The 57,671-nt window shown below is 42.5% G+C and carries 51 protein-coding genes, 1 tRNA gene, 3 riboswitches and 1 other annotated feature (1 of these 56 running past the window's edge); of the genes, 8 read left to right on the plus strand and 44 right to left on the minus strand.

From position 1 onward, the window contains the following. The 6 genes from WD019_RS08830 to WD019_RS08855 form a co-directional block, all read right to left on the minus strand. On the minus strand, positions 1 to 422 hold a 422-nt coding region (locus WD019_RS08830), incomplete at its 3' end, for a 2-oxoglutarate dehydrogenase E1 subunit family protein (RefSeq protein ID WP_425711240.1). Positions 423 to 732: 310 nt separating this feature from the next. Continuing rightward, positions 733 to 882 (minus strand): hypothetical protein, encoded by a 150-nt coding sequence (locus tag WD019_RS08835; RefSeq protein ID WP_154657959.1) that lies wholly within the window; start codon positions 880 to 882, stop codon positions 733 to 735. 26 nt (positions 883 to 908) lie between these two features. Beyond that, on the minus strand, positions 909 to 2,357 hold the full coding sequence (locus WD019_RS08840; RefSeq protein WP_425711241.1) for an alpha/beta hydrolase family protein: 1,449 nt from the start codon (positions 2,355 to 2,357) through the stop codon (positions 909 to 911). Positions 2,358 to 2,521: 164 nt separating this feature from the next. Further along, a complete protein-coding gene (locus WD019_RS08845; RefSeq protein WP_026677647.1) occupies positions 2,522 to 3,052 on the minus strand; it encodes a DUF2062 domain-containing protein in 531 nt (176 codons plus the stop codon). A gap of 213 nt (positions 3,053 to 3,265) precedes the next feature. Then, positions 3,266 to 3,484 (minus strand): (2Fe-2S)-binding protein, encoded by a 219-nt coding sequence (locus tag WD019_RS08850; protein ID WP_425711297.1) that lies wholly within the window; start codon positions 3,482 to 3,484, stop codon positions 3,266 to 3,268. Between the two features lie 49 nt (positions 3,485 to 3,533). After that, a complete protein-coding gene (locus tag WD019_RS08855) occupies positions 3,534 to 6,941 on the minus strand; it encodes a hypothetical protein (RefSeq protein ID WP_425711242.1) in 3,408 nt (1,135 codons plus the stop codon). Between the two features lie 264 nt (positions 6,942 to 7,205). Here WD019_RS08855 and deoD point away from each other — a divergent pair, with 264 nt between their 5' ends. Next, complete coding sequence (gene deoD / locus WD019_RS08860) at positions 7,206 to 7,913, plus strand: purine-nucleoside phosphorylase (RefSeq protein WP_026677652.1); 708 nt, start codon at positions 7,206 to 7,208, stop codon at positions 7,911 to 7,913. A gap of 47 nt (positions 7,914 to 7,960) precedes the next feature. Here deoD and ilvA read toward each other — a convergent pair whose 3' ends face one another. The 15 genes from ilvA to argS all read right to left on the minus strand — a co-directional run bounded on the left by ilvA (position 7,961) and on the right by argS (position 28,290). Beyond that, on the minus strand, positions 7,961 to 9,220 hold the full coding sequence (ilvA, locus tag WD019_RS08865) for a threonine ammonia-lyase IlvA (protein ID WP_425711243.1): 1,260 nt from the start codon (positions 9,218 to 9,220) through the stop codon (positions 7,961 to 7,963). A 112-nt stretch (positions 9,221 to 9,332) separates the two neighbouring features. Further along, positions 9,333 to 9,761 (minus strand): DUF2935 domain-containing protein, encoded by a 429-nt coding sequence (locus WD019_RS08870; protein ID WP_026677654.1) that lies wholly within the window; start codon positions 9,759 to 9,761, stop codon positions 9,333 to 9,335. A gap of 132 nt (positions 9,762 to 9,893) precedes the next feature. Then, positions 9,894 to 10,847, minus strand: coding sequence for a peptide-methionine (R)-S-oxide reductase MsrB (gene msrB / locus WD019_RS08875; protein ID WP_154657963.1), 954 nt, complete (start codon positions 10,845 to 10,847; stop codon positions 9,894 to 9,896). Positions 10,848 to 10,868: 21 nt separating this feature from the next. After that, positions 10,869 to 12,770 carry a vWA domain-containing protein gene (locus tag WD019_RS08880; protein WP_425711244.1) on the minus strand — a complete coding sequence of 634 codons (1,902 nt, stop codon included), beginning with the start codon at positions 12,768 to 12,770 and terminating at the stop codon, positions 10,869 to 10,871. A 26-nt stretch (positions 12,771 to 12,796) separates the two neighbouring features. Beyond that, complete coding sequence (locus WD019_RS08885) at positions 12,797 to 13,690, minus strand: AAA family ATPase (RefSeq protein WP_425711245.1); 894 nt, start codon at positions 13,688 to 13,690, stop codon at positions 12,797 to 12,799. A gap of 141 nt (positions 13,691 to 13,831) precedes the next feature. Next, a complete protein-coding gene (putP, locus tag WD019_RS08890) occupies positions 13,832 to 15,295 on the minus strand; it encodes a sodium/proline symporter PutP (protein ID WP_425711246.1) in 1,464 nt (487 codons plus the stop codon). 157 nt (positions 15,296 to 15,452) lie between these two features. Then, positions 15,453 to 16,901 (minus strand): sigma-54 interaction domain-containing protein, encoded by a 1,449-nt coding sequence (locus WD019_RS08895; RefSeq protein WP_425711247.1) that lies wholly within the window; start codon positions 16,899 to 16,901, stop codon positions 15,453 to 15,455. Positions 16,902 to 16,940: 39 nt separating this feature from the next. Continuing rightward, entirely contained in the window at positions 16,941 to 18,140 is a 1,200-nt protein-coding gene (locus WD019_RS08900) for a trans-sulfuration enzyme family protein (RefSeq protein WP_425711248.1), read from the minus strand. A gap of 178 nt (positions 18,141 to 18,318) precedes the next feature. Beyond that, positions 18,319 to 18,975, minus strand: a complete 657-nt coding sequence (gene bshB2 / locus WD019_RS08905; protein ID WP_425711249.1) for a bacillithiol biosynthesis deacetylase BshB2 — start codon at positions 18,973 to 18,975, stop codon at positions 18,319 to 18,321. Positions 18,976 to 18,997: 22 nt separating this feature from the next. After that, on the minus strand, positions 18,998 to 19,342 hold the full coding sequence (locus WD019_RS08910) for a YojF family protein (RefSeq protein WP_425711250.1): 345 nt from the start codon (positions 19,340 to 19,342) through the stop codon (positions 18,998 to 19,000). Positions 19,343 to 19,496: 154 nt separating this feature from the next. Further along, the gene (locus WD019_RS08915; RefSeq protein ID WP_425711298.1) at positions 19,497 to 20,792 is read right to left on the minus strand and encodes an aminotransferase class I/II-fold pyridoxal phosphate-dependent enzyme; all 1,296 of its coding nucleotides are present in this window, start codon (positions 20,790 to 20,792) and stop codon (positions 19,497 to 19,499) included. An 84-nt stretch (positions 20,793 to 20,876) separates the two neighbouring features. After that, the gene (locus tag WD019_RS08920) at positions 20,877 to 22,130 is read right to left on the minus strand and encodes an alanyl-tRNA editing protein (RefSeq protein WP_425711299.1); all 1,254 of its coding nucleotides are present in this window, start codon (positions 22,128 to 22,130) and stop codon (positions 20,877 to 20,879) included. A 49-nt stretch (positions 22,131 to 22,179) separates the two neighbouring features. Continuing rightward, positions 22,180 to 24,516, minus strand: a complete 2,337-nt coding sequence (gene helD / locus WD019_RS08925; protein WP_425711251.1) for an RNA polymerase recycling motor HelD — start codon at positions 24,514 to 24,516, stop codon at positions 22,180 to 22,182. A gap of 225 nt (positions 24,517 to 24,741) precedes the next feature. Then, positions 24,742 to 26,106 (minus strand): nucleobase:cation symporter-2 family protein, encoded by a 1,365-nt coding sequence (locus WD019_RS08930; RefSeq protein WP_425711252.1) that lies wholly within the window; start codon positions 26,104 to 26,106, stop codon positions 24,742 to 24,744. A gap of 498 nt (positions 26,107 to 26,604) precedes the next feature. After that, positions 26,605 to 28,290 (minus strand): arginine--tRNA ligase, encoded by a 1,686-nt coding sequence (gene argS, locus WD019_RS08935; RefSeq protein ID WP_425711253.1) that lies wholly within the window; start codon positions 28,288 to 28,290, stop codon positions 26,605 to 26,607. Between the two features lie 38 nt (positions 28,291 to 28,328). Further along, positions 28,329 to 28,550 (minus strand) — a binding site (T-box leader). A gap of 127 nt (positions 28,551 to 28,677) precedes the next feature. Between argS and WD019_RS08940 the strand changes: the two genes are divergently transcribed. Next, the gene (locus tag WD019_RS08940) at positions 28,678 to 29,274 is read left to right on the plus strand and encodes a DedA family protein (protein ID WP_026677667.1); all 597 of its coding nucleotides are present in this window, start codon (positions 28,678 to 28,680) and stop codon (positions 29,272 to 29,274) included. 39 nt (positions 29,275 to 29,313) lie between these two features. On the opposite strand, the gene ggt is transcribed toward WD019_RS08940, so the two are convergent. From ggt to WD019_RS08970, 6 genes are all read right to left on the minus strand, one after another. Beyond that, entirely contained in the window at positions 29,314 to 31,062 is a 1,749-nt protein-coding gene (gene ggt / locus WD019_RS08945) for a gamma-glutamyltransferase (protein WP_425711254.1), read from the minus strand. Positions 31,063 to 31,194: 132 nt separating this feature from the next. Next, positions 31,195 to 31,782 (minus strand): cell wall hydrolase, encoded by a 588-nt coding sequence (locus WD019_RS08950; RefSeq protein ID WP_026677669.1) that lies wholly within the window; start codon positions 31,780 to 31,782, stop codon positions 31,195 to 31,197. A 241-nt stretch (positions 31,783 to 32,023) separates the two neighbouring features. Continuing rightward, positions 32,024 to 32,800: an ABC transporter ATP-binding protein gene (locus tag WD019_RS08955; RefSeq protein ID WP_425711255.1), complete on the minus strand. Its 777-nt coding sequence runs from the start codon at positions 32,798 to 32,800 to the stop codon at positions 32,024 to 32,026. Continuing rightward, on the minus strand, positions 32,781 to 33,776 hold the full coding sequence (locus WD019_RS08960) for an ABC transporter substrate-binding protein (RefSeq protein WP_425711256.1): 996 nt from the start codon (positions 33,774 to 33,776) through the stop codon (positions 32,781 to 32,783). Before WD019_RS08960 ends, WD019_RS08955 begins: the two co-directional genes overlap by 20 nt. A gap of 13 nt (positions 33,777 to 33,789) precedes the next feature. Further along, the gene (locus WD019_RS08965; RefSeq protein WP_425711257.1) at positions 33,790 to 34,587 is read right to left on the minus strand and encodes an ABC transporter permease; all 798 of its coding nucleotides are present in this window, start codon (positions 34,585 to 34,587) and stop codon (positions 33,790 to 33,792) included. Then, the gene (locus WD019_RS08970) at positions 34,559 to 34,849 is read right to left on the minus strand and encodes a thiamine-binding protein (RefSeq protein ID WP_026677673.1); all 291 of its coding nucleotides are present in this window, start codon (positions 34,847 to 34,849) and stop codon (positions 34,559 to 34,561) included. Before WD019_RS08970 ends, WD019_RS08965 begins: the two co-directional genes overlap by 29 nt. A 75-nt stretch (positions 34,850 to 34,924) precedes the next feature. Continuing rightward, positions 34,925 to 35,038, minus strand: a riboswitch (TPP riboswitch). A 385-nt stretch (positions 35,039 to 35,423) separates the two neighbouring features. On the opposite strand from WD019_RS08970, the gene sspL reads away from it, so the two are divergent. Continuing rightward, complete coding sequence (gene sspL, locus WD019_RS08975) at positions 35,424 to 35,561, plus strand: small, acid-soluble spore protein L (RefSeq protein WP_081412636.1); 138 nt, start codon at positions 35,424 to 35,426, stop codon at positions 35,559 to 35,561. 26 nt (positions 35,562 to 35,587) lie between these two features. On the opposite strand, the gene WD019_RS08980 is transcribed toward sspL, so the two are convergent. From WD019_RS08980 to WD019_RS09060, 17 genes are all read right to left on the minus strand, one after another. After that, entirely contained in the window at positions 35,588 to 36,883 is a 1,296-nt protein-coding gene (locus tag WD019_RS08980; protein WP_425711258.1) for an O-acetylhomoserine aminocarboxypropyltransferase/cysteine synthase family protein, read from the minus strand. Between the two features lie 92 nt (positions 36,884 to 36,975). Continuing rightward, a riboswitch (SAM riboswitch) is annotated at positions 36,976 to 37,084 on the minus strand. A gap of 60 nt (positions 37,085 to 37,144) precedes the next feature. After that, on the minus strand, positions 37,145 to 37,837 hold the full coding sequence (locus WD019_RS08985; RefSeq protein ID WP_425711259.1) for a metallophosphoesterase family protein: 693 nt from the start codon (positions 37,835 to 37,837) through the stop codon (positions 37,145 to 37,147). 135 nt (positions 37,838 to 37,972) lie between these two features. Then, complete coding sequence (locus WD019_RS08990; RefSeq protein WP_425711260.1) at positions 37,973 to 38,536, minus strand: nitroreductase family protein; 564 nt, start codon at positions 38,534 to 38,536, stop codon at positions 37,973 to 37,975. Between the two features lies 1 nt (position 38,537). After that, positions 38,538 to 39,320 (minus strand): uroporphyrinogen-III C-methyltransferase, encoded by a 783-nt coding sequence (cobA, locus tag WD019_RS08995; protein ID WP_026677678.1) that lies wholly within the window; start codon positions 39,318 to 39,320, stop codon positions 38,538 to 38,540. Continuing rightward, positions 39,317 to 39,955 carry an NAD(P)-binding protein gene (locus WD019_RS09000; RefSeq protein ID WP_425711261.1) on the minus strand — a complete coding sequence of 213 codons (639 nt, stop codon included), beginning with the start codon at positions 39,953 to 39,955 and terminating at the stop codon, positions 39,317 to 39,319. Before WD019_RS09000 ends, cobA begins: the two co-directional genes overlap by 4 nt. Positions 39,956 to 39,972: 17 nt before the next feature. Next, positions 39,973 to 41,007 (minus strand): nicotinate-nucleotide--dimethylbenzimidazole phosphoribosyltransferase, encoded by a 1,035-nt coding sequence (cobT, locus tag WD019_RS09005; RefSeq protein ID WP_425711262.1) that lies wholly within the window; start codon positions 41,005 to 41,007, stop codon positions 39,973 to 39,975. Further along, positions 40,997 to 42,394 carry a cobyrinate a,c-diamide synthase gene (locus WD019_RS09010; protein ID WP_425711263.1) on the minus strand — a complete coding sequence of 466 codons (1,398 nt, stop codon included), beginning with the start codon at positions 42,392 to 42,394 and terminating at the stop codon, positions 40,997 to 40,999. The genes cobT and WD019_RS09010 overlap by 11 nt, the downstream gene beginning before the upstream one ends. Positions 42,395 to 42,411: 17 nt before the next feature. Continuing rightward, positions 42,412 to 43,536 (minus strand): cobalt-precorrin 5A hydrolase, encoded by a 1,125-nt coding sequence (locus tag WD019_RS09015; protein WP_425711264.1) that lies wholly within the window; start codon positions 43,534 to 43,536, stop codon positions 42,412 to 42,414. Then, positions 43,533 to 44,312: a precorrin-4 C(11)-methyltransferase gene (gene cobM / locus WD019_RS09020; protein WP_425711265.1), complete on the minus strand. Its 780-nt coding sequence runs from the start codon at positions 44,310 to 44,312 to the stop codon at positions 43,533 to 43,535. Before cobM ends, WD019_RS09015 begins: the two co-directional genes overlap by 4 nt. Beyond that, entirely contained in the window at positions 44,312 to 45,019 is a 708-nt protein-coding gene (gene cobI / locus WD019_RS09025) for a precorrin-2 C(20)-methyltransferase (protein WP_425711266.1), read from the minus strand. The genes cobM and cobI overlap by 1 nt, the downstream gene beginning before the upstream one ends. Then, positions 45,016 to 46,230 carry a bifunctional cobalt-precorrin-7 (C(5))-methyltransferase/cobalt-precorrin-6B (C(15))-methyltransferase gene (locus WD019_RS09030; protein WP_026677685.1) on the minus strand — a complete coding sequence of 405 codons (1,215 nt, stop codon included), beginning with the start codon at positions 46,228 to 46,230 and terminating at the stop codon, positions 45,016 to 45,018. Before WD019_RS09030 ends, cobI begins: the two co-directional genes overlap by 4 nt. Beyond that, on the minus strand, positions 46,214 to 47,326 hold the full coding sequence (locus WD019_RS09035; RefSeq protein WP_425711267.1) for a cobalt-precorrin-5B (C(1))-methyltransferase: 1,113 nt from the start codon (positions 47,324 to 47,326) through the stop codon (positions 46,214 to 46,216). Before WD019_RS09035 ends, WD019_RS09030 begins: the two co-directional genes overlap by 17 nt. Before the next feature lie 2 nt (positions 47,327 to 47,328). Next, the gene (locus WD019_RS09040; RefSeq protein ID WP_026677687.1) at positions 47,329 to 47,976 is read right to left on the minus strand and encodes a precorrin-8X methylmutase; all 648 of its coding nucleotides are present in this window, start codon (positions 47,974 to 47,976) and stop codon (positions 47,329 to 47,331) included. Between the two features lie 14 nt (positions 47,977 to 47,990). Continuing rightward, positions 47,991 to 48,761, minus strand: a complete 771-nt coding sequence (cobK, locus tag WD019_RS09045) for a precorrin-6A reductase (protein WP_425711268.1) — start codon at positions 48,759 to 48,761, stop codon at positions 47,991 to 47,993. Positions 48,762 to 48,767: 6 nt separating this feature from the next. Continuing rightward, positions 48,768 to 49,658: a sirohydrochlorin chelatase gene (locus WD019_RS09050; RefSeq protein ID WP_425711269.1), complete on the minus strand. Its 891-nt coding sequence runs from the start codon at positions 49,656 to 49,658 to the stop codon at positions 48,768 to 48,770. Positions 49,659 to 49,679: 21 nt separating this feature from the next. Continuing rightward, positions 49,680 to 51,350: a precorrin-3B C(17)-methyltransferase gene (cobJ, locus tag WD019_RS09055; protein ID WP_425711270.1), complete on the minus strand. Its 1,671-nt coding sequence runs from the start codon at positions 51,348 to 51,350 to the stop codon at positions 49,680 to 49,682. A 32-nt stretch (positions 51,351 to 51,382) separates the two neighbouring features. Beyond that, the gene (locus WD019_RS09060) at positions 51,383 to 51,754 is read right to left on the minus strand and encodes a (2Fe-2S) ferredoxin domain-containing protein (RefSeq protein ID WP_026677691.1); all 372 of its coding nucleotides are present in this window, start codon (positions 51,752 to 51,754) and stop codon (positions 51,383 to 51,385) included. A gap of 160 nt (positions 51,755 to 51,914) precedes the next feature. After that, positions 51,915 to 52,105, minus strand: a riboswitch (cobalamin riboswitch). A 220-nt stretch (positions 52,106 to 52,325) separates the two neighbouring features. Between WD019_RS09060 and WD019_RS09065 the strand changes: the two genes are divergently transcribed. From WD019_RS09065 to WD019_RS09085, 5 genes are all read left to right on the plus strand, one after another. Next, the gene (locus WD019_RS09065) at positions 52,326 to 53,687 is read left to right on the plus strand and encodes an MATE family efflux transporter (protein WP_425711271.1); all 1,362 of its coding nucleotides are present in this window, start codon (positions 52,326 to 52,328) and stop codon (positions 53,685 to 53,687) included. Positions 53,688 to 53,902: 215 nt separating this feature from the next. Continuing rightward, positions 53,903 to 55,768 carry a prenyltransferase/squalene oxidase repeat-containing protein gene (locus WD019_RS09070; RefSeq protein WP_425711272.1) on the plus strand — a complete coding sequence of 622 codons (1,866 nt, stop codon included), beginning with the start codon at positions 53,903 to 53,905 and terminating at the stop codon, positions 55,766 to 55,768. Positions 55,769 to 55,836: 68 nt separating this feature from the next. Next, positions 55,837 to 55,913, plus strand: a tRNA-Pro gene (locus WD019_RS09075). Between the two features lie 218 nt (positions 55,914 to 56,131). Next, positions 56,132 to 56,752 (plus strand): DUF47 domain-containing protein, encoded by a 621-nt coding sequence (locus WD019_RS09080; RefSeq protein ID WP_026677694.1) that lies wholly within the window; start codon positions 56,132 to 56,134, stop codon positions 56,750 to 56,752. A 14-nt stretch (positions 56,753 to 56,766) separates the two neighbouring features. After that, a protein-coding gene (locus tag WD019_RS09085; RefSeq protein ID WP_026677695.1) for an inorganic phosphate transporter crosses the window boundary here: on the plus strand, positions 56,767 to 57,671 show its 5' portion. The gene runs 97 nt beyond the window's last position; only the first 905 of its 1,002 coding nucleotides appear in the window; the start codon lies at positions 56,767 to 56,769; its stop codon lies off the right edge, out of view.

Raw genomic sequence — 57,671 nt, forward strand, 5'->3', positions numbered from 1 at the left:
CCAGTTTTTACATCACTCGGTGCATCCGACCAGAGAATTTTTGCTGAAATGGATTGTAGATCATTTTCCGTTAATCCATATGTAGCAGGATTAAGAAATTCCGTTTTCTTTTGGCGTTTCACATCAAACGGATAAATTTCCGCACTCAAATGACCATATGCACGAATATTTTCCATTAATTTCAAAGCAGAAGCAACTTTCATCATATCCGCTTCAGTGATTCCTGCGGCTTGAATCACTCCGGCATTGTCATTTTCCCTTGTTAGCGCTGGCGCTCCCCATTGTTCAAATAATTCTTTGAATGTGGGGTCAACGGAATCTGGATCGTCCTTGTACTGCTCATACAGTTCAATGACGTATCCGAGGTTAGGACCGTAAAACTCCTCCCACTGGTTCGGAGTATTTGGCCGATTAGTGTTCATTTTTGATACCTCCAACTGCGTTTATTTAGCTAGTGTTTTTGAGGAAGTTCTAAGAAGTTAAAACATAATACAAATGTTTTCATTATAAACGCGTACTACTAAAAACTTCTTATCCATATAGAAATATAGACCCATTACGGTGAGTAATCAAGAGATATAATCGTATTTTTTATATTTTTATTCGATTTTTGGACAACTTCCTACAATTTTTGACAACAATCCATCCTCTAGTTTATCATTTTTTACCTGTAAATATAAAAGAAGCGCATCAATAATTTAAATATTGCTGTGCTTCTTAAAATAGGAATATCTATTCATGCCATTCGTCCCAATAGATGTTTATGTATTCGGGATCATTTGCTGATGCTTTCTTTTTTGCTGAATGCAGTGAATTTTTCGAGAACTCTTGAACATTTTGTACCATCTCTTCTTCCCTTCCCTGCCGCGGATCCTTCACCATTACATGACACCCCCTTTTCATTACTCTTAATATGATTCATTTTTTGAAGAAGAATACAAATCGCTTCTCATGTCCATTTTGGCTTCCGGATATTGATTAGAGAGCCTCATTAATTTCGTTTTATCTTCTCCTTTTAAATAAACATTAAAAAAGGAAAGAATATAATCATTTGTAAGGCAAATCATTCTTTTTCCATCAATCGGACCTAATCTCCTATTCTCTTTCGCTTCAAAAAATCGAAATAGTTTTAAAATAGGCATAAGCAGCGAGAAATCGGTAAAGTTAAAATGCCCTGTTTTTTTAACATTCACACGATAAGCATTGTTTTTTGTTTTGCAATAATACGGGTCATTTTGTCCTTTAAATGAACTGCTTTCCATAAACATAAAAGGGACGGAAAGGGAGTGACCGAATAGCTTGCCGTATTGAAGCCCGTCCATATCAATTCCCGCACGAATTCGGTCATCTATCATACTTACCTGTGTTGCCGTCGTCCCGCCAAACGAAAAGCCGAATAGTCCGATTTTTGTATAATCGATCGATTGATACAATCTGCAATGAGGATCATCATTAAGAACTTGCAATTGGCCGATGACAAAACGTGTGTCTTCCGTCCAAATGGTTAAGCTTTTCCCTGCTAGCGGCGAGTTTTCCACGATTTGCTTTAATAGTTTCTCCTTTTCTTTCATCTCATGGCACTTTAAATAGTGATTGACAAGTGATTTTGTTCGCTGATCTTCCTCAATTGATTGGATAAACCATTCTTCATCATATGTAACGACCCTTCCTGAAGGAAATTTAACCGCAAGCGATTCGTATGGATGTGAAATGCTCAATACAATATAACCATGACTGACCAACTCCTCTATTAACACCGTATTTTGTTTTGTATATCCGTAGAATCCGTGCGAATAAATCAAAACGGGGAACGGGCCCTCTTTCCTTAAAATTTTAGCATCTATAAAAGAATTAGTTTTGATTAAAGAAAGATGGGTAAAAACAAACGAAGGAAGGTTCAGAAATTTTGCCAAAGCTCGAGCGATGCCATCATGCGGGTCTAAATAAGATGCCCGATTTACATTTAAATCGCGAAGTGCCGGATACCAGGCTTCGATTGTTAGCCTTCGCGGTCCCTTCCCATTAGCAAACGTTTCGTTTCTGCTGCCATCAGTTAATTCAATCGTTGTCGTTCCGACCGAATAAGGTCCGCTCGCTTTTGGCCACCGAATTACCGGGAGTCCTAAAGCAGTTATAAGAGTAAAACCAATCGATAGACCACCTAGAAGCCATCCAACAACAAACAATGGATGTGGCCAATTGATTTTACCGATCGTTACGATCAAAAACAGGCATGCCGTCAAATTTGAAGGCAGCATTTGCCAGCGGTATCCTTCCAGTATGAACTGCAAAATCATGACAGTAACTGTAATGATAGAAAGGATGCTGGTCCCTACTGAATGAACAGAAAAAAACAAACTACATTCCGTCATCATAAGCAGCAAAATAAACAATATCTCTAAACGGCGAATGGTAAACACCTCGTTATAGGATGTTCTTTTACTATGATAGTGCCAATCGAAAAAAGGTATACCACATAATGGTACACCTTTTAAACGTTGAATGCCAAAATTAACTGTTTTTATAATGGGATTGAATTTTTTTTGTTCATCCGGCGCTGTCTCTGTTTCTCGTATAAATAATAAACGGGAAAATAAGAAGCAAATCCGAGAACAATTCCAAAGATTGTCATACCGATTAAGACATGGAGACCACCGTGCAACAAATCTTTTAACACATCAAAATTGCCGGAGAAAATTTCTAAAATCGAGTGTTTATGAATGCCAGAACCTCGATTTCTTGAAGGATAGATCCACCCTCCTAGTTTTTTTGCAAACGGTAATAAAATAACAGGAAGAAATGATAACTTGCCAATCACGTTGCCAATGATGGCTGCAGGAAATGAACCTCCGGAAAGACGTACAATGGGGTAAAAGAGAAGATAAACAAGTGCGGCGCTTGAAATGACAACCATTTCTAAACCGAAGCCAATTGCAAATCCCAATGAAACTTTCCTTGCTCCACCCGGTGATCGAAGCAATTTAATGATGTTTAATCGAAAAGCTCTATATAATCTTTGGATAAAGTTGTACTTATTGGTCTGTTTATGCATTAGCATGCCCCCTCTTTGCGAAAGGCAGCTTCTGAAATTTCACCATTAATTGAAAATTGTGTGCAAATCCTCAAGTTCCATCCACCTTAATATCCTTATTTTTCTTTAATTTAACTGTAACTGTTGGACGGCATAATTGTCAACGTACATGAGTATAACCTTTAAAAAAGGCTGACCCAAAAAGTGCTTTTTAGGTCAGCATCAACAAGCCAGTCATGAAGATTTTTCAGCATGATCGGACGTCATAACGGACTTTATGGCTGCCTTTATTTCCGCATAGCCCATGCATCGGCAAAGATTCCCGCTCAGCCAGTCGTTAATCGTCTCACTGTCCGGATTTGGGTGTTCATTCAACAACGCAAACCCATTCATAATAAATCCTGGCGTGCAATAGCCGCACTGGATCGCCCAATTTTCGACGAACGCATCTATCTATTTCCTCCAAAAAACATTCGCGTATTCCTCTTCTGATAAGGGCTTATTAATCCCAGCGCTTCAACTTTTCAATGATGTTCTTTTTCAACCAATGGATCACCGTCCGTTCTCCCTTGCTGCTTTTTTGCTTATGCCATTCATTAAGGCTGGCAACAAGAATCAATATCGAACCGGCAATGAGCAAATACGCCCACCATGGAAGGTTTCCCCAATACGGACGTGTCTGTAAAAATACATTTAACAACAGCACCCCTGAACCGATGAAAAAGTAAGATTTCATTCTGAAAAACATCCCCGCAAGTAACGCCAAAAGCGATAAAGTTCCGATGATCAACGCATCATAAATCGTTGAGCTTTCTAAACCGTCCTGGATTAACAACAGTGATACGATAAGAAGAATCGACCATTCAGTACGTTTTACAATAAGCTTAGCGCTTTTACCGATATACATTCTTAAGAAAATCGTCAATATGACCCACGGCAGGACATAGACTTCTCTCGCGATAAGATCAGGTATATTGATGGCCCTGATAATGGAATAATACGGCTGCAATAAATAAGCTGCAGATAGAACAGTGATCCATCTTGAACATTTCAGAGGCAGCCGGTTGGTTTGCAGCCATATGGCAACGGAAATGAATATTCCAGGCAGAGCCTTCGCCCAAATCATATCCGGTTGGATCAAATACAAGTAGACGAAATGGACAAATCCGATGATCGTATAGCCGTCAAGCATTTTTAGCAACCCATTTTCAAACTCAACAATTTTTTTATAAAGTAGCCGGCCAATCACTAATAGAACGGCACCCAAACAGGCAACAAGTAAAAAGTTTAGCCCTGGATCGAATCCGAAGTCATTCAACCCGAGTATTGTAGCAATGAAAAGAAACCCACAAGGGACTACAACAATGACATCCCATTTCATTTGATGGAGAAGGACTGCTAAACAAGCTGTCATGCCAAGAATGACAACATATACCACCTCATCGAAGAACGGTGTGACCGTCGAGACTAAAATACTAATAAGTGCAAACGGAACAAAATAATAGGTGATTCTCTTTTTCCACACTTTTGATGAAACGAGCCAAAAAATAAAAATGAAAAGGGTTGTTAAACAAAAAGAATAATGTAATCTGTTAAATAGATCCCCGAAAATGAAAGCGGTAAAAATGGTTGAAAATAGTGTTGTCAATGCGCTATATAATAAAACTTTTATGACCCACTCCGTACGGGCGATATAGGTCGAATAGGCATAGATCAATACAGAAAGGCCCAGACCCCATACGGCTATTTCCCCATTGAAAAGAATAGTTAACAAAATGGCGAGCGGCAAATAGCCATGTGCCGTCAACCAGAAGCTTCTTTGCAGTACCGGTTTTTGTTTTAACTTCCAGCCGATAGCGAATAATAGAAGCGCTCCAACTTCTAACTGACAAGACTCCGCAACACCAATAAGATGGTCATTTCGCCCGACGGCATAAAGAATCGCCAAATAGGTTGCTAACGTTGTAATGCTGGTGGCATAAGCAATGAAATCAAACTTTAATTTCCGATAACAATAGCTGTACATCCCGATCCCTAAAGCCATCACTAGTGGACGAGCCCACATCGCATTGATCGGAAATGTTAGTGCAGCCAATATTGCCATCGTGTAAAAGCCAACCGCAAGATAAAATGAGGATTGTGCCACTTTCGTTTGCTTCCATTTATCCCATCCAAAATGACAAATAAATAAAACGAAGCTTCCAGTAACGAGATGAAACGTTACACCAAAATGTTCCCGATAAAAGGAAGATCTTTGGCTGAACTCTTCCATTATTGAAATAAACGCAACTCCCCAGGATAACGGAATCACCCACGGCAACCCCATTTGATAAATCCTTCTTTGATCAACCTTGTATATTAAAAGCGAGCAAGCGCCAAACAATAGAAGCATAACGCCAACTTCCCATTGCTTTAATAGCAGGCCTGAAAGCATGAGAGAAAAGATCATGACACCTGCCGAAACATCTCGAGAGCTTTGCTGAATGGGCTTAAGCTGCGAAAATTTCAGTTGATAACCGACCAATAGAAACAGGAGCACCCCGCTGATAAAGAGCGGCCATATAACAGTTTCAACATCAATTAGTGAGCTGGCGAGCGAGACTCCTTCGAACAACCCCGCTGTTATAAAAACAGGGCTCAAGTAACGAAACAATGGAAAAGGAATGTGATTTGCCAAATACGTAAAATGAATGGCAATGATGAAATAAGCCAGAAGGAGCGGCAATGATGGTTCGCTTCCGTTTATTAAAATCCCTTTTAAACTGATATATATAAAAGCACATGCCGAAACGATTGAACTTGTATAGCGAAAAGCTTTCTTTAATTTAAACTCATCATTGATGACATTCGGAACGATGAGAAATACAATGCCGATCAGTGCATAGAAAATCGCTCCCCATTCATTTAAGCCGATATTTTCAATAACCTGGTAGGCCCCATAAACAACCATGGCACTAAAGACAAAATGATATTCTTTTTGTCTTAAAACGTAGATCATCGATAAGTAGAGGATCGCCGTTAACCAGATATTGAATCCTTGAAAAAGCCCGTTTTTGTATATGAATAACATGAAAAGTGTCGAGAGAATTAAATTTCCCTGGACAAAATAAATAAATTCTTTTGTAAATAGCGCATATTGCGGGCGTTTTTTGAACCAATGGTAGCCGATCATCAACAACCCGTTGCCGATCATCAAACCTAAATAAAATCCATCGACCGGCATTTGAAATGAAGCGACGAAAAATGCAAGTGAGAAACTTAATGAAACGAACGAGAACCAGACAAATAAACGCGATTTTATAAACGTGGCAAATGAAACATATACAGGCAAAATAGCGGCCGAACCAATAAAGCCTAAAAGGTAACGGCCTTCTCCGAAAAACGATAAATATGGTCCTAAAACCTTAAACCAGCCAATCGATACAATAAAAATCGGCAAAAACAAACTGCCAAGAACTAAAAATGCAAACGATGTTTTCTTAATATGCAAAATACGCTCGGCTAAAAAGGCAATGCCGAAAAACAAAAGAGCGACTGACAAAATCGATCCGCTTTTCATCATGCCCGACATCGAAGACCAATTGCTTGTAGCGACAAAAAGCCCGCCGATTAATAATAAAAGAACACCGATGTTTAGCGCCCATATAATATTTCGTTCACGAATTTGCTCCGGAGTCACTCGTCGCTTTTCTTTTACAGGCACAGTTTCTTTTGCTGCCGGAGCTTGAACCATTAGATCAGGCAAAGCCTTTCTGGCGGCCTGTTCTTCTTCATACGCTTTTTCGTAAAGCCGCTTTTGTGCTTCTAGCACCTGTTTATATACTTCTATTGTTATAAAGCCTTGAATTTTTAACAATTGCAGCTCTTCTTTAAAAACAAGCTGGCGTTCTTCTCGCGAAAGAATCTTCATGAAGCCTCCCACCTTTCATTGCCCCCCTATGATTTACGTAAATGATACAATGGAAAGTTCATGAAAGTAAGTACTATCTTTTTCTAGTACCAAACATAGGTTCACTTAAAGGCGTGGCACGAATTTTACAACTCAACGAATGAGTTGTACGTTTGATCCGCATGATAAAAATTGTCATGTCTTTTTTGTTCGATTAAAATAAAAAGGATGAAATGATTTCTAGGAGGTGAATGCCGCTGTCTGACCAGTAGATAGCGGTTTATGATGAGTGTACATATTGGTGCCAAGCAAGGTGAAATTGCAGAAAGCATATTGCTGCCGGGAGATCCTCTTCGCGCAAAATATATTGCCGAAACGTTTTTAAAAGATGCCGATTGTTATAATAACGTTCGCGGCATGTTAGGGTTTACAGGTACATATAAAGGAAAACGGGTTTCCGTTCAAGGAACGGGTATGGGACTTCCTTCTATTTCGATATACGTCAATGAGTTGATCCGTGAATACGGAGTAAAAAAATTATTCCGTGTCGGCACATGCGGAGCAATTCAAAAAGATGTAAAAGTTCGTGATGTCATTATTGCGATGACGTCCACGACCGACTCGAATATTAATCGCCAAACATTTCCCGGATTTGACTTTGCCCCATGCGCCAATTTCGATTTATTGAAAAAAGCATATGAAGCAGGCGTCGAAAAAGGTTTGCATATCCGGGTCGGCAATGTGTTTTCTTCGGATGTATTTTATCGAGACAATATAGATATTATGAAAAAATTAGCCGAGTATGGCGTCCTTGCGGTAGAAATGGAAACGACCGCCCTTTATACATTGGCGGCAAAATACGGCGTTCATGCATTATCGATCTTAACGGTGAGCGACCATATTTTCACAGGGGAAGAAACGACGGCTGAAGAGCGCCAAACAACGTTTAACGATATGATCGAAATGGCTTTAGAAGCAGCAATTAGCGAATAGAAACAATGAACCTCAGGCGGATTGTTCTCACCTGAGGTTCATTACTGTCAAATTAATAGATTAAATAAATATGGATCCTTATTGATTTCAATATAGGAGAAGCCTTTTTTGTCCATTCGTTCAATTAATGGAAAGTAGTCTTCCTTATGCTTTAATTCAATTCCGACTAATACTGGCCCTTTATCGCGGTTGTTTCTCTTCGTGTATTCGAACCGTGTAATATCGTCCTCTTCTCCAAGCACTTCATGCATAAATTCTCGTAAGGCACCTGCACGCTGCGGGAAGTTAACGATAAAATAGTGTTTCAAGCCTTCATAGATGAGCGAACGTTCTTTAATTTCCTGCATCCTATCGATGTCATTATTGCCTCCGCTCAGCACACACACAACATTTTTACCCCTGATTTGATCCTTGAAAAATTCCAATGCCGCAATAGAAAGTGCGCCTGCAGGTTCTGCTACAATTGCGTTTTCATTATAAAGATCGAGGATGGTCGTGCAAATTTTGCCTTCAGGAACTTCTATAATATCATCAAGCACTTCTTTGCAAATATCAAACGTTAACTCGCCGACCTGTTTGACAGCGGCCCCGTCAACAAATTTATCAATTTTATCAAGGGAAACGACGGTATCTTCCTCAACCGACCGCTTCATTCCCGGTGCTCCCTCGGGTTCAACTCCGATGACTTTCGTATCAGGGCTTATGCTTTTAATATAGGAACCGACGCCGGACGCAAGGCCTCCGCCTCCTATCCCCACAAAAAGAAAGTCTAAATGTTCATCCATATCGTTCATGATTTCAAGGCCTACGGTTCCCTGTCCAATGATCGTACGGTAATCATCAAAGGGATGAATAAAGGTCATGTTTTCTAGCACACAGTATTCTATCGCTTTATTATAAGAGTCATCAAATGTATCCCCTGTTAATATTACTTCAACAAATGAACCCCCAAATAAATTCACTTGTGAAACTTTTTGCCTTGGTGTTGTGGACGGCATAAAAATTTTCCCTTTAATGCCAAGCGTTTTACAAGAGTACGCAACACCCTGCGCATGATTGCCTGCACTGGCGCAAACGACTCCATTTTGCCGCTCTTCTTCAGTTAAGCTATGGATAAAATTATAGGCACCTCTTATTTTAAATGACCTTATGATTTGAAGGTCCTCTCTTTTTATAAATACATTACAGTTATACCGATTGGATAAAATTTCATTTTTTTGCAATGGTGTCTGATCTACCACATCCTTTAATACTTGATTTGCGATTACTATGTCTTCGATCCGAACCTTGCTTAATACTTTCGTCATGTCTGTCATCCCTTATTGTTAGAATTTTAAAATTTATTGTATCATACGTTGCCTAACTTTCAATAGGAAAACGAGATATTTTATAAAATATCTCGTTTTGTTCACAATATGTTTAATGTTGCTGGTATAAAATGGTTCGCGCAATTCCGATAAAGTATTCGGATTCATCAATAATATGCTTAAGAACGACTTTTGCTGTTGAGTTGGCTTGAATTGGCCTGCTTTCATTCATTAACCGGTTGCAAAAGTCGATAAACTGCCCGCTTTGCTGCATGCAATAGGATACAAGGTTCATCACATCCTGATAAAGAGCTGGCGTAAGGTTGTTGCCGGAGCGGATCACGGTTTCCATCATGCTCACCACTCTTTGATAGGTTAATACAAATACTTTTTCCCATTCTTTTAATCCGTTCACATATTCCGCCTCGAGTCCATGCACGAGTTCCCGAATGACGACGGTATGTTCCTCTTCCTGACGTTTCCAAAATTCCGCTTCATCTAGAACTCTTAAGGGCATTTGTGTCCCATAATAATATTGCACCGTACCCTCTCCTTAGTCGTCCATTTTTTTATCACTACCATTCTGTTCAAAATCGATAGTCCCTATGATTTTCCATCCTCACAATAAACTTCGCAAAAAAGGTGTCATCGCAGCAGATGACACCTTTTCTACTTATTTAAATAAGCTTAAATACTCTTTATACCCTTCTTTTTCAAGATCCTCTTTTGGGATAAATTTAAGAGCCGCTGAGTTAATGCAATAGCGCAGGCCGCCTTTATCTCTTGGTCCGTCGTGGAAGACGTGCCCGAGGTGGGAATCCGCACTTTTGCTTCGTACTTCTGTGCGAATCATCCCATGGCTAAAGTCGGTTTTCTCTTTAATCTCCGTTTCATGAAGCGGTTTCGTAAAGCTCGGCCAGCCACATCCTGAATCAAATTTATCAAGCGAACTAAACAATGGCTTTCCTGAAACGATATCAACATAAATCCCTTCTCGTTTATTGTCCCAATACTCATTTTCAAACGGCGGTTCAGTCGCATTGTTTTGCGTTACTTCATATTGCATTTTCGAAAGCCGCTTCTTCAACTCCTGGCGATTCCTTTTTTCGCCCCAATGCTTTTCAATAAAAGCATCCCTGCCTGATCCTTGCCGGTATCGTTTATAGTGAAATGGATTTTTTTTATGATAATCCTGATGGTATTCTTCGGCAGGATAAAACGTGGAAGCAGGCAAAATCAAGGTTACGATCGGCTGGTCGAAGCGCCCGCTTTCTTCAAGTTTCCTTTTCGATTCCTCAGCTTTCTTTTTTTGTTCTTCGTTGTGATAAAAAATGGCTGTCCGGTACGAAGAACCGCGATCGTAAAATTGTCCGCCACTATCCGTTGGATCAATTTGTTGCCAATAAATATCCAACAGTTTTTCATAAGGGAAGACCGCGGGATCAAACGTAATTTGGACCGCTTCAAAATGACCGGTTTCATTCGAGCACACTTCTTTATACGTTGGGTTTTCCGTATGGCCACCAGTATATCCTGATATGACCTGCTGAATTCCCGGCCTTTCTTCAAACGGGGTTACCATACACCAAAAACAACCGCCAGCAAATGTTGCTTTTTCGAAATCCATCGTCATAACCTCCTTAAAAATTCACGTTAATTTATATAATAACCTGCGGAGTACTGGTATTAAATAGTCTACTAGCTCTGAAGCATTTGGAACAACCATTTGATGATGACCGTAGATGCTTTTCATTAATTCCCTGTCTTTTTCGGTAATTTCACCGCCTGAAATAAACATTCCGAGCGTCTCTATTCCCTGTTTTTTCGCATTGGAAACCGCTTCATACGTATCTAGCACACCATGGTCCTCGTAATTGAATGCTGCGGGTTCTCCATCGGAAAAAACGATCAAAAACTTTTGCTTTTCAGGACATTTCATTAACTCTTCCGCCATTCTTCTAATAGCGTATCCGTCGCGATTATCTTCTTCCGGCTCTAATTGAAGAATTTGCGGACCGGTTTGCGGCAATAAAGAATGCCGAAACGAGATCACTTCATGAAAGTAATTCGGCTGCCTGTTTTCAGTGGCGCTTGCGGCGTCTTCCCAAAATCCTGTAATGCCATGTGGAATACGCAAGTGTTTTAACGTTTCATGAAACAGGATAATGGCCTTCTTTGTTTCTTCCATTTTGTCAAACATTGACGCTGAACAATCGACTAATAGTGTAAAAACAGCATCAAGTTCCCGGCTTTTTTCTTGTTTTTTATAAAAGATTCTCGGGTTTTTCTCAGTGATGACTCGCGTCAGTTTTTTACTTAACCTACCGAAATGCAAATCTCCCCGCGGCGCATTATTTTTATGTTCGATCGTTTTTAAAAAGCTTTGCTTCAATTGATTCACAAACGGTTGAACGTGCGACTTTATTTCATCATAAAGTTCATGCTCTTGCTCCGTAGAAGATCGTGGTTTTACCCACTTTTCTTCAACGCTTCGATTAATTTCTCCATATGGAAAACAAGAGTCCTCTCCAGATGGTTGGGGCTGGTCGAGATTTGAAAGATGTTGCTCGATTGAATACTCGTTACGTCTTGATTTCTGTGAACCTGTCTGAACAGAGCCAAATACCTGGTCTCCTGTTTCCGCTTTCCTCGCTGCTTCGCCATGCAAATCTGTCGAAGTTCCCCGGTCTATATCATATTGAAGAAAGGATTCACGAGGTGAAGATGTTTCCTCATGCCAGCCTGGCAGCCTTTCTTTTGTCTCCTCACTCTCCTCTTTCTTTTCGTTTAACTCGATGGATTGATTCGTCTCTGCCTCGTTATTCCGTGTCAACTCATCAAACGTCTCGGAAATTGAAGCGGATGATTTATCATAATATAGGTAGGAAGAGTCCATATCTTGAAAGCCATGTTTTTTAACGATTTCCTCAATTTGTTCAACAATCGGAATAAGTTGTTCCGTCTTATCTGCTTGCTCAAGCAAAAATAACGGTTTTTTCATTTGTAAATAAAATGGTTTTAGAAAATCCGGCAAATGCGCAAAACGTTGATTCGCCAGCAATACCATAAAGCAAAAAAAGGCATCTAGCCATTTCTTCCTTTCGACATGCTTCTTAAATTGCCGGTGATAATGCGTTTGATAAATTTGTTTTCGTATGTCAAAAGAATGAACTGTCCCCGGCCTCTGTTTTAAACAAAGCTTCTCTATCCGATGATCTTCAGCAAACAATAGAACATGGATCAAAAATTTACCATTCATTCGTTTTGACAGTTTTGAAGCGGCGCTTTGCAACCGCTCTAAATCTGTAAAATGATAGTTACCGTAACTTCGCAAGTAGACATCACTTTTTAATCCGTGGAATTGAACGTCCTTCGGATAAAGATTCCAAAAATGACTGACATGAATGGTTGGTGTTTCTTTATCCAAATAGGAATGATAGGAAAATTCAACATCCATTAACGGCTCTTTCGACAATGTCCGGGCAAGGTCAATTAATTGCATATGAAGAAACGAATCAATATGCGTTTCGGCGAAAGAAAGAAATTTCAATTAGCCCCCCTCCCCTCTCAAGAGTTCTACACAAACAATGTATCCGCCACATTTTGAATCAGCGCCTTTTCCCGGTCATCCTCCAATTTATCGGCAATCGCCCGCTGGATCGCCCGCTTTGGGGGCATAAAGGCGGATAAATCACACGCATCGAGCAGCGCCCGGATCGAAGCGGCGTCTTCGGATAATTGGCCCGCTTTTGTTTGCTGGATTAAATCCGCTGAAAATCGGACAAATGAATTGATCATCTCTTCATTCGTTTGTCTCGAGTGCATCTTCAACATTTCTTTTAACATGCTTCCTTGAATATACGGCACTTCAATAACGACAAACCGGTTTTTCAACGCTTCATTTAATGGAACCGTTCCAATATAGCCTTCATTGATCGCAGCAATCACGTTAAACCCTTCTTTCGCTTTCAGCACTTCACCCGTAAACGGATTGCTAATCGTTCTTCGGTAATCTAAAATTCCATTTAAAATTGGCAACGTTTCCGGTTTCGATATGTTAATTTCATCGATATACAAAAAATGGCCTAATTGCGCAGCCTTTGTGACAGGTCCGGGAATGAACCGGATTTCCGCTTCTCCGCTTTCATACGTTAACGTCTTATGTCCTAATAAAGCTTCCGCATCTAAATCGACGGAACAATTAATGGAATGAAGAGGTTGATAAAACAAATAAGACAAATATTCAGCGAGCTTCGTTTTTCCTGACCCCGTTGGTCCTTTTAATAAAACATTTTTCCCCATTAATAAAGCGATTAATGCATCGGTTACAATCGTTTGTTCTGGCGGGTAGTAACCCCGTTTTCCAATAAAATCTTTATAATCAGAAGAAATATGATCGATACGTTCATTACGTTCGATCTTCAGTTGTTCTTTTAATTTTTCTGGTAATTGAATGTGTTCGAAATCCATTTTCGTCCCTTTCTACAATCCGAGTTTGTTAACGAATAAACGTTCCTCACTATTTTACTAAATGGCAGGTCTAATGACAAAAAAAGAGTGCTTACTCAAAAAAGAAGCCTCTTTGCAAGGGCAAAAAGGCTTCGTGTATTTTTATGCAGTTTTTTGAACAGTATCATCGAATTCTTTTTCAATCTCATCCGATGGTTTTGCAGTCAATAAGCTCACGATAAAAATCGCAATAGCACAAGCGATGAATCCCGGGATAATTTCATAAATCGCATCAAGCGCTTTAAATTGATCCCAGACGATAACAGTAACGGCACCGACAACCATTCCGGCAAGGGCTCCCCATTTTGTCATGCGCCTCCAGTAAAGGCTTAGAAGCACAACCGGTCCAAACGCTCCTCCAAATCCTGCCCACGCATACCCTACAAGGCTAAGGATCGTTTTATTTGGATTTAAAGCAAGGAGAAGCGCGATAAGCGAGACGCCTAAAACAGCCAATCTTCCAACAAGGACAAGCTCTTTATCGGATGCAGATTTACGGATAAACGCTTTGTAAAAGTCTTCCGTCAACGCGCTTGAAGTCACTAACAATTGTGAAGAAATCGTACTCATAACCGCCGCTAAAATCGCCGCAAGTAAAAATCCCGTAATGAGCGGATGGAACAAAATATCCGATAATTGAATAAATACGGTTTCCGGATTATTCAACTTTCCGTGTTTCATATTAAAATAGGCAATGCCGATAAGGCCGGTAAACATCGCTCCTACGATCGAGAAGATCATCCAGCCCATCCCGATCCGGCGTGCGCTTTTAATTTCTTTCGTTGATTTAATCGCCATAAAGCGGACGATAATATGCGGCTGGCCGAAATAGCCGAGCCCCCATGCAAGCAACGAAATAATGCCAATAACGCTTGTCCCTCTAAAGGCATCTAGCAGTTTCGGATCAATGGAGTGAATTTCATGGAACGTTGTCGAAATACCGCCAACATGCAGGATCGTAACGACCGGCACTAATATTAAGGCGATAAACATGATCGTTCCTTGAACGAAGTCTGTCCAACTAACGGCAAGGAAGCCGCCAAATAACGTGTATAAAATGACGACACTTGCTGTAATCCAAATGCCCCATCTGTAATCTAGTCCAAATGCGGTTTTGAATAGTTCCCCGCCGGATACCATTCCGGATGACGTGTAAAATGTAAAAAATACAAAAATGACTAATGCTGAAGTCACCCGTAAAATCTTCGACCCGTCTTTAAAACGATTGTCAAAATAATCAGGTATTGTTATGGAGTTGTTTGCCACTTCTGAATACGTACGTAATCTTGGCGCGACAAAGAGCCAGTTTAAGTAAGCACCCGTACAAAGTCCGACAACGATCCAGCCTGCACTTAACCCCTGGGCATACATCGCGCCAGGCAATCCCATCAACAGCCAGCCGCTCATGTCCGAAGCTCCTGCACTTAATGCAGTAACTGCCGGCCCGAGCCCCCGTCCGCCGAGCATATAATCCGTCAAGTTACTCGTTCTGCGGTATGCAAAATAGCCAATTAAGAGCATACCAGCCATATAGATTCCAATGGATATAAATACTCCGATCTCCATTCGTACTCCCCCTTTTGCAATTCTTGTTGAAATTTGTGACAAATTATCGAAAGTGCTTACATTTGTATTATATAGTATCTTTATAGTTTTGGTTGTATTTTTATTATTCTGAATATAAAATAACGGTTAGCCAATTTTTTATAGGCTAACCGTTATTTTATTGAAGTTCATATTTTTCCAATTTGCGGTAAAGCGTTGCTAAACTTATATTTAGCTTTTTGGCGGCTTCGGCCTTCTCAATACTTGCAGCGTTTTTCGGCACGAACTTAACCAGTATGTTTCGTTCATATTGAGAAAGGAGTTCTGTTAAACTCGTTGTGCCCCTTTCCCTGTTGCAATATTTTTCTGCCTCTAACTGCATATCATCCGGCAAATCGTCAAAATCAAGCAATCCGGACTCATTCATATTGATCATATATTCAACTACATTTTCTAACTGCCTGATATTTCCTGGCCAGTCATAATTCATTAGCCATTGTTCTAGCCAAACGTTGATTTCCGGTACTTGTCGATTTAAAAGGATGCTATATTTATTGATAAAATGTGAAAGAAGCATCGGAATGTCGTTCAATCGTTCCCGAAGCGGAATCATTGTAAACGGAAGAACGTTAATCCGATAGTATAAATCTTCGCGAAAACGCCCTTCTTTTACCATTTTCTCCAGATTTTTATTAGTCGCGGCCATCACTCTTGCATGAACCGGGAGCAATTGATTTCCTCCAACCTTCTCGAAACATTTCTCTTGCAAGACCCGCAAAAGCTTCGGCTGGACCGATAGAGGAAGATCACCGATTTCATCGAGGAAAATCGTTCCGCTACCCGCCAATTCGAATTTCCCCGGTTTCCCGTTGCGGTTCGCCCCGGTAAAGGCTCCCCCTTCATAGCCGAACAATTCACTTTCAATTAATTGTTCAGGAATCGCTCCACAGTTAACTGAAATGAACGGCTGTTTCGCCCGCTTGCCATTATAATGGATCGCCTGTGCAAGCATTTCTTTTCCCGTTCCATTTTCTCCGCGTATAAGAACGGTTGAAGGACTATCCGCTATTTTCTTAGCTTTTTTGATTATCGCGAGCAATTTTTCATTCGTGCCTATAATGGAATCGAAAGTATACGGCTTTTTATAATTTTCCGCTTCATGCACGAGGCAATCTTCAGGCTCGTTGATCTCTTGCAGCATTAATTTATTTTCCAACAACGAACTAATGTTTTGCAAAAAGTTGGACAAGCTGCTTGAATGTTCCACGATCATTTTTCGTTGTGTCGGTGTAAAACCAATAAACCCGATTACCCCTATTGATCTTCCGTTTTTATAAATTGGAAAGCCGATCGTCGCAAGCTCTGTGCACTGTTCATTGAATATGCAGTTGCTGCACTTATCTCCATTTTCTCTCCTGTCAAAAATCATGCCCGGCTTTCCGGTTTTTAAAATCGTTTCAAAAAAAGAGCCGCTGGGCACACGCTTTCCAATAAGCTGGCGATGGAAACCAGTCCCACTAATGCGAATATTGTTTTCATCAATGATTGAAACATCAAGTCCTGCGATTTTCGCTATATTATCCGCACATTCCTGGGCGAAATCCTGTATTTTAGCAATGCTTGACATCTTATCACCTGCCGTTACCCTTTTAAAAATGACTCATTATTAAAAGTCTAACGCAGATAAAGACATTCGTAAATCGTCAATAATATCCTCCGTATCTTCCAATCCGGTAGACAGGCGAATCAATCCGCCGCAAATTCCAAAATGCACGCGCTCTTCTTCAGGGATAGACGAATGGGTCATAGATGCAGGATGCTGCACAAGCGTTTCCGGGTCACCAAGGCTAAAAGAGATCATCGCAAGCTGCAATGAATTAATAACTGTACATGCCGCTTCATATCCGCCTTTAACGATAAACGATACAATTCCACCAAAATCTTTCATTTGCCGTTTCGCGAGATCATGTTGCGGATGAGATGGTAAGCCCGGATAATAAACGTGTTCAATCGCCGGATGGTTTTCAAGGAACTGTGCGACTTTTAAAGCGCTCCGGCAATGCTGGCGGACACGAAGCCCCAGCGTTTTCAAACCGCGAAGGATTAGAAACGAATCCCACGCATTTAAATGCTGGCCTAAATCTCCCATGACATGTTTTCTCATGAATTCAATATCATCAAATTTACCGACGATAAAGCCTGCAAGGACGTCTCCATGGCCGTTTAAATATTTTGTCGCGCTATGAACGACAACATCGGCGCCGAAATCCAGCGGCTTTTGCAAGTACGGCGACATGAACGTATTGTCTACAATTACCGTTAACTGATAGCGATGGGCCAGATCAGACAAGGCTTGAATGTCCAACACCGTCAGGCACGGATTGGACGGCGTTTCAATATATAATACTTTTGTGTTCGGCTGAATCGCTCTTTCCACTTTCGCAAGATCCGTACAATCGACAAAATCAATCGAAATACCGAACCGGGGCGCAAGTGATGTTGTGAATTTATGCGTTCCGCCATATACATCTTTTGTAACGAGAGCATGATCACCGTTTTTTAAAAAGGCAAGCAAAGCCGTTGAAATAGCCGCCATACCGCTCGATACCCCAAGCGCTGCTTCGCCATTTTCCAGTAGCGCTACTTTCTCCTCAACCGTTTTCGTTGTCGGATTTCCATAGCGGCCGTAATATACACCTTGATCTTCACCGGAAACAACAGCGCACGCTTCGTCCGTGCTTCCAAAAGCATAAGCGACAGCCGGCACGATCGGCGAGGCGACGGCCCTTGTATTCCGGCAAGGCTCTTGAGCTGCATGGATGATCGTTGTGTCCATATTCCATTTCCGTTTTACAGTTGTATTCATAAAAAAAATCCCCCTATTCATCTCTGCAATTCGCATGAAATTTCTAGTTTCATACCAATTGCAAAAAACATGCCAACGGAAAAACAGTTGATTTCGGGGGATAACATCTACTTCATTCTCAATTTTGAAAAGAGAAAAAGCGGAATGACCTTGCTTTTTCTCAAAGTTGATAAACGGATTACCATTTATAATGCCAAAACATTTCTTGAGAAACCCATTTCATAATATCGGGTTCCTGAGGTGTTCCATTCTCCCAGCTTGAAATCATTCCTTCTGTTTGCGAACGATGGGCTTTAATCGCTGCGATTTTGATATCAACAACATCACTGACATCATTGACGACGTCCGGATTACCGAGCGCTGTCAGCCGGTTTTTCGTAATCGCATGGCAATATAATGTCGGTCTTTCATTCTCCGGCAGACGTCCGACCGCCGTGATTGTTGCGAGCCCACAAGCATCATGATCAGGATGCACACCGTGGCCGGGGTAATGAGTAATAATCAATGAAGGGTTAAGCTCCTGTATAATTTCAAAAATGCTGTCAGCAACGACTTCCACATCTTCAAATTCTAACGTTTTATCGCGAAAGCCTAAACGGCGTAAATCTTTTATTCCTAATATTTTGCATGCTTCTTCTAATTCTTTTTTTCGGATCGCAGGCAGCGTTTCACGGTTAGCAAAAAACGGCTTCCCCATATTTCTGCCCATTTCACCCAGGGTTGCGCACGCATAGGTGACAGGAACCCCTTTTTGGGTGAATTGAGCAATCGTTCCAGCTGAACCAAACGCTTCGTCATCCGGGTGCGGCAATACGACTAATACGTGGCGTTCCATATTCATTTCCTCCTTCATTCGCTTAAAATGGTTGGTCACTTAATTGCAAGGCAACTGTTAGCCTTCCTTCTCCGTCATGGCCAGCAAGCAGCAATCTATTCTGTTCATCCAGTTCCCAATCGGTCAATCCTTCTGCGTAAATCCAGCCATGTTCCATTTTCAGCCCGACGCGGTACGGACCATTGCCGACAATGCTGCCTCTTGAAAACCGAACGACACTGTTTCGAATATATGCCCCGACGGTTAAATTCTTTTCATTGTGGAAAGACGCATACGCACCATTTGTCGTTTCAAGATGTATATAAAGATTTTTATTGACCAATTTGTCAAGTACGTCCTGCACTTCTTGTTTTACAATTGGCTTCATGTAAGAACCCCCTTTATTCGCTTATGTACTTCTTTATTTACTTCATTGTTCATTATACCACTTAAGTCACTTACAAATCGTTAGGAATGCTCACACGTAATAGTATCCCGGATAATTAGAAAAAGATTGCCTCCCGGGCAATCTTTTTCTATGTTTATTTTTCAATGTCCTTAACTCCAAGGTAAATGGTGTTAAACAATTCCTCAATGTCTTCTTCTTCGATGCAGGAGAAGGCGACACGTAGATCCGTTTCGCCAAGGGCAATCGTTCCTACTCCGTACTTTTCAAGCAAATGAACCCTGAGTGACTCGGCATCGACCGTCTTTAACTTGAGGCACATGAAATAGCCTGAATTAAAAGGATAATAGTCCCATGCATCATCAAATTTACCGCTGTCGAGCAAGCGCTTGACGGCGTTTGCCCTTCCCTTCATAATGTTGAACTTTTCTTGTTTTTGATCATTGAATTCAGGCGACTGCAGCGCACGCAAGACGAACGTTTGTGAAGGATGCGGACCGCTTGAGATCGTCGCACGGATCATCCCTGTCGCTTTCTGTTCCAATGCATTTAATAATGCATCGCTTTGTCCGGCAAATGTAATGAAGCCGACGCGAAATCCCCAAATATACTCTTCCTTTGTTGCACCGTCCACTTTTATGGCCAATACGCGAGGGTGCAAGTCACTTAAAGCGCCAAAAAGGGATTCGTGAAGCGTATCTTCAAAGAAAAGGCTAAAATAGGCATCATCTGTTACCGCGACAATGTTAATTCCTGCCTCGGCTCCATCTTTAATAGCGGAAACGATTTGCCTTCCCTCCTCCACACCTGGCGTATACCCTGTTGGATTGTTCGGGAAATTCAATATAACAATCGCTTTCCCTTTATCTTTTTGCGCTAAAATGGCCTGACGGAGACCTTCAGCATTAAATTTGTTTTCTTCGTTATAGAGAGGGTATTCAACAATGTTGGCCCCTCTGCGAATGCCGAATGTCAGTTCATAGTTTTCCCAGTTTTTATCCGGGATGATGAGGCTATCACCGCTATCCGCAAAAAGGTCAGCGACCACGCTAAGCCCGTGGGTAAGGGCATTCGTTGCAATTGGAGTGCCAAACTTCTTGCCTTCAAGCGAAGGATTTTCCTCGATCATTTTTTTGCGCCATGCCGTTCTCAACCCGGGCTTTCCTGCCGGCGGGGCATATTCATAAATGTCTTTTGGCGAATAAGAAGACAACGTATCTTGAAACACTTTTAAGTGCATCGGCTCGTTATTTTCAAGGGCGATGCCGATCGTTGCGTTATATTTTGTCGCTTTCGCTTTCGCTTCAGCCGACTGGCTTAAAATCCCTTCTTTCGGAAAATAGATTTTTTTCCCTAAATCCGAAAGCATTGCATAAACATGGGGATTTTCTTGCTCAATTGTTTCATTCAACTTTTTGGCGAGTGTTTGCATCGTTGGTTTCTCCATTCCTCTCGAATTATTTTTGTAATCTATCATACCAAAAATGGCTGGTAAATGTACGCTATTTTTTAAATTTTACTTCGAAATTGAAATTATTTTTCCCTCGGCTAACTCCAAAAGGTATTGAAGCATTTCCTTATTTGAGAGTAACGCTTTTCCGCCACCTTGAGCAATTTTCATGCTTCCGCCGCCTTTGCCTTCAATTTTATTGAGGGCCTGCTTCACGATTTCGTTCATATTAATTTTAACATTTTTCCCGCGGGCGCCAATCAATTGCATTCGCTCTCCGGTTGTTGTAACAAAAAGGACGAGTGCCGAATCGTCTAATTCAACAATTTGGTTGGCTAGCGTCTGAAGCTCCTTCATTTCCCTTCCACCAAAAGAAGAGGTTATGAACTTTATATGATTTCGAGAAAGACTTTGTTCGATTAATTTTTCAGCTTCAAATCGCATAAGCTGCGTCGTCGCTTCTTTCAGCGATTTCTCTAGTTCATTATTCGTACCTAGCAACCGATGGAGTTGGGACACTACATCTTGTTCACCACACGTAAGCACCTTGCACGCCTCATGCAAAATCATTTGCTTTTCATGCATGACATTTACTGCCCGCATCCCGCAAACAAAATATAGTCGGGTATGCTGTTTATGGCGTTCCCATTTAATAATTTTGACGGGACCAACCTCACCCGTTTGTTTTGGATGCGTTCCCCCGCAAGCGTTATAGTCGAAGTCGTCAATGATGACAAGCCGGATGTTATCATTAACTGAAGGGGGCTTTCTTAACGGGAATTTAGCAATCTCCTTCCTGTCAATCCAGCGGGTGTTAATCGAACGGTTTTCAAAGACGATTTTATTCGCGAGCATTTCGGCTTCGAAAGACGTCTCAGGCAACAGTTCATGAACGTCCAAATCAATGGTGACGAATTCCTTACCGAGGTGAAACGCGATCGTCTTCATCCCGAATAATTCATCAAAAGCGGCAGAAAGTAGATGTTGACCGGCATGTTGCTGCATATGGTCAAACCTTCTCTCCCAGTCTATTTCGCCAATGATTTCATTTAGTGGCTCGATCTTGTTTTCTACGTAGTGGCGGATTTCCCCATCGATTTCTTCAACATTGTTGACCCGGACGCCGTTAATAGCTCCTATGTCACACGGTTGCCCGCCACCGGTCGGATAAAATGCGGTCTTTTCTAAAACAACATAGCGATGTCCGTTTTCATCTACATCTTGTTCAATAACAGATGAAGTGAATGTTTTCAAATAGGCATCTTTATAAAATAGTTTTTCCGTCATTTTAATCTCCTGATATAAGTTAGTCTCTTCTATTTTATATTAAAAAAATAGAAAGACAAAGAGACGGACAGATCGACCCTCATTAACGTTCAAAAACATACGTTTCTGGAGAAATTCCGGAAATGAACGGGGTCAATTCACCAGTGAAAAAAATATGCAATTCATGCATGGCCCTCGTACACGCTGTATAAAATAGCTTTCTCTCACTTTCTTTTCCATATTGTCCTTTTGTGGCATTGTAAATGATGACGGCATCGAATTCAACGCCTTTTGCAAGATAAGCTGGAACGACAACCGTACCGGTTTCAAAAGAGGTCGTCTCTTTGCTAATTAAACGCAACGATGCCTCACCCTTTAATGAAGCGAAGGCTTCCTTACTTTCGGAGGCGGTTTTGCAAATGATCGCAATTGTTTGGTGTCCCGCTTCTTTCAACTCAGCAATCCGTTTTCTTATCTTTTCCGTTAAGTCTTTCGCATTTTCTGCTTTCGCTACGGTCGGTTTGCTTCCTTCCCTATTAAATGGATCGATCCGTTGCCCACCATCGATCATTCTTCGCGTGAACTCCACGATCGGCTTCGTTGAGCGATAGCTCCGGTTCAATACAATTGTTTCCGTCTGCTCTTTTCCGAACAATTCTACTAAAGCAGCAAACCCTCCGCCATTTGAATGGGCATGTATAGACTGATTGACATCGCCAAGAACAGTCATCTTGCTTCTCGGAAAGAGATGTTTAATAAATGCGAATTGGAATGGAGAGTAGTCCTGCGCTTCGTCAATGAAAACGTGGCGAACGGAGTTGTTCGTATGAAAGCCTTCAATTTTCTCTTTTAAGTACAAATATGGTGTCGCATCCTCATAACTTAGCTGGCTACGATTTAAATTTCTGATCGTTTGTAAGCAAATTTCCTCCCAATACTCAGGGATGTAATCGCAAAGGAAGGTTTTACCCATCGTGAACAGTTGTTTATAGATGGAAGGAATATCAACAAATCCGAGTTTTTTCACACTCGAGCGCAACCGTTTAAAAGCCCGCCCGACAACCATTTTGGCAAGAAAGTTTTGTTCACGTTCAAAATCATCGAACGAATTTTCCGTATACTGTTTCTTGCTTTGCAGTTTCTGAAAGGCTTCCAAGTAATCTTCCCTTTCAAGAAGCTGTATTTCCTCTTCTACCCAGGGCATTTTCCTTTCATGCCGCGCGAGTTCTGTTAGCTCTTTCAACAGCTGTTTTGTAACGATTTCCAGCCGATTGGGTATAGGTAGCTTTAAATCGAGTTCGTAAAATTTTTCCTGAATCGATGCTGCCGGAATAAGAATCCGGTCCCGAAACGTAATGTCTTTAAAGATCATTTTTTCTTTTTGGAGAGCCTCGATATATCGGTCAATAACATGCATAAAGTCAAGTGACGCTTTATATTTTATCCCTTCAAGCCGAACCATATAGTCAGGTTCGTTTAAAGGAGTGAGCGTATATTCCATTTGAGTGAAAGGATCCTCCAGTTGAAAGGTTTTCCCAACCCGAAAGCGTAAATACTCTTGAAAAGTGGTTTGCTGCATGTTCTCCTCTCCAAGCTCAGGAAGAACAGTTGATACATAACTGTTGAACATTTCGTTCGGTGAAAATAGAACAATATTATCAGCTGTAATCGTGTCGCGATACCGGTATAACAAGTAGGCAACCCGCTGCAGCGCCGCCGAAGTTTTGCCGCTTCCCGCCGCGCCCTGAACGATCAAAAGGCGGCTTTTTTCATTCCGTATGATTTGGTTTTGCTCTTTTTGAATAGTGGCGACAATGTTTTTCATACTTGAATCAGAATGTTTTCCTAGAACTTCTTGCAATAATTCATCACCGATCGTTACACTCGTATCAAACATGCTTTCAATTTGGCCGCTCTTAATGATAAATTGACGTTTTAGGTTCATCGTCCCTGTAACATGGCCGCCAGGTGTTTCATATTCTACTTGCCCGACGGAGTAATCATAATAAAGGCTTGAGATCGGGGCACGCCAATCGTAGATAAGGAACTGTTCAGTAGCTTCGTCATAAAACGAACCGATGCCAAGATAGATTTGTTCTTCGCGCGACTCATTCTCCTCTTTAAAATCAATACGCCCGAAATACGGAGATTGCTTCAGCCGCTTCAATAGCTTAAGTTGATCATTTGCATGGCCGAATCTGCGCTCCCGTTCTGCAAGCATTTCCGTTTGTTGTTTAATGCTTGTGTAAGTTTCTAATGTTTCCGTTGGATTATCGAAATTGACGGTCACATCGTTCCAGAAATTTTTGCGAATGGTTACGATAGTAGATTTCACATCCGAAACATCACGGTCTAATAGTTGAATCTCTTTATCAATTTTATCAGTTACAAGATCGACTCTTTGTTGTTCTTTTTTCCATTCCTGTCCAGCCTTACTCATAACATCTCTCCCTTTTAAAAAAAAATGATTATAACAGTTGACTCAGGCAAAAGTTTGTGTTATAGTATTAATTGGGTAAATATGATTTTTATCTTTAAAAAAACGATGACTATCCGTTATCTTATCATAGCTTTCTGTAAATTTCAATACATAAAAAAAGAAGGCGATTTCAGTGATGCGAAATCGCTTTCTTTTTTTAAAACCATTTTAATAGGTGACACCAACCTAGGAGGCTTCGGTTTCTAGTTGGTTCTTCCTTGATTGACTGAAGAAGGCTCCTGAAAAAGTATGAAAATTCAAACATATATTTAACAGTACGGCAACAAGACATGCTGAGAACATTCCATTTTCAAATAATATTTTTACGATCCACGGCATTTGTTTAAATACTTCTGGTTGAAAATTAGACCCTACTCCTACTGCGATGCTTGTCCCTACAATTAAAGTGTTATGGTTTCCTGAATAGTTCACCTTTGAAAGAATGGATATTCCTGCAGAAATAACCATTCCAAATATGGCAAGCATTGCTCCCCCGCGAACACAAGCAGGGATGATCGTGATCATAGCCGAAAATTTCGGCAGAAAACTCAAAACGATAAGTATACATCCAGTAGTTATAGGAACGAACCGGCTTTTTACTCCGCTTAGTGACATTACACCAATGTTTTCATTTAAATATGCATGAGGTACAGAGTTAAATATCCCCGATATGATTTGACCGACTGCCTGGCCCCTTAATCCATTAATGGCCGTTTTGTCTGATGTGGCCGTTCCGCATACTTCATCTAACACCGAATACGCACCGACACATTGAATTAAATTAATTAAACAGAATATCGACATTGTCATAATGGCGCTTACATTAAACTCTGGCATCCCAAAATGGAACGGAGAGACAACCTGCAACCATTTTGCTTCAAAAACCGGACTGAAGTTGATCATTCCAGTAACGAATGACAAAATTGTTCCTACCATTACTCCAATAAGGATAGACATTGTTTTTAAAAACCCCTTACAGAACTTATGAAGCAAGATAACTAATGCTAAAACAATTGTTCCGATTAACAGATTAGTAGATGAACCATAATTCGGAGAACCCTCTCCGTCTGCAAAGTCTTTAAACGCCACAGGAGCAAGTGTTATACCCATTATCGTAATAAATGATCCTGTGACGACTTTTGGAAAAAATACGAGAATCTTATTAAGGAAAAATGATAAAATTAAAATAAATATTCCGGATCCGATTACCGAACCGAAAAGCGCAGGCAAACCATACTGTTTTCCGATAACGATCATCGGACCAAGCGTAATGAAAGATGACCCCATCACTAACGGAAGTTTTGAGCCAACTCCTTTTCCGATTCCAATTACTTGAATTAAGATAGCCAATCCACTCGTAAGAAAAATGGCAGAAACTAAATAGGCAAGGCTTTTTGAATCAAGTCCGATAGCACTACCTACTATGACTGGAACCATAAATGATCCTACCATTGTCAGAAGGTGTTGAAGCCCCAGCGGCAGCAATTTTGGTAGAGCCAGTTTTTCATCAAAGACAGCGGTTACATTGTTCGTATTATTTGTTTTCATCATTAGCCTCCTAAAATTGATTGAACCCAAAACATAAGTCGCAACAACATTCGTAACCTATCACCAGTATTGCACTTAAACTAAGATGAGATCTTGCCCTTATATTTCTGTGTAATTTTAAATCGTTTTTTTAGTGTTGCTTATCACAAAACTCCGTTTCTAAAAATAATTAAAAAAACTGAAACTAATTTTTATAAAATAAAAATGATGCCTTGATTAAAAAAACTTTAATCCAACAGAAGTTTCCCCCTTCCCATAACGTTGCTTATTACAAAACGTTGTTTCAATATTTATTTAAAAAAACATTCCATTATGAATATCCGTACTATTTTGACTAAAATGCAATACTGAAGCATGATGGAATTATTATAATGTATTTTAGCAAAATTCTCAACATTCACACGAAAGTTTTTTATATTTTTCCGAACAAAGTTGCAATGGCAATTTTGTTCGGAAATTTATATTTTAGTTTACATAATTTTATTATTGAAATCTTTTTAGTTACATTTCTTCAGGCGCGTTGATGCCTAGTAGCCTTAATCCTTCTTGGAGCACGACTGTCGTTGCATATACGAGAGCCAGTCGCTCTTCTTTTAATGAGTTATTTTCCAAAATTCTTACCGTTCCATAATATTTGTTAAAGCTCTGGGCAAGGTTGATTAAATGTTTGGCGATCAATGAAGGGTTGAATTGTTCGAACGCTTTTTGAATTACATCCGGAAATTCGCGTATTAAAGTCACGATCGGCCATCCGGCCTCATCCTGGATGGTTAATCCGGTTTCCGGCTTTGAAAACTCTCCTTTTTTCAGCAACGTGCACGCCCTTGCATGTGTATATTGAAGATAAGGGCCTGTTTCCCCTTCAAATTTCAACATATGTTCCAACGAAAACTCGACATCATTGATTCGTTCATTTTTCAAATCATGGAAAATGACAGCTCCGACACCAACTTGATGGGCAGTCGCCTCCTTATTCGCAAGGGATGGATTCTTTTCTTCGATATTTTTTTCTGCTAAACGGATCGCCTCTTTTAACACTTCATCCAATAAAACAATCTTCCCTTTACGCGTTGACATTTTCTTGCCGTTTTTAAGAATCATGCCAAAAGGAATATGCTCAATATTTTTTGCCCATTCATAACCCATTTTTTGCAAAACGGCTTTCAGCTGCGCAAAGTGGAGCGACTGCTCTCTACCGACAACATATAGTGATTTTGCAAATTGATAATGGTTCTTTCGGTAAATGGCTGCCGCTAAATCACGTGTCGCGTACAGTGTCGTTCCATCCGATTTTTTAATTAAACACGGAGGCAAATTCTCCTCCTCTAACCGAACAACTAACGCTCCATCTGATTCCTCCAATAGATTTTTCGCCATTAGCTCTTCGACGACGGGTTCCATTTTGTCGTTATAAAAAGCTTCGCCATTATACGAATCAAATGAAATTCCAAGAAGATCATACGTTTTAGAGAATTCCTTCAACGATTCTTCGCGGAACCACTTCCATAATGCAGTTGCTTCTTCATCTTTGTTTTCTAATTTTTTAAACCACTCTCTTCCTTCATCCACTAACGATGGATTTAATTCCATTTCTTCATGGAACCTTACATAGAGCTTCGTTAATTCTTTAATCGGGTTCGCTTTTACCGTTTCCTCGTCTCCCCATTTTTTATAGGCGACCATCAATTTCCCGAATTGCGTTCCCCAGTCTCCTAGATGGTTAATGCCGACTACTTGATATCCGCATTTTTTAGAAATGTTGGAGATGGCGTTGCCGATGACGGTAGAACGTAAATGCCCCATTGAAAATGGCTTCGCGATGTTCGGCGAGGAAAGATCGATTGTAATCGTTTGCCCTTCGCCGAAGGTTTGGTTTCCAAATGCGTTTTCTTTGCGCAATACCTCCTGGATCGTCTCAGTCATGACCAATTGTTTATTCAGAAATACGTTCACATACCCGCCTGCCGCTTCCACTTTTTCAAAAAGCGGATCGTTGATTTGACCGGCAATGTGACTTGCAATGGCCTGCGGAGACTTTTTCATAGTTTTCGCCAACGGAAAGCAAGGAAATGCAAAATCGCCGAGCTCTTGATTTTTCGGTTTTTCTATCATATTTAGGATGTCTTTTTCATTGATCGACTCTCCAATAACAGTTGATAGTGCGTTTTCAAATTTTTCCTTATACATTAATATTTTCCTCCTTAACCTAAAAAAATCCCGCCTCAGAAAGAGACGAGATGAATTTACCCGCGGTACCACTCTTGTTGTTCCAATATTTGAAACCGGCTTACATATGATAACGGGATGTCCCGGCATGCTCTACTACTATAATGTTCAAGCAAGCATCTCAAAAGTCCGTTTCACTTTAAGGCTTGTACCGGGCTTCCACCTTCCCCGATTCGCTAAAAACAAATCCAAAAAGCTACTCTCTTTTTCATCGATATTGATTTTAATTTTATTTTTCATTGAAATAGCAGCATCTTATTACTATGATAGAGAAAGGTACGTTAAGAATCAATAGGTTTTTGAGAAAGTTCTCTCATTTTTTTGACAACTATAGAAGTTGGTGTGTTCATGGAACAAAATATATTGCATTTTATCCAGCAATTCGAATATATCGGAATATTCCTTGCGCTTGCATTAGGTATTCTTGGACTTCCCATACCTGACGAAGCGTTAATGACTTTTGCTGGCTATCTCGTTTATAAGAATATGATGTCGTATTTTTTAACCATTTTTATTTCGTCGATTGGTGCATTAACAGGGATTACAATTAGCTACTGGATCGGGAGGAGGTTCGGATTGCCTTTAATTACAAAATTCGGGCCAAAACTGCGAATTACCGAGGACAAGCTATTAAAAACCCAGGGCTTATTTCAAAAATACGGAACGTTGTTAATTGTGTTCGGTTATTTTATTCCGGGTATCCGGCATATTACGGCTTATCTGGCGGGAATTTCATCGATGTCATTTAAGAAATATGTCACTCTCGCCTATGCAGGAATTATGATATGGTGCGTTACTTTTGTGACACTTGGCAGAGAATTAGGAAAAAGATGGATGATTGTCGACGAATACGTCCATCGCTTTGCCATCGACGGAATTCTCTTGATTTTGTTCATCGCGATTATCTATTTCATCATTGTTAAAACGAAGAAAACTTACAGATAAGAATGAAGGCTGCTTCTTAGCAGCCTTCATTCTTATACTTTAACGGAATAATCCTATTGCCTTTCCTTGTCTCGTAGAGTCGGCTGCCCCTAGATAAAAATCAGGTTTGCGGAAAATTTGCATACTTTGAACATTTCCAATAGGCTGAGGCTTGCTGTTCCATTTATGTCCCCATTCTTCCAGCCGGTTCCGGGCTGCTTGCGGTATTCCTTCCTCCCAGTTTATGGTCGGATAGGAAGGGCTGAAAATTCTCGGTTCCTCAATTGCATCTTTTAAGTTCATATGATAATCAATAGAATTGATGATGGTTTGGACAACCGATGCGATAATCGTGCTTCCTCCCGGTGAGCCAACTGTCATCACCGGTTTTCCATCCTTAAAAATGATCGTCGGGCTCATGCTGCTCATCGGCCGTTTATTCGGTTGAACTTCATTTGCCCCACCTGGAACCGCGTCAAAGTCCGTCAGTTCATTATTTAAAAGGAATCCATAGCCAGGAACCATAATACCCGTTCCAAACTCTTGTTCAATCGTCGTCGTATAAGAAACTAGATTTCCCCATTTGTCAGCTACGGTAAAATGAGTAGTTTGGCCAATTTTTTTGTCATCCGGCTGTTTGACGATTGGTTGGCCGCCGTTTCCTTCCTGGAACTTCCATGGATCGCCGGGTTTAATGTCGCTGTTTGCTTTTTCGAATTGAATTTGGCTTCTTCGCTCATTAATATAGTCTGGATTCAGCATTCCTTTTGTCGGGACATCGACAAATTTCGGATCTCCGACATAAGCCCCCCTATCGGCATATGCAAGGTGCATTGCTTCAGTCAATAAATGGTACTTTTCCGGAGATCGGACACCGTACTGATTCAAATCATATCCTTCAAGGATGCTAAGAATCTGAAGAAGCGTAACTCCTCCTGAACTTGGCGGCGGCATCGAAGCGATTTCGTACCCGCGATATGTTCCTTTAATCGGTTGATCAATGGTGACATCATAATTTTTTAAGTCTTTCTTTGTCATGCTGCCATTATTTTTTTGGACAACAGAGGAAATGGCCTTTGCGATCTCACCATTATAAAATGCGTGTTGGCCATTTTTTCGGATAAGCTTGAAGGTTTTGGCAAGGTCTTTTTGGACGAGCACATCCCCTTCTTTTAATGGCTTTCCGTTTGGCAGAAAAATCTCTTTTGCAGCTGTTTTGGAAAGCTTGTCCTCATTTTCTTTGATCGCATCTGCCAACACCCAGTTCACTTTTACTCCTTTTTCAGCCATTCGGATGGATGGGTCTATAAGTTTTTTAAATGGAACAGTGCCCCATTTTTCATGGGCTTTGACTAATCCTTTCAGCGTTCCAGGAACGCCAACAGCTTTTCCGTCAGTCGATCGGACGGGAAATGGGATAACCTTTCCATTTTTATCGAGAAACATGTCAGGCTTTGCCCCGAGCGGAGCTTTTTCGCGGCTGTCAATAATCGTTATTTTATGATTTTTGGCTTCATAAACCATCATAAATCCGCCGCCACCAATCCCGGACATCATCGGTTCGTTTACATTTAAAGCAAACTGAATGGCGATGGCGGCATCGACTGCATTTCCGCCTTTTTTCAATACTTCAGCACCAACTTTGGAAGCGAGTGGATGGGAGGTTACGACCATTCCTTTCGTGCCGACGGCTACCTGGGAGTCAGTGATGTTTCTTTTTTCCTTCGCTTGAATGCTAGTAGGCGAATAATTAACTATCAAAATAGTTGTTAAGAGGATGACAAAAAATTGAAGAAACCTTTTATACATGAAATCCCTCCTTTTTAAAATACGTTATAGTAGAGTATTAATATTGTAAATAGTCTGGATTTATCAGGCTAAAAGTACTAGCACGGAAAAAAGCCTTAAAATCAGCAATGATTTTAAGGCTTTCAATATGTGTTATTTAGTAAAAGTATGATTTCCGATCACGACTGTAACCGGACGTGAGTCTAGCCAATGATTGGTTGCCGTTCTCTTATTGTAATAAAATAATGCGTCGTGTGTATCATCATAACCACCAAGGGCTTTTTTGGCCGCTTTTATCGACTCTTTCGAAGGCTTTTTAAGCGAACCCGTCATAACTGGCGTAAACTGGCCAGGCTCATAAATGACTGCACTGATTGAATCAGGAAATTTTTTATTTTTAACACGATTTAAAACAACGGCGCCAACGCCAACTTTTCCTTTGAAGCTTTCACCGGAAGCTTCTGATTCAATGAGTGAAGCCAGTAAATGCAACTCTTTTTTTGAAATATGAATCGATTTATTTTTTGAAACCGTAACCGATTTACCTATTTTTGTTTTCTTTATTTTTTTATGAAGTTTAGAAGGCTTTCGCTCTTTTATGATTTGATCATAAAGTGCACCGTGTGTAGGAGTAATGCCCCAGAGTGTGTCACCTTCCCCTGTATAAGCTTCGGCCATCTTTCCTGAAGCGAACACGATGCATAAAGCCAACATGGCTGAAATGATTGTTCCTTTTTTCATTATTGCGTTCCCCCTGGAATCGTTGTTTTCGCCTTCTGTTGCCCGACGATTCTGGACTTAAACGTTCAGCTTCTCTCATCCCCCTGATTTTAGTCCATATAACCTATTTTTTCGCAAAAAAATAGGACTTTTTGACCTTGCTCCTGCTGGTAGATTTATGAAATGTTCTTTGTTAATTTTTATATAAAGGCATAAAATACGGTACGTGAAATTTTATTCTCATTTAAAAAAAGCGCCGCCCTTAAAAGAATGCGGCAGCGCTTTTTCCTTCCAATATGGACAATATTTCTTCTTTTTGGCTGGCAAATTCAACCGACGTAATGCTTCGTTTTAGACGGTCTTTTTCTAATCGTATCTTAATTTCAGCAATAATTTTTCCTGGCCGGTGTGACATGATGTATATTCTGTCGGATAAATAAATGGCTTCATCGACATCATGTGTGACAAGCATCATTGTAAAATGAGACTCCTGCCATCGTTCAATGAGCCATTCATGCAGGCCTCTTTTTGTAAGTGCGTCCAATTTGCCGAAAGGCTCGTCCAAAAGCATAACTTCTTTTTTACATAAGACGCTCCGCAAAAAAGAAGCGCGTTGTTTCATTCCTCCAGACAGCATGTACGGATAATGGTCACCGTATTGTTCCAATCCAAAGGCGGGAAGCAACTGCTTCGCTTCTATTTTTGCTTCTTTTTTCTTCATTCCCTGTACTTCTAGGCCGATCGTGACATTTTCGATAATTGTCCGCCATGGCAAGAGAACATCGTTTTGCGGCATATAGCTGACTTTTCCAGTTTTGCCGACAATCGACTGGCCATTTAAAAATATGTCGCCTGAATCTGGCAAACTCAGTCCCGCGATTAAATCGAGCATAGTGCTTTTCCCGCAGCCGCTCGGACCGATAATGCTGACAATTTCGCCTTCCTTAATATGAACGGATATGTTTTGAATTGCGGTAATGTCATGCGAAAAAGTTTTCGTCACATTTTTTACGCATAACTTATTTTGGGAGGAATTCATTCGTAAACGCCTTCCTCGTATCGATCTTTTTCGAGAGGAGTTTATTTTTATACATCCAATCCGCATAACGTGACCACACTTCTTGTTTTTGCACACCCCAACGGCTGCTATCGGCCTGATATTGTTTGCTTAACCATTGCTGGCTATTTAACACTAATCCACGGTCCAATTCAGGAACATCTTTCACAAGGATGCCTGCCGCTTCTTTCGGATGTTTAATTGCAAAGCTATAGCCTTCTGATAACCCTTTCATAAATTTTTTCACAAGCGGTTTATTCGTCTTTGCCATTTTTTCGTTGGTGATAATGACCGGAGTATAGTAATCAAGAGCAGGGTCTAAATCTTTCACCATTAAAATATTGATGTCTTTTCCTTTTCGTTTCGCCTCGACTCCATCCCAGCCGTAATAAATCCATTCAAAATCGGCGTCTTTGCCGATCGAAGTAAAAAAGTTCGTCTGGCCCAGCGTTACGTTTTTCACTTTTTTATAATCGGCGCCATCTTTCTCCATAACCCCTTTGATCATCGCTTCTTCCGCCGGCGATCCCCATCCGCCATAGCGCTTTCCTTCGAAATCTTTTGGACGAGTAATGTGGTCTTTTTTTAGCGAAGCAAAACCTGATGTATTGTGCTGGATGACGGTCGCAATCGAGACGATCGGAATACCGCTTGCTCTTGAGTTCGTTACGTTTTCCTGGTACGATACGCCAAAGTCTGCCTTTCCCCTGGCGACAAGCTGTTCGGCCGATGTTCCTTCTCCAGGCGGGAGAATCTCAACATCCAAACCTTCTTTTTTAAAATAGCCTTTATCCTTCGCCACATAAATGCCAGTATGATTCGTGTTTGGCGTCCAGTCTAACATGATCGATACTTTCTGTAATTTTTTCGTTCCTTTTTCCGTTTCCGATTGCTTCTCGTTCGCGCAGCCGGACAATAATAAAATGCCTGCAATAATGGGCACGGTCCATTTCTTCATTGATTGTTACCTCCTATTTGCCCTGCAATTTCTTATGCTTATAATGCCAGGGCATAAGTATTCTGGCAATCATTTCAATCCAACCAAATATGATTAAACTTAAAATAACAATAACTAAAATTATGGCAAATACGCGTTCGGTTAAAAAAGACTGAGAAGAGCGGGTTAAAAAAATGCCAAGACCTTTGCTCGCTCCAAGCCATTCCCCAATGACGGCGCCCATAATGCTATATGTTCCAGCAATTCGGAGGCCCGAAAAAAAATGGGGCATGCTTTCAGGAAATTGAACCATTCTGAATATTTGCAAACGGTTCGCGCCCATCGACTTTAATAATCGTATTTTATCCCGATCAACAAGACGAAATCCATCCGCCAGATTTACGGCTATCGGGAAGAAGCAAACGAGCGCGACGACAATGACTTTCGGCAAGAGTCCATACCCGAACCACATTAAAAAAAGCGGTGCGACCGCAATGATCGGTACCGTTTGGGAAATGACAAGAAGCGGATAAACCGCTAAACGAATCATTTCAGAACTTTCAATAACGACAGCAATAATAACGCCGATTATGATCGCTGCTCCGAGTCCGATTAACGTTTCATAAATCGTTTGAATAGAATGATCAATTAACAAATCCTTGCTTTGTATAAGTGACTTGACAATCGATAAAGGGCCCGGCAAAATCCATTTTTCAATCTGGAAGATACGTACGGCCGCTTCCCATAGGACAAGCAGCAATAGCAACAGCCATGCCGGAAAGACGATTTTTTTCCAGAGCAAGTTATGATCTGTATTTCTTAATTTTCTCATCCATCGTGACCCCTTCTGGGCGGTAATGAATATTAATGGTTGTCAATACATCAAGCGCGCCGGCTTTAATGCAAGCTTCCTGTGCCTCTTTTACAATGTTAAGAAGATGGTCCATTTCCCCTTCCATCACTGTCTCCATAGCGCCAACTTCATATTTCACTCCCGAAGCCTGCACGACCTCTATTGCCTTATCGACCACTTCATACGTATTGCCATCTTTTACTTTTGGAATCACTTTAAAGCTTACAAGAACATCAGCCATTTTGATTTCTCCTTTATATACTTTTTTTCGCAATAAAAAAAGCCGCCAAACGGGCAGCATACGAGCAGAAAGATATAGAGTTATAGCTAAAATCCCTCCGCTGGCATTACCCAGATCAGGTTATAGGGTCGGTGCCTATTTGCGGGCACCCTCTCAGCCAGGCCTCTCCCGGCTCCCCTTTATGCTTTTATTGTCATCGTTATTGTAGCAAAGGGGGTGGATGTTGTAAATATCATCCTCCAGATTGGTCAACCTAATAAAGGTTGTTCAAAAAGTCCGGGAAAAATTACCGTCGAATCTCTTCGTTGGCTTGCTTTTGCGCTACTCACGTATAAAAAACGCCATACGCGTTGTACCTGCGTCTATTAGCTTATGCTTGGAAGTAGGCTTCCTCGGTACAAGGCCGCATAGAAGCGGTTCGTGTAGTAGCCTTGCTCAAAGCTTCGCCGCCTCGATCTTCCGACGCACAGGACGTGCTAGTGCCAGCGTTGTCACAGGACGGGACGGTATTTGCTGGCGACGGCTCTTTTTGTCCTCCTTTTTGAACACGCAATGAGAAGGGAGGTGAGTCATCGTGTCTAAGAAAAGCACTGGAAAAGGCAAGGCAGCTTCTAGCGTGAACCCGCAGGGAAAAAGCCCTGACGCTGAATTCGGCATGGAGCCGAAAACCGAGCTTGAAAATCGAGCGAAGAAGAAAAATACGAGGATCTAAAAAAAGCGCCTCTTAAGGCGCTTTTTTTAAACATGTGTTTTCGATGAAATGCCATTTGCTTTGACGATCGCCTGTTCTAGATCTTCGATTAAATCGTCGATATGCTCAATTCCAACCGAAAGGCGAATTAAATCTTCCGTTACCCCAGCTTCCTTAATCTCCTCAGGACTTAGCTGCTGATGGGTAGTGCTTGCCGGATGAATAATTAAGCTTTTTGCATCGCCTACATTTGCTACGTGCGACCATAATTGAACAGAATCGATCACTTTTTTCCCGGCCTCTCTCCCTCCTTTAATTCCAAAGACAACGACGCTACCTGCACCATCTGGTAGATATTTTTGGGCAAGGGATTTGGATGGATGCGTCTCTTGCTCGGGATAGAGTACCCACTCGATGCCGGGGTGATTTTCAAGGTAGCGAACGATTTTTCGCGTATTCGCGATATGTTCTTTCATCCGGACGTGCAATGTCTCAATTCCTAAACTAATTTGGAACGCGTTGAACGGACTAAGCGCTACACCAATATCGCGCAAAAATTGCACTCTTGCTTTAATGATGAAAGCCGCCTTGCCAATGTCTTTTGCATATACAAGATGGTGATAGCTCGGATCAGGCTGGGTGAACCCCGGGAAATTCGGCGAATCCCAATTAAATTTTCCGGCGTCAATTATAATCCCACCGAGTGTCGTGCCGTTGCCTCCGAGCCATTTTGTCGCGGAATGGACGACGATGTCTGCCCCGTGTTCAATTGGCCTGCATAAATATGGAGTTGCAAATGTGTTATCGACAATAAGCGGGATTCCATGCGCATGGGCGATGTCCGCAAACGCTTGAATGTCAAGCACTTCTAAGCTCGGGTTGCCGATCGTTTCGGCGAAAACGGCTTTTGTTTTTGGCGTAATCGCCTCCCTTAACCCTTCAAGGTCGCCAGGTTCAACAAACTTTGTCGTTATTCCGTATTTTGGCAAAGTTGTAGAAAATAAATTGTACGTCCCGCCATAAAGTTTCGAGGCAGAAACAATTTCATCCCCCGAATTGGCGATGTTCATAATCGCGGTTGTAATTGCCGCCATCCCGCTTGAAACCGCGAGCGCCCCGACTCCTCCTTCAAGTTGGGCGACACGTTCTTCGAGTACGGCAACGGTAGGGTTTCCAATCCTCGTATAAATATAGCCTTCTTCTTTTAATGCGAACAAATCAGCTGCATGATCCGTGTTTTCAAACAAATACGCATTCGACTGATGAAGAGGAATGGAACGCGCACCCGTATCGTCCACTTTTAATCCTCCGTGAATGCTAATGGTTTCAAATCGATACCCCATATTTCAACCGTCTCCTTTTTTATTTTTTATACAATAAAAAAACACCGCTCTTGAAAGAAAGAGAGATGTTCGATCCGTAAACGGCACGCTCTCCCTTATCTTTCAAAGCTCATCCGCTTTGCAGGAATTGGCACCTTTCCAGAACATACTGGCGGTTGCCGGGTTTCATCGGGCCAGTCCCTCCACCTCTCTTGATAAGAGCAACGATGTTAAATTATTTATTAAAATACAACACTATTCTGAATTTGTCAAATACGATGATTACTCAACGAAATAAACCTTTTTGCTCGGCAATTCGAGGCAGTTCAGGCGTCCGCCAAAAACAGCTCCTCCGTCAATTCCGATAATTTTGTTATCAGCAAAATACACGTCTGAACAATCATGGAACGAATTCGTTGGCGTATGCCCGAAAATGACTGTTTTGTCACCGTTGTAGCCATTATGAAACTCTTCGCGGATCCAAATTAAAACGTAAGGGTCCGTTTCCTGGATCGGAGTGGTCGGGTGAACGCCGCCATGAACAAAAATATAGTCATCCGTTTCATAAAAATAATCAAGATTTTCTAAAAAAGTTTTATGCTCCTCCATCAGCTCGGACTTCGTATGCTCATTGACTGTTGCTATAATTTCCCCCTGTTCAATGCTAAGCGAATATTGATAGCTTTTCAATGTACTCTGTCCACCGTTTCTTATCGTCCAATTATCCCAAACCTTTTTGTCTCCATTCATCGCTCTTACGAGCATATCATCATGATTCCCTTTTAAAACGACAGCCCCGTTTTCTTTTAACTGAATGACCTTTTCAACGACACCACTAGAATCTTCGCCTCTGTCGACATAATCTCCCAATAAAATCAATTGGTCTACGGAAGAATTATAATTAACTTTCTCTAGCAATTGTTCAAACTTCTTCAGTTCTCCATGAATATCGCTTATGGCCAGTATTCTTTTCACAAAAAATCCTCTTTCTGTCAAAAAGCTTTTTTATCATTATACACTTTTCTCCATAATTTGAATAGTCCAACAGGTTAAAACGAGAAAAAGGGCGTCACCTAAAATCCATCTTTTAGGCGGCCCCCTCTAAATAAATTATAGCCAAACTGTCTTTTCTTCGAAAGGCGTTCGGCGGGTCGCTTTCACTTCTTCTCCTTCTTTCGGATATCCTAGAAAAACGGTTCCTACCACTTTCTTGTCTTCTGGCGAACCGATAAAACGGTGGAGCCTCTCGTCGTGGACGAGCCCGACGCCTCTTGTTCGCCAGACAAACCCGAGTCCAAGATCGCAGGAAGCGAGCCACATCGAATGGATCGCACAACAAGTCGCATATTCATTATCGATAGAGCTTGCTTCATCTCCCGGAATGATGTCTGAAGTAACAACAATGATGACTGGAGTGTTTTTGACGACAGCTAACGAGCTTTCGACTAAATGCGGTTTCGTCGGAAAACGCTCATTTAAATAGCCGGCCGCAATCGCCTCATACTTCTTTTTCGCTTCTCCTCTTATGACGAAAAAGGTCCACGGCTCCCGCAGTCGGTCATTAGGCGCCCATGTCGCCGCTTCAAGCAGTTGCTTGATTTTTTCTTCTTCCACTTCTTTATTTTCATAGTTTCGAATCGCGCGTCTATTTTTTAATGCTTCTAATAGCGACATTTTATCCCTCCGATCCCACTTTATCCGGTTCTATTTTTTTCTCAAACCATTTGATTTTTTCTCTTAATTGGACGACATCTCCCACTAATAAAATGGCTGGATGATTAATTTTCTCCCTCTCTGCCAGTTGGCAAATTGAATCTAACATGCCTGTTACGGTTCTCTGTTTATCCGTCGTTCCCCATTCGATGATAGCCACTTGCGTTTTTGGATCTCTTCCATGTTTCATAAGACTACCAGTAATGTAGCTTAAGTTGCCGACACCCATGTAAAATGCAACCGTATCGATTCCAGTTGCAAGCGCCTTCCAATTCAAGCTGTCCTGTCCTTTTGCTTTTCGGCCATGGCCTGTGACTATCGCAAATGATGAGGCATGCTCCCGGTGAGTGACCGGAATTCCGGCATATGCGGGTGCAGCAATGCCCGCTGTTACCCCCGGTACAATTTCAAATTCGATACCGTGTTCGGCAAGCACTTCCGCCTCTTCCCCCACCCGTCCAAAAACGCACGGGTCTCCTCCTTTTAAGCGGGTAACGATTTTTCCTTCAAGTGCTTTCTCAACAAGCAAATGATTTATTTGCTCCTGGATGAGGGCATGCTTACCTGGAAGTTTCCCGCAGTAGACGAGTTCCGCATCCTTTTTCGCATGATTAAGCAGCTCTTTATTGACAAGCCGATCGTAAGCGATACAGTCTGCCTTCTGGATACATTCTAACCCATAGACGGTTATGAGCTTCGGATCGCCAGGACCTGCACCGACTAAATATACTTTCCCTTTATTCATCCCGCTCGCCCTTTCTCTATTAACTTAGTAAATTGTTCTTCTCTCTCCTCGTATAGTCCTTGACGTGTCATTTCTAAAAAACGTGGATGCAATAATTCTTTTAATAGTTTCTTTCTTACATGTTGATCCTTAATCTCTCGTTTAACATACTTTCGGCATTCGTCTAAAAATTCCATATACTCTTCATAACTTTCATCAAAAATGCAGGAAAGGGTCTCGATCATTTGCTTTGCCAAACCCGGGCTTGCCCCGGATGTCGATACGGAAATGCTCAATTTTCCGCGTCTTAACGTCGAAGGCACGATAAAATTGCTTAAATCCGGGCGGTCGACAAGATTGATTAATTGATGATTTTGCGCCGATTCATAAACTCTCAGATTGACACCCGCATTGTTTGTCGCTGCGATAATGAGAAAAGCTTCGCGGCAGTCTTTTTGATCAAACCGTTTATTTTCCCAGCTTAATTTCCCGCTGGAAACCCACTCTTTTACTTGTTCTGTAATTGATGGACTGATGACGGTAATTTCCGCGCCAGAGTGAAGCAATCCTTTTATTTTTCTTTCAGCGATCACACCGCCTCCGACGATAACAACTTTTTTTCCTTTTAAATCCAACATTGCTGGATAATATGTCATATGTTGAACATCCCCTGTTAATTGGTAGAAATGCCGGCTGATGAAAATGTAGCCATTTTTAACATATTAACAGCAGAAAGCAAAATTGGAAAGGCGACAGCAGCGCCAGTTCCTTCACCGAGACGCATTTCTAAATGCAATAGCGGCTTCTTCCCTAATCGTTCGATTGCGATCTGGTGGCCCGGTTCCACCGACTCGTGCCCGATAATCATATAGTCTTTCGCTTCTGTAGCCATTTCGACTGCGAGTAAAGCAGCAACCGTGCAAATAAATCCATCGACTAAAATCGGAATTTTGTTTTCGGCTGCAGCTAACATCGCTCCGGCCATACCACAAATTTCAAGCCCGCCCACTTTACTGAGAATGTCAAGCGGGTCTTTCGAATCCGGTTTTCTAGCTTGTAATGCTCGCTTGATTACGTCCTGTTTATGTGCGAGTTTCCCGTCTTCAATTCCAGTACCACTCCCAACAAGAAGCGCGATATCTGTGCCTGTCAGAGACGCTAATATCGCGGAACTTGCTGTTGTATTGCCAATCCCCATTTCGCCGGGGATAAGGCATTTGATCCCTTCGCGAATCATCATTTCCGCTTCAGTAAACCCGACATCAATCGCGCGAATGGCCTCCTCTCTAGCCATTGCATCTTCCGTGCAAAAGTTCGCAGTGCCGTATTTGATTTTCCGGTCGACAACGGCTTTGAAGTTCACGTCATTGGCCACGCCAATGTCAACAATTTTTAACCGTGCGCCGATTTGCCTTGAGAAGACGTTAATCGCCGCCCCGCCATTCGCAAAATTTCCGACCATTTGTGCAGTTACTTCCTGAGGAAATGCGGATACTCCTTCTTCTACTATGCCATGGTCAGCGGCAAATACGATAACCCCGGGAGGCGTGACTACCGGATGCGATTGCGATGTGATTTCAGCAAGCTGAATTGCCAGCTCCTCAAGCCGCCCGAGACTTCCAGGTGGCTTTGTCAATGTATCGATATAGGAACGAACCTCTTTCCCTTTTTCTTTATCTACCGGTTGTATGAAACAATCAATGGACATCAAAGGCTTGCTCCTTCCGATCATTTTTCCACTTTGTGGAGGCGCGAATCCACCGCTTTACCATTTGCGGACAAGAAGCAAAATGAAAATGGGTATAACCTGCGATCAGATTGCCGTTCATATATCCTTCTTTCTTGATCCCGCGCATCCCTTTCGTTTCATAGGCGGGACTGAATTTTTCGTCGCTATGGAACGTCGAATAATGAAACTCGTGCCCTTTCGCTTTTTGGCCGTTCTCCAATAAAAAATTTCCTTCCGTACCCGTGATCTCCCGGTATCCGAGCGCTGCTAATTTAGTTTGCATGTTTATCGTCCCGGGAATGAGGCCCACCATTGGAAAGATGGATCCATCCGTTGTCTCAATCGATTGGTTCAAGTACATAAAACCGCCGCATTCGGCTAACGTCGGCATTCCGCTTTCTACTGCCCCTCTGATCGATTCCTTCACACGTTCATTTTTCGACAGCCTCTGGGCGAACTCTTCCGGAAAGCCGCCGCCGATGTACAATCCGTGAACATTCGGAGGAACGGGCTCGCCGTTTAACGGAGAAAAATATACACATTCAGCTCCAAAACTTTCCAACAACTCAAGGTTTTCTTCATAATAAAAATTGAAAGCGGCATCTTTCGCAACAGCAATGCGGACATCTTTATTTCCACGAGGCTGGAATAAAGAAGGGCCTTCTGATTCAATTGACGTCGTTTTGGCTGCCTCAAACAGCCCGTCGACATCGACCGTTTCCAAAACGCATGTTGCCAGTCGTTCAAAAAACGGATCAAGCTCTCCGCGCTCTATCGAAGGGACCAGTCCTAAATGCCGCTCCGGAATTTCGATGCCGGATTCCCTCTTTAAGTAACCGAAAACAGGGATCTGGCATTCCTTTTCAATCGCCGTTTTTACAATCCGATAATGCCCAACGCTTCCGACGTTATTCGCGATCACCCCGATGATTCTCGGACCATCTGCAAAACTTTGAAAACCTTTAACGATCGCCGCTGCGCTTCTTGCCATGCTCGCACAATTGACGACAAGAACGACGGGGCTGTCGGTCAAGACGCTAATCTCGGCCGTCGTACCTTCGTTTGTCTCGGGGGTTTTTCCATCGAAAAAGCCCATGACCCCTTCAATGATGGAAATGTCAGCATCCTTAGAACCTCTATTTAATATTTCTTTCACAACATTTTTTTCAAGCATCCAGCTGTCTAAATTGCGGGACGTTCTTTTCGTCACAGCCGTATGGTATGTTGGATCGATATAATCCGGCCCGCATTTAAATCCCTGAACGACATATCCTTTTTTTCTGAATGCTGCCATCAGTCCGATCGTAAGCGTCGTCTTGCCGACCCCGCTTCCCGTTCCTGCGATGACCAATCTTCTATCTGTCATTACTTTCCCGCCTTTTATCATTCAAATGAAATAATGCCTACAGAAATCGTCACATTTCCCGACTTTTTCTTCACGAGAGCGAGCTGTTCGGCGCCAGTGTATAACCGAACAGCAGGTTCGCTCACGCCATAAGCGCCCGTATATTTATAAACGGTATCGGATGGCGCTTCAATTTTCGCCCCATTCAATTGGTCCGGGGAATAATAAACGAACTCCCAGCCATGTTTCCCGACGATTTCGAGCAATCCTTCTTCATCTTTCTTTAAATCAATCGTGCATATCGCTTTAACGCTCTTAATGGAAAATTGCAATTCAAAAAGCGTTTCTTCAACAACTTGTTCAATTTCAGCGGCGGACGTACCGCGGTTGCAGCCGATCCCAAGTCCGATTACTTTCGGGCGATAAAGAACGCCATTATGTAAAATTGATTTTTCTTCCTCCGTCAACAAGCGGTGTGTCACGACCAGGGCTGCCTCCGGGTCATATGGGAGCGCCTCTTGTATTGATGAAAAAACACGGATGTTTTTGGGTAGCGGCGTGTCTATATGCCACCAATCCGTTTCGCCCGATTCCTGGATGACTGCGACCCTTTCTTCATTGACGACGGATGCGCTAACCGGCGTTAATTTTTCAGCTGACTCCCATTGCCAGCCGAACCGGGAACCGAATAAATCGACAGGGATCGTCTTTTGCACATCTGATGCGGTTGTAATAATTGGCCTCGCATTAATCGCCGCAGCAACTTCGCGCGTCAGTTCGTTTGCTCCCCCTAAGTGTCCTGAGAGTACGCTGATCACATGCTCTCCTTTATCATCGATGACAACGACAGCGGGATCTGTTTTTTTATCTTTTAATAAAGGCGCAATCATCCGGACGACGGCACCTAATGAAATAATGACGATGATTCCTTTATATGATTGAAAAAGAGCTGGAAAAAGAAGACGGACGCTGCCGGTAAACATCTGGATGTTCCGCTCCTTTTCATCCCCTTTTTCAAACTTGGCCATATAATACAGATCGGAGTTGGAAAATGTTGCAGCGAGTTTTCTTGCAAGGGTTACTCCGTGTTTTGTAATCGCAACGATAGCATAACTGTTCGTCTTTTGTATGTTGGCTAACCTGTCTTCACATAATTCAATCATGAAGTTGTCACACCTTTTCGATACCCGTGGGTAAATGAAGCATCGTATAGTTTCGAGCGAAATTCTTCCTTTTCATGGATGTTTGGATCAAGCGCCCAACCTGCCAGAATCATCGCATGTTTGCGGATTCCATTCTTTCTCATGTCTTCATCTAAATGTTCCAAGGTCGTCCTGACAACCAATTGATCGGGCCATGTCGCCCTCTGGACGACGGCAACCGGGGTTTCCTTTTTCCAACCGGCATCGACAAGCTCTTTCACAATCTTTTTCGTCAGGGTTGCACTTAAGAAAAGGGCGATCGTGCAATGGTGTTTCGCCAGATCCTTCAGCTTTTCCAGCTCCGGCACGGGCGTCCGCCCTTCTGCTCTTGTCAAAATTACCGTCTGGGTCAATTCCGGGATGGTCAACTCTGCTCCAATTGCGGCTGCAGAAGCAAATACAGAACTAACACCCGGTATGATTTCAACCTCAATACCTTCCTTTTTCAAAAGCGAGATCTGTTCCATAATGGCGCCATATACGGACGGATCGCCTGTATGTACACGGGCAACGCATTTTCCTTGTTTCACCCGTTCGGCCATAATCTCTACCATTTCCTTTAAATGCATTCCCGCCGTCTTCAAAATTTCAGCCCCCGGCTTTGCCCTTTCTATTAAAGTATCATTGACTAAAGAGTCAGTATAAAGAATCACATCCGCCTCCTGCAAAATCTTCAATCCTTTTACCGTAATTAAATCCGGGTCACCGGGTCCTGCACCAATCAAGTAAACTCTCACTATTTTCTCACCACCATTAGCGTTAAATATTCAAGCTCCGTGCCTTCCAATTCTTCCACGTTCCAAATGACCTCTTCTTCCGACGTCACTTTTGTAACGACTTGAGCCTTGTCTATAAGATCTAAATCTTTCAATACCCGGAGCATCAAGTCGATCACTTTCGCCACTTTTAAAAAGATGACGCAATCATTTTCTTCAATCAAGTTTTTCATGGTTTCATAGTCATCTCTTGCAGGAACGATGGCGACTTTTTCATCCCCGTCTGCAAGAGGGAGCGAAAGGCGTGATGCCGCTCCATTAATGGACGAGATGCCCGGGACCGTCTTTATATTGACTTCAGGGTGGCGCTTTTTCATCAGCTTCATCATATGGATGAACGTGCTGTAAAGAAGCGGATCGCCTTCCGTCACAAACGCGACATCCTTCCCCTCTTGCAATTTGTCCCAGACGAGTTGTACCGTCTTTGTCCATTCCCTCTCCAGGGTTGTTTCATCTTTTGTCATCGGAAACACTAATCCGAGCATTTCTTTCTCACCGGGCTTGATATACACATCAACGATTCGATGGGCATAGCTTTTGCTTCCTTTTCTTTTTTTCGGATAAGCGATGACCGGTGAATCCTTGATCACCCGAAATGCTTTGACAGTAATAAGCTCAGGATCGCCCGGCCCAACCCCTAATCCGTATAACGTGCCATATGCTGTCATTCTTCTTCCCCTTCCTTTCTGTAGGCCGTAATAATGTAAACCGGGTTTAACGGAACAAAACGCGTCATTTGCAAAATCGGCTTGCTTCTCGAAACTTGAACGAGGCTAATTTCCGTCTCATATCCCGCCTCATGAAACGTTTCTTTGGCGATGTAAAGATTCTCGATCGTCGCTGCGTTTAAAACGATCCGTCCCCCTTTTTTCAGGCGCGAACAGCACGTATGAATCAACTCTTTTATTTCCCCGCCTGTTCCGCCGATAAATACCGCATCGGGATCGGGGAATTGCTCCAATCCTTCTGGCGCCTTTTGGTTGATGACCGTAAAGTCTGTCCGGAATTTCCTCTGGTTTTTCAGGCAGTTTTCAATGTCGGCTTCATTTTTTTCAATCGCATATACTTCCCCATCCGTTGCGATTTTTGCCGCTTCAATGGCAACGGAGCCCGTGCACGTGCCAATATCCCAAACGACGCTGTCTTTTTTCAAGCGTAAGGCCGAAATGCTCAAAATACGAATTTCCTTTTTCGTGATCAATCCTTTGTCCGGCTTGCGCTGAAAAAACTCTTCGTCATCAATGCCCAACGGCCATACAGGCCCCGGGGATCTTTTCTTTAAAATGACAACATTCAATGGCGAAAATTCACGGTCCGTTAATTCAGAAAGTTCAAACCAGCCGCATTTTTCATCTTCGCCTTCCAAATTTTCCGCAACGAATGCCTTATATTCAGTGACCCCGAATGAAAGCAAGTAGCTTGCGATTTTCCCCGGCGTATTTTCTTTATCCGTTAAAATAGCGATTTTCGGCTTGCCGTCGATCCGCTGTACGAGGCCATTCAAGCTCCTCCCGTGAACGCTGGTGAAATAGGCATCTTGCCAGCTTTCGCCCATTTTTGCAAAGGCAAGCTGGACAGAGCTTAAATAAGGGTAGACTTCGACTTTCACTTTCTTTGATAAGTAGCTGCCTATTCCGTAAAAGAGCGGGTCGCCTGAAGCCAATACAACCGCATCTCTTGATTCATGTTGAAGTCGTTCGACAATGCTTTTCAGTCCCCCTCTAATTGCGACTTTTTCACCATTGTAAGCTGGAAAATAAGATAATTGCCGCTCTCCTCCAAGCAATACTTCGCTTTCCTCAATCCATCTTATAAGCGTTTGAGGAAGACTTTCTTTGCCGTTATTTCCGATGCCGATAATTTTAACCGTTTGCGTCAATTCGAACAGCCCTCCCTAATAATTGTCCTTTCATCGTGTAAATGGCCGTTTCGATTTCCATGCCGCCATTCACCTCGTTTAAACCACTTATGCAGCAGGCCTCACATAGCTTTTCAAAAAACGTCTGGCACCCCGCCTCACGCATTAAGTCGCCTACCTGTGAAGCGGTGTTCGCCTCTTGAATTTCCGCAATAAGCTCCTCCTTTGCACCTGCCGCTTTCGCTGTTTCAGCAAGAAAACCAAAATCGACCGGGGCGCTTTTCGAATGGACCATCATGACCCCTTGCGCAATTTTAGAAAACTTGCCCATCATGCCGACAAGGGATACTTTCTTGATGTTTTGCCGCTTGCATTGTTTAAGAGAAAAGCCGACGAAATCGCCCATTTCAATAAAGGCTTCTTCCGGCAGGTGGGTAAGGAGCTCCATCGCGAATTTTTCGCTCCTTCCCCCCGTTGTAAGGACGACATGATCGCATCCGCTAGCACGTGCGACGCTGATCGCCTGAACGATACTAGCTTTATATGCGGCTGTCGAAAACGGAACAACGATGCCCCGCGTCCCCAATATAGAAATGCCGCCAATGATTCCAAGCCTCGCATTTAACGTTTTCTTGGCGATTTCCTCTCCGTCCGGAACGGAAATGACGATTTTAATCCCTTTTTCCACGTCAAATTCATTAAGTACGTTCTCTGCAGTCGTGATAATCATTTTCCGCGGAACGGGATTGATGGCCGCCTCGCCGACAGCGACGGGTAAGCCTGGTTTTGTCACTCTTCCGACACCTTCGCCTCCATCAAGAATGATGCCCCGCTCGCCGCTCCATGTCACGGTAGCAACAATTCGCGCCTGATGAGTGGCATCAGGGTCATCTCCGGCGTCTTTAATTGTTTCAGCGACGGACATGTCCCCATTCACTTCACATTTTTCGATTTTAAAGGTCGCTTCCTTGCCAATCGGCAAACGAATGGTCGCTTCCTTCTGAGGTTCATGAGTGATCAAACCTATCAATGCGGCTTTTGCTACAGCTGTTGCGCAAGCCCCCGTCGTATAGCCGTGCCGCATGTTAGATGGATCTTTTTCTTGCTTTTTATTCATCTTTACACCTGTTCTGCGATGAGAGAAAGTGCATTTAGTGCAGCAACTGTAATTGTACTTCCGCCTTTCCGACCGACGTTCGTGATAAACGGCACATCCAATTTAGCCAGCTCTTCTTTCGACTCGGCCGCAGAGACAAATCCGACCGGGAGACCGATGATGAGGTCTGGTTTCGCGATGCCTTCTTTAACTAACCGAATAAGCTCAAGTAAGGCCGTCGGCGCATTTCCGATCGCATATATGCCGCCTTCATTTTCTTTTATCGCTTTTCTCATCGAGATGATCGCCCTTGTTGTATCCAATTGTTTTGCCTCTTCCATTACATCAGGATCGGATATGTACACATTGATCGATCCGCCATGTTTTTCAATCCGTTGTTTGGTGATTCCGACTTGCACCATTTGCACGTCACAAATGACATTTCTCCCTTTCTTAATGGCGCTTACTCCCGCTCGGATGCTATCGGGGTGAAACAAGATGCTTCTTCCAAGTTCAAAGTCGGCAGAAGCATGGATAATGCGCTGGACCACCGGATACTGCTCCTCCGTAAAAGGATGGTCGCCAAGTTCTTCAGTGATCATTTCAAAGCTTTTCCCTTCAATTAATTGAGGCTGCACCGTAATCGGCTTAAATTCTGTTTTAAAATCCATCGTTATTTCGCTCCTTATCCCATGTTTACGAGACTTTTCAAGTGATCAATCACGCTTTGAAAATCGGAATAAACGGTTCCATAGTTGATTTTTGGACGCTTGATCATAATCGTTTCAATCCCCGCTTCAAGTGCTGCTTCCAGCTTTTCATCGACCGCTCCTCGTTTTCCGCTTTCTTTAGTAATCATAAGCGTCACGTTATAGTGGTCGAATAGCGCTCTATTCAGTTCCTTTGAAAATGGCCCTTGCATCGCCACGATGTTTTTTTGTTCAATTCCGAGCGCCTCGCATTTTTCCATATTGTCTTTGCGTGGAAGCATGCGGGCAATGAGCCTTGTGCCCTCCACTTCTCTCAACCGATTGGCAAAAATGTGAAGGGTTTTGCTCCCGGTCGTAAGCATAATGACGCCTTTTTTCGTTGCTGCAAGGTCTGCCGCTTCCTCATACGAGCTTGCGAACGTTATCTTCTCATGGCGGAAGTTTTGCGTTTCCCGCTCATAACGGATGTATGGGACGTTCGCACATTTCGCGCCGTTTACGGCATTTTTTGACGCCTCTTCGGCAAACGGATGGCTCGCATCGACGACCGCCTGCGCTTTCCTCTCCTGAATGAGGGCTGCCATTTCGGAATCTGTCAATCTGCCGACACGCACGTCCAATCCAACATCGCTCAAACTTTTTCCTGCATTTTCCGTTACAACGGTCGTTAAAACGTTAAACCCGTTTTCTTTTATTTTTAATGCGAGTTCTCTTGCGTCACTCGTCCCTGCCAGCACTAAAATCATTTCGTTTCACCTACTTTCGTGAACATGATGATGCCCATGATGGTGATGATGTCCATGATCATGGCCGTGATCGTGATGATGGTGGTGATCAATATGCTCCATCGCGTTAATACGGTACTGGCATGTATCGCAGTTCATTTTCACTTCGCCCTCTAGCGCTTCTTCCACTCGATCTTTGATGATCTTCTGTAGCTTTGGGTGGAAGCCGAAATAATCAGCCAAAAGAAATTCGTTGTTCGGGTATTCGTTCTTGAACCCCTCGAGCATCTCGGCCATCCGGTTCATCAATATGCCTGTAAATAAAAAGTACGGCAGCAAAATCACTTTTTTCGCCCCGAGCTTCAGGCAGCGCTCAACCCCTTCATTGACTAGCGGTGAAGTCACGCCCATAAAAGCCGGCTCGACCCACTTAACGTTCCACCTCTCCCATAGCAATCTAGAAATCTTGTAAAGATCGCTGTTGGCATCAGGATCGCTTCCTCCCCTGCCGATGAGAAGGACTGCGGTTTCTTCATCTGGTTCCTTTGCATCAAAACCGATTGTCTTAAGACGGCTGTACAAAATGTCCGCTGTTTCTTCGTGAATGCCGATCGGGCGGCCATAAGTGAATCCGATGAATGGATACTTGTCCCTGGCCTCATCAATCGTGGCTGGAATATGTATTTTTGAATGTCCCGCCTGGAGCAAAATTATCGGTATGACATATACATGGCTTGCCCCTTTTTTTGCGCATTGGTCGATTCCTTCCATGATCGATGGCGAGCCAAATTCGAGAAAACATGTTTCAATAATGAGATCTTTGCCCAGTTTTGGCGTAAGCAATTTGATAAACGTTCTTACTTCTTCATTTCCTTCTTCCAACTGGCTCCCATGCCCTACAAACAATATAGCCTTCATTTAGCCATCCTCCTAAAAAGCCTACTCTCCGCATGGAGCCGGCTCAAGTTTGATTTTTGGTGCGATCTCTTGATGCTTGAATCCTTTAATTTCTTTTACTCGTTTGAAAAACTTGTAAAATCTTTCATTCGGATGTCCTTTTTCTTGATAGAATTCGATAATGTCAGCCACTAAATCTACTAATTGATCAGGCTCAATTCCTTCTGCGACAGGCTGGGCCGGATGAGCCGTCCTGCCTGCAGGTTTGGCGCCTAAAAACAAATCAAACTTTCCTTTCCGATAGACGATCCCGATATCTTCCATAACCGCTTTATAGCATGCCATGCCGCACCCGTTAAAACCGATGTTCATTTCTTTCGGAAGCGCCATTCCTCCAAGCCGTTCTTGAAGCTCCTCGGCATATGGAATCGATTCCGCCTTTTCCCCATCGCAAAAATCGCAAGCCTTCACCGTAAGCACATCGCCGATCGGCATTAGAAGAAAGCCGGCAGAATGCAACTTCTCTGTTACCATATCTGGATCTGTTGTCGGAATGCGCAAGACGATCTGGTGATTTGGCGTATATTCCATGCTTCCGTTTGATCCAACAACTTCCGCAAGAGTGATCATTTGCTCCGGTGTAAACCGCTTATTCGCGACCCCCGGGCTCACCGCCAATTCAAAAATGGACTCGATTGGCTGCCCGGCCGTTATGAAGGATTTTTCAGCGCTTCGTTCTTCTTTATCAACCATGCCTAACGCTTCAAGAGCCAATTCCAAAGAGTCATTTGCATCCGTTTTTGATTTCGGGGGCAAAAGGGCAGCCATCGTGCTTTCTTTTCGTTCATTGCCTGTTTGCGACTCGCCAGTTTCGTCTTCCTGTGATAGTGCCCATGGCTCTGCTTCCCTAGATAAACGCTGGTGCGGCTTCAGCCGTTGCTTCTCGCTATTTAGCGTATATTTTCTTTGATAACCCCTTGGCGTGATCATTTTTCCATCGTAAAGAAACGTCGAAGAATTGCCGATAATGACCGTCGTCAACATGCCGATGTCATGATCAAGCATTTCTTCCAGGTTCGTGATAACGACTTGCTGCCGCTCGCGATAGGCGCTTTTCACAAGCCCTACCGGCGTCTTTGGATCACGGTATTTTAATAAAATTTTTTGCGTTTCAACAATTTGCCGCGTTCTGCGCCCGCTTTTCGGATTGTATAAAGCGATGACAAAATCGGCCTGGGCTGCTGCCTCGACCCGTTTTTCGATCAGACTCCACGGGGTTAAATGGTCACTTAAGCTAATCGTGCAGGCGTCATGCATAACGGGAGCCCCGAGCAATGAAGCGCATGAGTTGATGGCCGATATTCCCGGAATGATTTCAACCGCTACACCCGTCTCCTCTTTCCACCCTTTTTCGATCAACACTTCAAAAACGAGTCCGGCCATGCCGTATACGCCTGCATCCCCGCTTGAAATGACGGCTACTTTCTTCCCTCTTTCGGCCTGTTTGACCGCTTCCTGGGCTCTTGATACTTCTTCCGTCATTCCAGTGCTTACAATTTCTTGATCGTCAATCAGCCCTTGAATTAATTCCACGTACGTTTTGTAACCGATAATCATATCGCTTTCTTGTAGCGCCTCTTTTGCCCGTGCTGTAATATGTTCAAAATGGCCGGGACCGAATCCGACGATGAACAGTTTTCCTTTTTGTTCCATTTGCATCCCTCCTTTGTTGTTCACCATCTTTTTTACGTTTTTGAAATGCCAGCGAACGTTACGTTGTTGTCGACTGGCGCCATTGCCCCGCGTCTAAATTCGTAAGTTGTAAATGGCTGCAAACACTTAAGTTCATCTTCCGCCAGCTTTCGGACCATTTCTCTCCCTCTCTCCGGTGTCATACCGTTTAACCATGCGCCTTGCGGGTAAACGATAACGACGCACGCATCTTTGCATCTCCCATTGCAACGCGTTCTTGTCGTATGGATTTTCGAGTCGATGCCAAGCGATGCGATCTCATCGCGCACCGCTTGTGTCACCTCTTCTCCCCCTTTCCTCATACAGCTCGATCCATTACAAATCAAAACATGATGCTCAGTTCCTGTTAAATTCCAGGTCGTCATAGGGCCACCTCTTTACTATTTTTCACCTTCAACTGCAGCTAGTCTTTTAAAAATAAAAAGCACCTCAAGCTTTTGGAAGCTGGAGGTGCTAACATGCATAGCAGAAAAAATGACTAAACTAGTAGTCTACCGCCATTTTACTCCTCCCTCCGAAAAGCAAATGAAACAACATTTAAAAGCAGGTCTCCTGGCTTTGCGCATCATCTTACTTTTGTCCCTTCCCGGCGATTAGAGCCAGTGGCATCGACAATTTCATCAGCGCTTACAGTAGCGGGGGCTGCATCGGATTCTCACCGATTTCCCTATTATCCCTGGAAGTTCATCCCGGGCACTCTTAAATGCAATTATTCGGTTTTCACTGTATTGATAGAATCGAACAGTTTCTATGATATAACATTCTAATAAATTTTAAAATAGAAAAACTTTATTTTAGTGAAAATGCTCGTTTAGCTGGATTTATAAATCTGAATTTTATACTAAATTGAAGCAAAAATCTTATATTTTGTCATAAATGTATGTTACTATCCTTTTATTGAGCTTTTATATTACACACAAATGAGGATTGAAAGCAATGAATCAAACATCTTCTGTTCGGCAAAAACTAAGGCAATTGCTAATTATTTTACTTCCAATTCTAGTCACGCAATTAGCGTTGTATGCGATGAGTTTCTTTGATACAACGATGGCCGGGCATGTCAGTCCGGATGATTTGGCGGGTGTGGCGATCGGCGTCAGTATATGGACTCCTGTCAACACCGGATTAAGCGGCATATTGCTTGCTTTAACACCGATCATTTCGCAGCTTGCCGGCGCAAAAGAGAAAGACAAAGTGCCGTTTAAAGTTATCCAGGGCATATTGCTCGCTGTCTTTCTTTCCATCGTTATTATTGTTTGTGGCATTTTTTTATTGGACCCGATCCTTGATCATATGGATTTGGAAAGTCACGTGCGCGATGTCGCCCGCCGTTTTTTAATCGCCATTTTCATCGGCATAATACCGCTTTTTGTGTACAATGTTTTGCGCTGCTTCATTGATGCATTAGGGCAAACCCGCGTATCGATGATGATTACACTTTGTGCCCTGCCAATCAATGTCGGACTAAATTATTTGTTGATTTTCGGTAAATTCGGCTTTCCCCGCCTCGGAGGGGTCGGTGCCGGTTACGCATCTGCGATCACATATTGGTGTATCGTTTTCATTGCGGTCTTTGTGATTCACCGCATGAAGCCATTTGCGGATTATCACATATTCAAACGGTTGTATGGCGTTTCTTTTGCTGCATGGAAAGAGCAATTAAAAATCGGTGTTCCGATCGGATTTTCGATTTTTTTCGAAACGAGCATATTTGCAGCCGTTACATTGCTTATGAGCGAGTTCGATACAGCCACGATTGCGGCACACCAATCAGCGCTTAACTTTGCCTCGTTCTTGTACATGGTTCCGCTTAGTATCGCCATGGCCCTCACCATTGCGGTCGGCTTTGAGGTCGGGGCAAAGCGATTGAAAGACGCAAAAACGTACAGTTATTTAGGAATCTCGATAGCGGTCATAATGGGGATGCTGTGTGCAATTGGTTTATTCATCTTCAACGAGCAAGTGGCGTCCATCTATACGAATGACAGCCACGTTCTTCAATTGACCAAACACTTTTTAATTTATGCGATTTTCTTCCAACTCTCAGATGCGGTTGCCGCCCCGATCCAGGGAGCGCTGAGAGGCTATAAAGATGTGAACATTACATTTATTTTAGCTTTCGTTTCTTATTGGATCATCGGCCTTCCAAGCGGTATTGTCCTTGCTAAATTCACTTCATTTGGCGCATTCGGCTATTGGATCGGCTTAATTTCCGGTCTCGCCTTTGGTGCGGTCTGCCTTTCCGTCCGCCTTGCCCGCGTACAAAGGAAGGACATCGAGCTTCAGCAAGTTATTTAACGAACCCCCCTCCTTTGAATGGAGGGGGGGCGTCTTTTGCATATTATTCCCACTTTCATTTCATACTGTAAACAACATCATCTTCCTATTAGTGCTCCCCATCCCCGGCAAAATATTGCCGGGTGTTTTCTTTTCAATGAACCTTTCCGCAAGTACCTGCATATTTCATAAAAGGAGAGAATCGTTCGGGAAATCGCAGTGAAAGGGCGACGTGTATGAATCGGTTAAATAAGGTAAAAAAAGAAATAGAGCGCCGATGTACGGAGCTTCTTCGCTTACAATCTGAAGACGGGTCATGGAGATTTTGTTTTGAAAATGTCATATTAACAGATGCGTACATGATTATTGTAATGCGCATGTTTGAATGGAAAGATGAAACCTTAATGAAACGACTTGTATCTCGCATTTTATCCAAACAAGAACGCGATGGGACGTGGAAAGCGTATCCGGATGAAAAAACAGGCAATTTATCTGCAACACTTGAAGCTTATACAGCCCTTCTTTACTCCGGTTATGTACAACCTCATTCCCCCATGTTAAAGAAAGCGGAGAGATTTATTAGAGAAAATGGCGGCATAAAAAAATCGGGTCTCTTGACTCGTGTTTTCTTTTGCTTCAACGGCCTTTATCCATGGCCGGACGTTCCAATCAATCCGACTATTCTTTTCAGCTTGCCCAAAGGCAGCCCGCTGAATTTCTATGATTTCACCAGTTATGCCCGGGCTCACTTTGCACCGGTCATGCTCGGGATTCATCGCAAATTTACAATGATTAACCGGTGGACGCCAGACCTGTCTCATTTAAACGTTAATCACAAACCAAGTACATTATGGGAAGATTTACAAGATCATTATCCTGGCCCTAAATGGCAAATGAAAGCCAACCGGCCATTAACATCTACTGATCGTCTTGCGGAAGATTATATATTGGATCGCATTGAAAGCGATGGGACGCTGTTAAGTTATGCCACTTCCACCTTCCTCATGGTTTACGGACTTGCCGCCATCGGATATGAAAAAGATTCACCAACCATCGTTCGTGCCATTGAAGGATTGATTTCATTACAATGCAAGATAAATGGCCATATTCATATTCAAAATTCCCCGTCAACGATCTGGGACACCTCTCTCGTCAATTATGCGTTGCTCTCAAGCGGCATATCACCTTCTCACCCGCAAATGAAAAAGACGTTGCTCTATTTATTAAAAAAACAACAGACAAAACCGGGCGATTGGATCATTCATAACCGCCATGCGCTTCCAGGTGGATGGGGATTTTCCGAAAGTAATTCGATGCATCCGGATATTGATGATACGCAGGCGGCACTTAGGACGTTAAAAAGATATTCACCCTATAGCAGCAAAGTGAAACGTTCCTATAAAAAAGGGTTGCATTGGTTATTATCGATGCAAAATCGGGATGGAGGATGGGCGGCGTTCGAAAAAAATACAGACAAAAAATGGCTCTCCCGCCTCCCGATCGAAAATGCTGAAGATACGCTTACCGATCCGTCCATGCCTGATTTAACCGGGAGAACGCTGGAGTTTTTAGGGAATTATGAAGATATGAAGCTCGATCACCCGATTATAAAATCGGCTGTTCAATGGTTAAAGAAAATGCAAAAAAAAGACGGCTCCTGGTATGGCCGTTGGGGAATTTGCTTTATTTACGGAACATGGGGGGCCATTACCGGCCTCAGAGCAGCGGGCACACCCATTCAGGATCCATCCATCCAAAAAGGGATCAAATGGCTGACAGCTATCCAAAGACTTGATGGCGGATGGGGGGAATCATGCGAAAGTGACATCTATAAAAAATACATTCCCTTATCGTATAGCACCGTCGTGCAAACCGCATGGGCGCTTGATGCTTTAATTTCCGTCCATCCATACCCGACAGAAGCGATCGAAAGCGGAATTGATTTCCTGTTAAATAAAGAGAACTATACGTATGAAAAAACCCATTATCCAACAGGCGAAGGCCTTCCAGGCATATTTTATATGATCTATCATAGTTACAGTTACATTTTTCCATTGCTCACGTTAAGCCATTATTATCGGAAATATAAAAATGTTGATTAAAGTTGAATCACGATATTTGTCTTTTTCGCTTTTTTCATTTATATTAAAAATGGAATAAAAAATTGAATCGGGATGTGGCGTAGCTTGGTAGCGCGCATGCATGGGGTGCATGAGGTCGCAGGTTCAAATCCTGTCATCCCGACCATTTTTAAGGCGGCTTAATCAGCTGCTTTTTTTACTTTTTATGGGTTTGGATATACTGAAAAATGAATACTTTATAGTTTATTTTCAAAACTTGTTTATCTTTTTTCTCATTAACGGTATAATACCATTGGTTTGCAAAAACTGACGGCTTTCGCAAACATGGTTTGCCGGAAGTCAAATTTTTCTAATCTTTTTCTTGATAATTGGAGGGTTTTGTACATGATTTTTTCTTCAAAAAAAGATTTATTTTTGGACTTACTGTCGAATATTGCCGATAATGTCCAGGAATCCGCGCAGTATTTTGTCGATTGTAAAATAAGCTGCGAATCCGATTTAACCGAATTTGCGAAGAAAATGAAGGAATATGAATCAAAAGGAGACAAGTACATCCACGAATTAATAGTAAATCTAAATAAAACGTTTATTACCCCACTTGAAAGAGAAGATATATTGGAACTGGCAAATAAAATGGATGACATTTTGGATGGAATGGAATCATGTGCTTCCCGTTTTGAAATGTATTCCATTACGAAACCTGATGACTATATGGTGAAATTTGCAAACTATATACTAGAAGCTTCGGTCGAAGTCGCTCAATCAACGAAATTGTTAAACAAAAAGAAATTGATGGACATTCGCCCGCATGCGATTAAAATCAATTATTTAGAATCTGTCTGTGACGAATTATTGCGCGAATGCATTAAGAGCTTGTTCACGAACGAAAAAGATCCGATTAAAATCATGCAATTTAAGGAAATTTACGAAACGTTAGAAGCAATATCCGATAGCACGGAAGACGTTGCTGACACTCTCGAAACCATCATCATGCGCAATGCCTAAAGGAGTATTCAGCTATGGATATGACGCTTTTCATTATCGTATTGATCGTTATTTTCGCCTTTGCATTTGATTTCATCAACGGGTTTCATGATACGGCTAATGCAATAGCCACGTCTGTTTCCACTAAAGCACTTTCGCCGAAAGTTGCTATCGTATTAGCTGCCAGCATGAACTTTATTGGTGCCCTGACGTTTACGGGGGTTGCCAAGACCGTCAGCAAAGACATCGTTGACCCTTTCACGATTCATAACGGGCTCGTTGTCGTGCTTTCCGCGCTTATTGCGGCGATCGCCTGGAACTTGATTACATGGTATTATGGGATCCCAAGCAGTTCTTCCCATGCGATTATCGGCGCGATTGCCGGGGCAGCCATTTCAGCCGCCGGTTTTCACGCCATTCAATACAGCGGATTTATTAAAATTATAGAGGCGTTAATTCTTTCACCTTTTATCGCCCTGGCCGTCGGCTTTATTATGATGACCATCTTTGCATTGATTTTTAAAAACGCAAATCTTTCAAAGACGAATCGAGGATTTCGCACGTTCCAAATTTTCACTGCTGCTTTACAATCATTCTCTCATGGGACGAATGATGCGCAAAAAGCGATGGGGATCATTACGCTGGCCCTTATTTCTGGCAAATTCTTAGAAGCCGGCAGTGATGTACCTGACTGGGTTCGTTTAGGTGCCGCAACCGCAATGGGGATCGGAACATCAATCGGTGGATGGAAAATCATTAAAACCGTTGGCGGAAAAATAACAAAATTGCAGCCAGTAAATGGAGCAGCAGCTGACCTTTCGTCTGCCCTTATCATTTTCACGTTCACTGCTTTGCACTTGCCCGTCAGTACGACACATGTTATTTCTACTGCGATTATGGGCGTAGGCTCGGCGAAGCGGGTTAAAGGGGTTAAATGGGG

Source organism: Fictibacillus sp. Mic-4 (genome assembly GCF_049843615.1).
In the GTDB taxonomy this organism is placed as follows: Bacteria; Bacillota; Bacilli; order Bacillales; family Fictibacillaceae; genus Fictibacillus_A; species Fictibacillus_A gelatini.

Coding starts and splice junctions, on each gene's coding strand:
- WD019_RS09040 (WP_026677687.1), bottom strand. CDS start 47,976: ATGGATTTTAAAACAGAATTTAAGCCGATTACGGTGCAGCCTCAATTA.
- cobI (WP_425711266.1), bottom strand. CDS start 45,019: ATGACAGCATATGGCACGTTATACGGATTAGGGGTTGGGCCGGGCGAT.
- msrB (WP_154657963.1), bottom strand. CDS start 10,847: ATGGATTTCGAAAAAGCAACATTTGCTGGCGGTTGTTTTTGGTGTATG.
- WD019_RS08980 (WP_425711258.1), bottom strand. CDS start 36,883: ATGGGGTATCGATTTGAAACCATTAGCATTCACGGAGGATTAAAAGTG.
- WD019_RS08950 (WP_026677669.1), bottom strand. CDS start 31,782: ATGAAAAAAGGAACAATCATTTCAGCCATGTTGGCTTTATGCATCGTG.
- cobJ (WP_425711270.1), bottom strand. CDS start 51,350: ATGGAACAAAAAGGAAAACTGTTCATCGTCGGATTCGGTCCCGGCCAT.
- WD019_RS08900 (WP_425711248.1), bottom strand. CDS start 18,140: ATGAATACAACTGTAAAACGGAAATGGAATATGGACACAACGATCATC.
- WD019_RS08895 (WP_425711247.1), bottom strand. CDS start 16,901: ATGTCAAGCATTGCTAAAATACAGGATTTCGCCCAGGAATGTGCGGAT.
- WD019_RS09010 (WP_425711263.1), bottom strand. CDS start 42,394: ATGACAGATAGAAGATTGGTCATCGCAGGAACGGGAAGCGGGGTCGGC.
- WD019_RS09060 (WP_026677691.1), bottom strand. CDS start 51,754: ATGACGACCTGGAATTTAACAGGAACTGAGCATCATGTTTTGATTTGT.
- WD019_RS08855 (WP_425711242.1), bottom strand. CDS start 6,941: ATGAAGATTCTTTCGCGAGAAGAACGCCAGCTTGTTTTTAAAGAAGAG.
- WD019_RS09000 (WP_425711261.1), bottom strand. CDS start 39,955: ATGACATATTATCCAGCAATGTTGGATTTAAAAGGAAAAAAAGTTGTT.
- WD019_RS08835 (WP_154657959.1), bottom strand. CDS start 882: ATGGTGAAGGATCCGCGGCAGGGAAGGGAAGAAGAGATGGTACAAAAT.
- bshB2 (WP_425711249.1), bottom strand. CDS start 18,975: ATGGAACGCCACGTATTAGTCGTATTGCCGCACCCGGATGACGAAGCG.
- helD (WP_425711251.1), bottom strand. CDS start 24,516: ATGAGTAAGGCTGGACAGGAATGGAAAAAAGAACAACAAAGAGTCGAT.
- ggt (WP_425711254.1), bottom strand. CDS start 31,062: ATGTATAAAAGGTTTCTTCAATTTTTTGTCATCCTCTTAACAACTATT.
- cobA (WP_026677678.1), bottom strand. CDS start 39,320: ATGAATAAAGGGAAAGTATATTTAGTCGGTGCAGGTCCTGGCGATCCG.
- WD019_RS08940 (WP_026677667.1), top strand. CDS start 28,678: ATGGAACAAAATATATTGCATTTTATCCAGCAATTCGAATATATCGGA.
- WD019_RS08960 (WP_425711256.1), bottom strand. CDS start 33,776: ATGAAGAAATGGACCGTGCCCATTATTGCAGGCATTTTATTATTGTCC.
- WD019_RS08965 (WP_425711257.1), bottom strand. CDS start 34,587: ATGAGAAAATTAAGAAATACAGATCATAACTTGCTCTGGAAAAAAATC.
- WD019_RS09050 (WP_425711269.1), bottom strand. CDS start 49,658: ATGAAGGCTATATTGTTTGTAGGGCATGGGAGCCAGTTGGAAGAAGGA.
- argS (WP_425711253.1), bottom strand. CDS start 28,290: ATGTATAAGGAAAAATTTGAAAACGCACTATCAACTGTTATTGGAGAG.
- WD019_RS08845 (WP_026677647.1), bottom strand. CDS start 3,052: ATGCATAAACAGACCAATAAGTACAACTTTATCCAAAGATTATATAGA.
- putP (WP_425711246.1), bottom strand. CDS start 15,295: ATGGAGATCGGAGTATTTATATCCATTGGAATCTATATGGCTGGTATG.
- WD019_RS08885 (WP_425711245.1), bottom strand. CDS start 13,690: ATGGATTTCGAACACATTCAATTACCAGAAAAATTAAAAGAACAACTG.
- WD019_RS08970 (WP_026677673.1), bottom strand. CDS start 34,849: ATGGCTGATGTTCTTGTAAGCTTTAAAGTGATTCCAAAAGTAAAAGAT.
- WD019_RS08990 (WP_425711260.1), bottom strand. CDS start 38,536: ATGTCGCTATTAGAAGCATTAAAAAATAGACGCGCGATTCGAAACTAT.
- WD019_RS09015 (WP_425711264.1), bottom strand. CDS start 43,536: ATGATTGAATTATGTGAAGACAGGTTAGCCAACATACAAAAGACGAAC.
- cobK (WP_425711268.1), bottom strand. CDS start 48,761: ATGATTTTAGTGCTGGCAGGGACGAGTGACGCAAGAGAACTCGCATTA.
- cobT (WP_425711262.1), bottom strand. CDS start 41,007: ATGTCCATTGATTGTTTCATACAACCGGTAGATAAAGAAAAAGGGAAA.
- WD019_RS09070 (WP_425711272.1), top strand. CDS start 53,903: ATGAATCGGTTAAATAAGGTAAAAAAAGAAATAGAGCGCCGATGTACG.
- WD019_RS09035 (WP_425711267.1), bottom strand. CDS start 47,326: ATGAATAAAAAGCAAGAAAAAGATCCATCTAACATGCGGCACGGCTAT.
- WD019_RS08955 (WP_425711255.1), bottom strand. CDS start 32,800: ATGAATTCCTCCCAAAATAAGTTATGCGTAAAAAATGTGACGAAAACT.
- WD019_RS08915 (WP_425711298.1), bottom strand. CDS start 20,792: ATGCAAACACTCGCCAAAAAGTTGAATGAAACAATTGAGCAAGAAAAT.
- WD019_RS08930 (WP_425711252.1), bottom strand. CDS start 26,106: ATGATGAAAACAAATAATACGAACAATGTAACCGCTGTCTTTGATGAA.
- WD019_RS09080 (WP_026677694.1), top strand. CDS start 56,132: ATGATTTTTTCTTCAAAAAAAGATTTATTTTTGGACTTACTGTCGAAT.
- WD019_RS09065 (WP_425711271.1), top strand. CDS start 52,326: ATGAATCAAACATCTTCTGTTCGGCAAAAACTAAGGCAATTGCTAATT.
- deoD (WP_026677652.1), top strand. CDS start 7,206: ATGAGTGTACATATTGGTGCCAAGCAAGGTGAAATTGCAGAAAGCATA.
- ilvA (WP_425711243.1), bottom strand. CDS start 9,220: ATGACGAAAGTATTAAGCAAGGTTCGGATCGAAGACATAGTAATCGCA.
- WD019_RS08910 (WP_425711250.1), bottom strand. CDS start 19,342: ATGAAGCCAATTGTAAAACAAGAAGTGCAGGACGTACTTGACAAATTG.